Genomic DNA, 56,993 nt, shown 5'->3' with positions numbered 1-56,993 from the left:
GGGCGTGATCGATCGCGTGCAGGAATCCACCGCGGCGTTGCGGGACGCGGTGATCATGCTCGACAGTGATGGCAACCTGGAATGGTGGAACCCGGCAGCGCAAACGCTTCTAGGCCTCAAGACACCTCAGGACGCTGGACAGCCGGTTACCAACCTCGTGCGCCATCCTCGCTTCAAGGATTACTTCGAAGCCGAGCACTATGCCGAACCCCTGGAAATGCGCTCGCCCTTGAACGACCGGGTGCGCCTGCAATTCATGATCACCCGCTACGGCAACAACGAGCACCTGATGGTGGTCCGGGATGTCACGCGCATCCATCAGCTGGAACAGATGCGCAAGGACTTCATCGGCAATGTGTCACACGAATTGCGCACGCCCTTGACTGTCATCACCGGCTACCTGGAAACCCTGCTGGACAATGCGGGCCATCTGAACCCGCGCTGGCTGCGTGCCCTGCAGCAGATGCAACAGCAAGGCAGCCGCATGCAAAGCCTGCTCAATGACCTGCTGCTGCTCGCCAAGCTCGAAGCGACCGATTACCCCTCGGAGAGCCATCCGGTAAACATTCAGGGGATGTTGCAAAGCGTGGTCAATGACGCAACCGCCCTTTCGGGAGAGCGTCATCACCAGATCGTGCTACAGGCGTCGCCCCGCCTCAGCATGAAAGGGAGCGAGCCGGAATTGCGCAGCGCCTTTTCGAACCTGGTGTTCAATGCTGTCAAGTACACTCCGGACAACGGCCAGGTGCGGGTACGCTGGTGGCAGGATGACAATGGCCTGCACCTGAGTGTGCAGGATTCGGGTATCGGTATCGAGGGTAAGCACATTCCGCGGCTTACCGAGCGCTTCTACCGGGTTGACTCCAGCCGCAGCTCCAGCACTGGCGGCACCGGGCTTGGCCTGGCGATCGTCAAGCACGTGCTGCTGCGCCACAAGGGGCAATTGGAGATCACCAGCGTGCCGGGCAAAGGGAGCACCTTCACGTGTCATTTTCCATTGAGCCTGTTGGCGCCAGCGGAAATGGAAGAAGACCCGGCGTGACGGCTCTGTAGGAAATTGCTACGGTAAGACACTGGTCAAGTGCGGACTTAATCGCTAGATTCCTTAATTCGCGGCTCATCAGACGCGAACTCTCTCAATCATACGGATCTTCTTCTTTCCCCAATGGACCCTTCCCCTGGTTTATCGCTTCACGACCTCTTCGCCGATTTCGGCATGATTCTCTTCGCGCTTTTCCTGGTTGTGCTCAACGGCTTCTTCGTTGCCGCCGAATTCGCCATGGTCAAGCTGCGCTCCACGCGAGTGGAGTCCATCGCCGAGAAGCAAGGCTGGCGCGGCAAGATCCTGCGCACCGTGCATAATCAGCTCGACGCCTACCTTTCCGCCTGCCAACTGGGTATCACCCTCGCCTCGCTGGGCCTGGGCTGGGTCGGCGAGCCGGCGTTCGCGCACCTGCTCGAGCCTCTTCTGGCCGCCCTTGGCGTGCAATCGGCCGAGGTGATCAAGGGCGCTTCCTTCTTCACCGCGTTCTTCGTGATCTCCTACCTGCATATCGTGGTCGGCGAGCTGGCCCCCAAATCCTGGGCCATCCGCAAGCCCGAGCTTCTTTCCTTGTGGACGGCGGTGCCGCTCTACCTGTTCTACTGGCTGATGTACCCGGCCATCTGGCTGCTCAACGCCAGCGCCAACGGTATCTTGCGTATCGCCGGCCAGGGCGAGCCCGGCCCGCACCACGAGCACCACTACAGCCGTGAAGAGCTCAAGCTCATCCTGCACTCCAGCCGTGGGCAAGACCCGAGCGACCAAGGCATGCGCGTGCTGGCCTCGGCGGTGGAAATGGGCGAGCTGGAGGTAGTCGATTGGGCCAACTCGCGGGAAGATCTGGTCGTGCTGGAACATGACGCCCCGCTGAAGGACATCCTGGCCACCTTCCGGCGCCATAAGTACAGCCGTTACCCCGTCTATGACAGCACTCGGGGAGAATTCGTCGGCCTGTTGCATATCAAGGACCTGCTGCTGGACCTGGCTGCCCTGGATCACGTGCCCGCCTCGTTCAACCTGGCGGAACTTACCCGCCCGTTGGAGCGAGTTTCCCGCCATATGCCCCTCGCAGAGCTGTTGGAACAGTTCCGTACCGGTGCCGCCCATTTCGCCTTGGTGGAGGAAGCCGATGGCAAGGTCATCGGCTACCTGACCATGGAAGACGTACTCGAGGTACTGGTGGGCGACATTCAGGATGAGCACCGAAAGGCCGAACGGGGCGTGCTGGCCTACCAGCCCGGCAAGCTACTGGTGCGGGGCGATACACCGCTGTTCAAGGTAGAGCGCCTGCTGGGCGTGGACCTGGATCACATCGAGGCTGAAACCCTTGCGGGACTCGTCTACGACAGCCTCAAGCGGGTACCGGAAGACGAGGAAGTGATCGAAGTGGAAGGGCTGCGCATCATCATCAAGAAGATGAAAGGCCCGAAGATCGTGCTCGCCAAGGTGCTCAAGCTGAGCTAACGGTTGCCGATGGTGAAGTTCGGCAGGCTTTGCAAAGGCTTGTCGAACTCATAAGGGATCGATTCCAGCCCGGCTCCGGTATTGCGCTGGACCACGAAGTGCAAATGTGGCCCCGTGCTGTGGCCGGTATTTCCCGAACGCCCGAGCGGGCTGCCCTGGGCCACTCGCTCCCCCTCCCTGACCACCACCGACCCGCGCATCAGGTGCAAGTAAACGCCCATGGTGCCGTCCTCGTGCAGGATTCGTACGAAATTGCCCGAAGGTTGGGCGCCCCCCTGATCCTGGTCATTCTCTACCTTGATCACCATACCTGCCCGGGCCGCGATGATAGGGGTACCCTCGGGCATGGCGATATCGATCGCATAACGGCCTTTGGGGCCGTTGTGGCTGAAGTTGCCATTGGGGCCCTGGCTGATACGGAAGGGGCCGCCGATCCAGGGAAAGGGATAGCGATAGGCGGCGGTGCGGGTGGCTGGATCACCCAGCACGTAGCTGAATCCCGGCGTACCGGTCACCGGCTTACCAGGCTGGGCCGGGTTGACCGTCGCCAGCAGGAGCCTTGAACGAGGCGCTACCAGCCGGCGGACTTCCGTTGGCCCGCCCGGCGCGGCATTGCGCAGGCCGGACAAGCGCAGCATGACCTGCACCGGTGCGTAGGTATCGTTCCGGGCTTCGAAGGTCAGCGCCTTTCCCACTGGGCGGGTGTCGAGGCGCACCTGGGCCGAGAAGGATTCGACCATGCGATCCTGAAACACCAAGCGCTTGGCACCAGGCGTGACGCGGTCGGTATAGGTGACCACCCCATGGCTGTCCACGAACTTGTAGATAGCCGCAGCCTGTACCGGAGCACCCAGGCCAAGCAGAAGAGCGGGAAGAAGCGCGCGCCAGTTCATGATTCGTATTCAGCGAAAACGAAGGGCCAGGGTAACAGCCTCAGCCCCTCATGGGTTCAAGCGCCTGGCACGAAGTGTTTCTGAGCAGTGCCGCGGGCGATCAGGCGAGACAGGTAGTCAAGCTTCTGGGCGTCCTGATCGACGAAGCGGAAGTTGAGCTGCAACCAATCGCTGTCCGGCTTGGGTTCCAGCGCGGATACGGCATGCAGGTAGCCATTGAGGCGCGCGATGTCGTTGTCGCCCTGCTCGAGGTCCAGGACCGCCTGTTCCAGCACCTGGGGCAAGGGTTCGCCACGCTTGACCACCAGGAGAGCTTCCTTGAGGCTCAACGCCTTGATCACACAGGCCATGGTCGCGCCCCCGGCCAGGCGCAGCTGGCCCTGGCCACGGCTGGTGGCGCTGCCCTGGCTGGACGCAGCGCGCGGCACAGGAGGAGCTGCCGCTATGCCTGCCGCGGCCGCTGCCCGTGGCGTCGGGGCGGGCGCAGGCGTCGCGGCAACAGCCTCGGGCCGGTTGCTGGTCAATGCCGCCAGCGAGTCGTTGGCGAACGCCGAAGTGTTGGGCCGTGAACCCGGGCCGCTCATCAGGCCTTCCAGCTTGCCGACACGATGCAATGCTTTCTTGACCTTGGTCAGCAGCTGCTCGTTGGTGAACGGCTTGCCGACGTAGTCCGAGACACCCGCCTGGATGGCCTGGATAACGTTTTCCTTGTCGCCCCGACTGGTCACCATGATGAAGGGGATATGCTTGGTGCTTTCCTGCTCACGGCACCAGGTCAGTAGTTCCAGGCCGGTCATTTCCGGCATTTCCCAATCGCAAAGGATAAGGTCGTAAGGGTCCTTGGCTAGCATGGCCTGTGCCTTGCGCCCATGGACGGCATCTTCGATCTGCATTCCAGGGAAGGCGTTGCGCAGACATTTTTTTACCAGGTCGCGAATGAACGGGGCGTCATCCACTACCAGAACACTGACCTTGGCCATTAAGGACTCCTGAAATTCGTCTGCGTAGCATAGCGCTCCGCGGCGCCTACACCCACGCAGATTTTCTCACCCGCACCCGGATGCCAGAAAAACTGTTCCCAGTATGAACGAAAACGCCCGGTGCGAACCGGGCGTCGATACTCGGGCAAACCTACTTATCGTCAGCGTCCACGGAAACATTAGCCCGTTCGGTATTCCGGCGCACCTCTTCCTTCATGCGCTCCAGGCCAAGGTGACGTACATCGGTACCCTGGACCAGATAGATCACCAGTTCAGAGATGTTGCGCGCGTGATCGCCGATACGCTCCAGGGAGCGCAACGCCCAGATGACATTCAGCACGCGGGAGATGGAACGCGGGTCTTCCATCATGTAGGTCACCAGCTCGCGCAGCGCGGTCTTGTATTCCCGATCAATGGTCTTGTCATACTGGGCCACGGCCAGGGCAAGGTCGGCATCGAAACGGGCAAAGGCGTCCAGGGCATCGCGCACCATTTTCAGGACCTGGTCGCCGATATGACGCACTTCCACATAGCCCCGTGGGGACTCACCCTCTTCGCACAGCTGGATGGCGCGGCGGGCGATCTTGGTAGATTCATCGCCGATACGCTCCAGGTCGATCACCGACTTGGAGATGCTGATTATCAGGCGCAGGTCAGACGCCGCTGGCTGCCGCCGCGCCAGGATGCGCAGGCATTCACCGTCGATGTTGCGCTCCATCTGGTTGATTTCGTCATCGATGTCACGCACCTGCTGGGCCAGGCCGGAATCGGCCTCGATCAGCGCGCTCACGGCGTCGTTGACCTGCTTTTCCACCAGCCCGCCCATGGCCAGCAGGTGACTGCGCACCTCTTCGAGCTCGGCATTGAATTGCTGAGAGATGTGATGATTGAGGCTGTTCTTATCGATCATGGGTCAGGTCCTTGAATACCGGTGGGTGGGGCGTCAGGGGTGCGTGGCCGGCAAGGTCAACCGTATCGGCCGGTGATGTAGTCTTCGGTTTGCCTTTTCATCGGGTTGGTGAACATCCGGTCGGTATCGCCGAACTCCACCAGCTTGCCCAAGTGCATGAATGCGGTGTAGTCCGACACCCGGGCGGCCTGTTGCATGTTGTGAGTGACGATGACGATGGTGTAGCGCGTCTTGAGCTCGTAGATCAGCTCTTCCACCTTGAGGGTGGAGATTGGGTCCAGGGCCGAGCAGGGTTCGTCGAGCAGCAGCACTTCGGGCTCCACGGCGATGGTGCGGGCGATGACCAGCCGCTGCTGCTGACCGCCGGACAGCCCTAACGCGGACTCATGCAGGCGATCCTTGACCTCTTCCCACAAGGCCGCGCCGCGCAGCGCCCACTCCACGGCTTCATCGAGCATGCGCTTTTTCTTGATGCCCTGAATACGCAAGCCATAGACCACGTTCTCATAGATGGTCTTGGGAAACGGGTTGGGCTTCTGGAATACCATGCCGACACGCCGACGCAACTCGGCCACATCCTCGCCCTTGCGGTAGATGTCATGTCCGTAGAGGTTCACGGCACCCACCACCTTGCAGTCCTCGACCAGATCATTCATCCGGTTGAAGGTCCGCAGCAAGGTAGACTTGCCGCAACCGGAAGGACCAATGAACGAGGTAACGCGCCGCTGCGGAATCCTCAGGGCGATGTCATGGAGCACCTGCTGCGCCCCGTAGTACAGGCTCAGGCCGGCCACTTCGATGGCAACGTCTTCGACGACCGGGTCGCGTCCGTGCTTCCTGCGGCCCAGGGTGGCCACCTCCAAGGGGCGGCCGGTTGTGTGTTGCTCCATTCAAAGCTCCGTAACCCTGGCGGGTCAAACAGGCGGCCATGGCCGCTTGGTATCAAGTGTCGAGGCCGCGGTATTTTTCCCGCAGGTGATTGCGCATCGCGACCGCGGAAAGGTTCAACAGGCCGATGACCGCCACGAGCAGCAAGGCCGTGGCGTACACCAGCGGCCGCGCGGCTTCCACGTTCGGGCTCTGGAAGCCTACGTCATAAATATGAAAGCCCAGGTGCATGATCTTCTGGTCCAGATGCACATAGGGGAAGTTGCCATCCACGGGCAGAGAAGGCGCCAGCTTGACCACACCCACCAACATCAGCAGAGCCACTTCCCCGGCGGCCCGGGCAACGGCGAGTATGACGCCGGTCATGATCGCGGGACTGGCCATGGGCAGCACGATTTTCCAAAGCGTCTCGGCCTGGGTAGCGCCAAGGGCGAGAGAACCTTCGCGCAGCGACCGGGGAATGCGTGCCAGGCCCTCTTCAGTCGCGACTATCACTACAGGCACCGACAGCAGCGCCAGGGTCAAAGATGCCCAGAGCAGGCCGGGCGTGCCCAGGGTGGGCGCCGGCAGGCGCTCAGGAAAGAACAATCGATCGAGTGAGCCGCCCAGTACGTAAACGAAGAAGCCCAGGCCGAACACTCCATAGACAATCGCCGGCACGCCGGCCAGGTTGTTCACGGCGATGCGAATGATCCGGGTCATCCAGCCCTGGCGGGCATACTCTCGCAAGTAAACGGCCGCCAGTACCCCGAAAGGCGTCACCACCACGGCCATGAGCAGGGTCATCATGACGGTTCCAAAGATCGCAGGGAACACGCCGCCCTCGGTATTGGATTCCCGGGGGTTGGTGCTGAGGAATTCCCACAGGCGCGCAAAATAGACGCCCGTCTTCTGTGCAACATTCATGGCGTTGGGCTGGTAGGCGTGCAGTATATCGCTCAGGTATAGCTCCACCTGCCGGCCGGAGGCGTCTGCCATCACCACTGTGTCGCGGGCCGCCTGCTGGCGCAGGTTTTCAGCCCTGGTTTCGAGCGCGCCCAAGCGGGCCTCGAGCGCGCCACGCTCAGCCGCCGCATCCGCCTCGGCGCCTGGGTCCTGCGGGTTCTCGAGGGCTTGCCTGCGCTGCGCCAGGCGCAGGCGTTCCAGCTCATGATTGATGCCTGTCACTTCGACCGTCTGCAGGCGGTTCAGCTCTGCGGCCAGCGCCGCGGACCGAGCCAGGCGCGGCTGCAGCGCTGGCCATGCGGCCGGGCCTTCGGCCACTACCTTCCCCGCCTCCTTGAGCGCAACCACGTGGCCATAGAAATTGCCCCACTCCTGACGTTCAAGGGTGACCAGGCCCGCCGGATAGTCGCGTTCGCCCAACCAAGGCTCCACAACCCAGGTGAAGTCCGTCCCATTCAGGTCACGATTACCGAACTTGACCAGCATGCGGGTCACCCAGCGGTCGCCATCGGCACTCAGGGGCAGGCCTGCGTCCCGCAGCCGCTGTCGGGGACTGCGCTCCTGTTCCACTACCTCACCCACCAGCGTGACCGGCGCCTGCCCCGGCACTTGGTAAGTGGTCTGAAGCAAGCCTGCCGGCCAGAAGTGCCCCAGCCCCTTTATGGCAATCAGTAGCAATAGGCCGAGGGTCATGATCACCGCGACGGAGACCGCGCCCGCGCTCAGCCAGACGCCGGGGGCTCCGCTGCGGAACCATGCCATGGGGGAAAACCTGTTCAACGTTCGCCCCTTTTCACAGCGAAGAATAGTGTTTGCGCAACCGCTGGCGGATAAGCTCGGCCAGGGTGTTCATCGCAAAGGTGAACAGCAGCAATACCAGCGCTGCCAGGAACAGCACCCGATAGTGGCTGCTACTGACAGCAGACTCCGGCATTTCAATGGCTACGTTGGCCGCCAGGGTGCGCATTCCCTCAAAAAGGTTCATATCCATGATCGGAGTGTTGCCCGTGGCCATGAGCACGATCATGGTTTCGCCCACCGCGCGGCCGAGGCCAATCATCAAGGCAGAGAAAATCCCCGGGCTGGCGGTGAGCAGCACTACGCGCACCAGGGTCTGCCAGGGCGTGGCGCCGAGTGCCAGCGAGCCGAAGGTCAAGCTGCGAGGCACGTTGAAGATCGCATCCTCGGCGATGGAGTAGATGGTAGGGATAACGGCAAAGCCCATGGCCGCGCCCACGACCAGAGCGTTACGCTGGTCGAAGTCCAGGCCAAGCTCGCGCGTGAGCCATTGCCGCATGTCACCGGCGAACAAGACTTGCTCCAGCCAAGGACTGGCCGTGAGGGCGGCCACGGCAAGCAGCACGACCAGTGGGATGAGCAATGCGCTTTCCCAGCCTTCGGGCACGCGCAGGCGCACACGATCCGGCAACTGCCCCCAGATCATGCCAAGAGCGAGAATGCCCAGCGGAAGCACCAACAACAGGCTGAACACGCCTGGCAGGTGGCTTTCCAGAAAGGGTGCCAGGACCAGCCCCGCGATGAATCCCAGTATGACAGTAGGCAGCGCCTCCATCAGTTCGATGACTGGCTTTACCTTGCGGCGCATTACCGGGGCCATGAAGTAGGCCGTATAGATGGCCGCGGCTACTGCCAGGGGCGCCGCAAGCAACATGGCGTAAAGGGCGGCCTTGAACGTTCCGAAGGCCAGGGGCGTCAGGCTCAGCTTGGGCTCGAAGTCCGAATTGGCGGCGGTAGACTGCCATACATACTCAGGCTGGTCGTAGTGCTCGTACCAGACCTTGTCCCATAGCGCGGCCCAGGAAACCTCCGGATGGGGGTTGCGCAAGGTGAACCTGGAAATGCCCTCGGGGGTTTCCAGCAGGACCCGGTTGGCCCGCGGCGAAAGTGCGAGCAAGCCTGGGCCACCGGCCACCTGTTCAGTCAGCAGGGTACGATGCGCCGTGGCATGAAACACCCCCAGCAGGCCGCTGTCGTCCAGCGCGAGGAAGCCCTTGCGTCGTTGTTCTGGCTCGATCTGCCTAATTGGCGCCAGGCCAAGCTGGAAATCCCGAATATGCTGGAGTCTGGCCTCGCCATCACGGTCCCTAGTCATGAACCACTGGCCAATGCTGCCGGTGGAGCTACCGATCAGCAGCGACGCCCCACCCACCAGCTGTGCACTGGCGGTAACCCGAGCGTCGGCGTCCTCCAGCAGCTTGTAGCGGCCGTTGAGCGTCTGGTCGCGCAGGTCGAAGACGTCTACATGGGCGCGGCCGCCTATCACATACAGCCAACGCTGCGCGCCATCTACGTAGAGGGCGTTCACAACCTCGGTGACTTGCGCAAGCGCGACACGTTCGATGGTAGTGGGCGCGCCCTCGGCGAGATTCATGCGCAGCACGTTGAACCCGCCGGCACTGGCACCGGCGATGATCAGGCTCATGTCGCCGCGATTGATGGCCAAGTGCTCCAGTGGCTCACCTGCCTTGCCCAGCGCCAGCGGCTTAGCTCCATAGGGGTAATCCAGGCTGGGCACCATATGCCGTATGCCTGCGGTCCAGGTCGCCTGATAACGATGCTGGAAGAACAACACCTGGCCATTGGACAAGCCCAACGCCACCAATCCCTTGCCTGGTAGGTCCTTGGCGACCGTGCTGATTCGGCTTCCTGGAGGTAGCGGCAGGGTGGCGCGACTGATGAGTGCTCCGCTGGTAGCGTCGAAGAACACCACCGCGCCATCGATCGAAACACGCATGGCAACCTGGTTCTGCTCTTCGAGCGTAAGCAGGGCCGTTTCCCCGGCAGAGACCAGCCAGGGCGCGGTGACGTCCGCGGTAGGCTTCAGGGTGGCCCCTCGGAACAGGGGCGCTACTACGTAACCCAGATAGAAGAAAATCAAGGTGATGGCCGCCAGGACCGCCAGCCCGCCTACCAGGACATACCAGCGAGTCAAACGATCGACGAGCGCACGCAACCGGCGATGCCGCCTCAGGGCCGGCGTATTGAAATCGATGCCCGCGCGCGCTGCGCGAAAGCTTGCGTTGCTTACAGCCGGATCGTTCATCCGCACACCCTAGCGGGCCTATATGACAGAAACATGACATCATGGTGACAGCATCGCCACCCGTTGTAATAGAGATTTTCCAGCACCTTACCGGGTTGGATCAGGCCTTTGCTCTTCGCTGAGCCCCAGGCTGGCCAGCATTTGCCGGGCCACCGCCCTGGGTATCGGAATATAACCATCCCGGGCCACCAGCTCCTGCCCGCTCACGGACAGGATCAACTTCAGGAACTCGCCTTCCAACGGCGACATGGGCCGGCCAGGCGGCTTGTTCACATAGATATAGAGGTACCGGGCCAAAGGGTAACTGCCATCGATCGCATTGGCTTCGGTTGCTTCCACGTAGGGCCCTTCTTCGGTTCGAGCCAGGGGCACGGTATGAACGCTGGCTGTGGTATAGCCGATGCCTGAATACCCTATGCCATTAGGCGAACTGCTTACGCCTTGAACCACAGATGCCGACCCTGGCTGCTCGTTCACCTGGGCTTTGAAATCCCCTTTGCACAGCGCCTGCTCCTTGAAGTAACCATAGGTACCCGAGGCCGAATTGCGACCGAACAATTGCAAGGGCTGGTGCGCCAGGCTGCCTGCCACTCCCAGGTCACCCCAACGCTTGATCGACCCGGTGGCGCCACACAACAGCGTGGTGGAAAAGATGGCGTCGAGTTGCCCCAACGTCAGCCCCGCGATCGGGTTGTCCTTGTTTACGAAGATGGCCAGAGCATCGATAGCCACCGCGACGGCGGTAGGCTTGTAGCCATATCGACGCTCGAAGGCTTCAATTTCTACATCCTTCATTTTCCGGCTCATCGGGCCGAAGCTGGCGGTGCCCTGGATCAGGGCCGGCGGCGCAGTGGAAGAGCCAGCCGCCTGCACCTGCACGTTGACGCTGGGGTAGGCGCGCTGGAATGCATTGGCCCAGAGCGCCATGAGGTTGGCCAAGGTGTCGGAGCCAACGCTGGTCAAGGTGCCAGAGATGCTTGTCGCTGGAGCGTACCCTTGCAACTCGGGCGACGCCGCCGCGGTGGCAGTCGCCAGGCTGGCCGAGGCTCCGATTATCGCCATCAGGCACTTGAACTTCATGAATGCTCCGGCGCAGGACGCAAGGGTAACCGGCAACACCGCTTGCGCGGACAAACCCCAGAGCATACAGACCCAATGTTACACACAGATGACAACGGCGCTTCTAGACCGCTATGCCGCTGCGCCGACGTTGCCAGAGCATCACCCCCAACGCGAAGCCTAATACACAGAGCCCGGCCACATACCATGCAGGCCCCATGGGGCTGAGCTTGATCATCATGGTGACGATCACTGGCGTAAGACCACCGAAAATGGCATATGCCAGGTTGTACGAGAACGATAACCCGCTGAAACGTACCGCGGTAGGAAAGATGGTGACCATCACATAAGGCACGGCGCCAATGACCCCTACGCACAGGCCGGTAACCGCGTACAACGGGAACAGCCAGTCCGGATGAGCCTGCAGGCTGTGATAGAGCGTCCACGAGGTGGCGCCGAGGGCGATACTGCCGAACATGAACACTTTCCCGGCCCCGAACCGGTCCGCGAGGGCGCCCGAAAGGATACAACCGAGGCTCAGGAAGAGGATCGCCAGGCTGTTGGCCTGCATCGCCTCCTTGGCTGGAAACTTGTAGAGCGTCTGCAACAGGGTCGGCGTCATCAGGATGACCACGACTATGCCCGCGGTAAGCAGCCAGGTCAGAAGCATGGACATCACGATCGCTGACCGATGACTCTTGAGCACAGCCCGTAGAGGCTGCTCGGCCAGGGCCTTGCGCTGCTGCAACTCTACGAACAGAGGAGTTTCATGCAGCCAGCGGCGCAGGAAGACCGACACCAGGCCAAATACGCCGCCAAGGATGAAGGGTATCCGCCAGGCGTAGGCCAGCACTTCCTCAGGCGCGAACAGGCTGTTGATGACCGTTGCCACCAGAGAGCCCAGCAGGATGCCTGTGGTCAGGCCCGACGTCAGGGTACCGCAGGCATAGCCTATGTTGCGCACCGGAACGTGCTCGGAAACGAACACCCAGGCACCGGGAACCTCGCCACCGATGGCCGCGCCCTGGATGATGCGCAGCACCAACAGGAGCAAAGGCGCGGCGATACCGATCTGAGCATAGGTGGGCAGTAGTCCCATCAACAACGTAGGCACCGCCATCATGAAGATGCTCAAGGTGAACATCTTCTTGCGGCCCAGCACGTCACCGAAGTGCGCCATGATCACGCCACCCAGGGGGCGCGCGAGGTAGCCGGCGGCAAATACCCCGAATGATTGCACCTGGCTGACCCATTGAGGCATGTCCGGGGGAAAGAACGATTTGCTGATCACGACCACGAAGAACACGAAAATGACGAAGTCGTAGAACTCCAGCGCGCCGCCAAGGGCCGACAGCGATAAGGTCTTGTAATCGTTACGGTTCAGCGGGCGCGAGATGGACGCGGCGCTGGAAGGAGCGGTGCTCATGGCTCGGTTCTCTTATTGATCGCGTTCGGCAGCAGGCTCCGCCTGCGCTTGGCGCAGCCGGGTCAAGGAAGATAGCAAATTGCTTTGGCCGGCACATATATCTGTGATTGAACGGTTATGTACCCAGGCATCGCTCTATATACTGGCTTGAACGACACGACCGCTTACCGCTTCATCCTTTCGAAGTCATGGGTCCGAGGCCCCCGGCATGATTGAACTCGAACAAGAAGATCCCATCCCCCAGGGCGACCTGGCCCTACAGATCACCGCGCTTCCCCGCGAGGCCAACGGTTTTGGTGACATCTTCGGTGGCTGGCTGGTGTCCCAGATGGACCTGGCTGGCACGGCCATGGCCAGCAAGGTGGCTGGCGGCAGGGTGGCTACGGTGTCCATCGACCGCATGGCTTTCCTGGTGCCGGTACCCGTGGGCGCTCAGCTGTCCTTCTACACCCAGACCCTGCAAGTGGGGCGTAGCTCGATTCAAATGATGGTCGAGGTCTGGAGCGACGATCCACTGTCCAGCGAATGGCGCAAGGTTACCGAAGCGGTCTTCGTCTTCGTGGCCATTGATGGGAGCGGGCGCACCCGCAGCGTTCCGCCGCGCCGCTGAGCCTGCGAAGGCTTGCCGGGACGCTCGACAGCGAGCCTGGCTCCAGGGCGCCACGCCTAAACTTGCCGCCCGTTCGATGGTCAACGCCACACCAATCTGATATCGAGGAAGCGATATGGCGGCCCCAAAGCTGGAAAAGCTCAAGCAAGGCGAATTGGACATCTGGCAGGTCACTACCGCCCATGCCGAGTTGCTGGTAGCAGAGCAAGGCGCGCAGGTACTGAGCTACAAGCGCACGAACGAGCAGCCTTTGATCTGGCTCAATGATCATGCGCAGTTCAAGGAAGGCGCGGCGATCCGCGCCGGAATCCCGGTGTGCTGGCCCTGGTTCGGCAACCTGGCGCGCAACCCCGAGGTCATTCAGCAGATGCGGCAGTCTACCGAGCCGGCAACGGCGCATGGGCTGGTGCGTACCTTGAAGTGGACCCTGGGCGAGCCACAGCTAAGCGACGACAAGGTGACACTCACCTTTACCCTGCCCGAGGCCGATGGTGGCCTGCCTGGCTGGCCGCACGCGGCTCGCCTCGAACTGAAGATCGAGCTGGCCGATACCCTCACGCTCGCCCTGACTACGCTCAATCTGGGCCGTGAAGACATACACCTGAGCCAGGCGCTGCATACTTATTTTGCGGTGAGCGATGTTCGTCAGGTGGCGGTAGAGGAAGTCGCCGGCCTGGAGTACATCGAAACCCTGGAAGACTGGGCTCGACGCACTCAGCAAGGTCGGCTCGAAGTCACCGGCGAAACTGATCGGATCTACCTGGATACCCCGGCGCGGCTGACCATCGCCGATAGCGAATGGAAGCGCCGCATTCTCATCGACACCCAGGGCTCGGCCAGCGCCGTCATCTGGAACCCTTGGATCGAACGCGCCAGTGCCTTGCCAGACATGGCCAATGACGGCTGGCAACGTATGTTCTGCATCGAAACCGCCAACGTCATGGCCGACGCCAAGCGCCTCGGCCCCGGCGAAGCCCATACCCTTGCCGTGACCGTGTCCAGCGAACCGCTGGTCTGAGCGCCAGTTCACGAGGTGGGAGGCAGCTCAGAAGAAGATTCACCAGCTGCGCTGGCTCCTACCAGGTGATCACCTCGCTGCCCAACCGATGGCGGTCAGTTCAGGTCCTTGTCTTCGACCACGCGTACCTTGCTGGCGTCCATGGCGTAAGCCGCGTCGGCCAAGTCATTGCTCACCTTCTCGATCTTCAAGGTGCCAATGGCCCATAAGGGTGTGTAGATGTCTTCCACCTTCAAACCCTTGGGATAGCGGATCAGAATGAGCTGATTCGGCGGCGGCGGCGGAACGTGGATGCAGGCGCCTGGATAGGGTACAAGAAAGAAGACCGTACTATGGCCCTTCGCATCGGTTTCCAGAGGCACCGGGTAGCCACCGATGCGGATGGTCTTGCCATCCATCCCGGGCACGGTCTTGGTGGAGTACATCACCGCGGGTAACCCCTTGGGGTTCTTCAGGCCGCCTTTTTGGGTGAAGGCGCCCGCCGATTCCGGGGTGTCGTGGTCGATCTCGGGCATGGCCTCCAGGGCTTTCTGGTCCGACTGGGGCATCAACGCCAGCCAGTCTGTTTCGGGCGGTTCCGCCCAGGCCACAGCGCAAAAAGACATCAGGCAGGCAAGCAATAAGGCGCGCATTCAATGGTCTCCACGAACGAGGGCTGCATTCTAGGCTTTGTACGCAGATCGGCCTACTTTCCGTACAAGCCCTACCCTCGTTCGCGGCCAGGACCTTAGTCGTTCTTCTTGATCATGCCGTAGATGACCAACAGGATGATCGCGCCCACCAGCGCGCCAAGGAAGCCCGCGCCTTCACCGGCCCGATAGATGCCCAGGGCTTGCCCGCCATAGGTAGCGGCCAACGAGCCACCGATGCCCAGCAGGATGGTCATGATCCAGCCCATGCTGTCGTCGCCGGGTTTGAGGAAGCGCGCCAGCAAGCCGACGATGAAGCCAATGATGATGGTTCCGATAATGCCCATGGATATCCCCTTTCCTTAACAAGGCCGGCAGCGTGCGCCGGCGTCTTGCAATGAGAGGGCAAAGCGTGACGGAGGTTCCGAGCGGCTGCAGGACAGGCCTCGGAACCCGAGGTCAGCCTTGAACCAGGCCTTGCACCTGGGCGATGGCGTTGCGCAAGCTGGCCTCATCGGCGCAGCGCAGGGTGGCATGCCCTACCTTCCGGCCTGGCTTGAAAGCCTTTCCGTAATGGTGCAAATGGCAACCTTCCACGGCGATGACATCCTCGATGCTCGGAACCTGGCCAATGAAATTGACCATGGCGCTCTCCCCTACCTTGGCGGTAGAACCCAGCGGCAAGCCGGCAATGGCCCGCAAGTGGTTCTCGAACTGGCTGCACTCGGCACCTTCGATGGTCCAGTGACCGGAGTTGTGCACTCGTGGAGCAATCTCGTTGGCCTTGAGGCCGCCGTCCACTTCGAAGAATTCGAAGGCAAGCACTCCGACGTAGTCGAGCTTGTCCATCACCCGGCCCAGGTAGTCTTCGGCCAGGGCTTGCAAAGGATGCGCGCTACTGGCCACGGAAAGCTTGAGGATGCCGCTTTCATGAACATTGTGGGCCAGCGGGTAGAAGCGGGTTTCACCACCCCGCGCGCGCACGGCAACCAGCGAAACTTCGCCGGTAAAAGGCACGAAGCCTTCGAGCAGGCAAGGCACGCCGCCCAGTTCGGCGAAGGTGTCTGTCACGTCTTCGGGTGTTCGCAGCACCTTCTGCCCCTTGCCATCGTAGCCGAGAGTACGCGTCTTGAGCACCGCGGGCAGGCCGATGGTAGCAACAGCTGCGTCCAGGTCCGCCTGGGACTGGATGTCAGCGAATTCGGGCGTGGGTATGCCCAGCTCCCGGAACAGGCTTTTTTCGAACCAGCGATCACGGGCGACACGCAATGCCTCGGCGCTCGGGTATACCGGCACGAAGTTGGACAGGAACGCGACGGTTTCAGCGGGCACGCTTTCGAATTCGAAAGTGACCAGGTCCACGCCGTCGGCGAGCTGGCGCAGCGCGGACTCGTCAGCGTAGCCGGCGCACAGGTGATCGCCCAGCGCCGCGGCACAAGCGTCTTCGGCCGGGTCGAGGAAGGCGAACTCCATTCCCAGGGGCGTCCCCGCCAGGGCAAGCATGCGGCCGAGCTGGCCGCCACCGATCACACCGATTTTCATGACTCAGGCCTCACGCGGGTCCGGGTTGTCCAGCACAGTGCTCGTCTGCTCGGTGCGGAAGCGCACCAGGGCATCATGGAACTGAGGATACTTGCCCCCCAGTATGCTCGCCGCCAGCAAGGCGGCATTGATGGCGCCAGCCTTGCCAATGGCCAAGGTCGCCACCGGAACGCCCGCAGGCATTTGCACGATCGAAAGCAGGGAGTCGACACCTGAAAGCATGGAGGACTGCACTGGCACGCCAAGCACCGGGAGGTGGGTCTTGGCGGCGCACATGCCCGGCAAGTGCGCGGCACCGCCCGCGCCCGCGATGATGACCTCCAGGCCGCGCCCTTCGGCTTCATCGGCATACTGGAACAGCAGGTCTGGGGTGCGGTGCGCCGACACCACTTTCACCTCGTAGGGGATACCGAGCTTATCCAGCATGTCGGCGGTGTGGCTGAGGGTGGACCAATCGGACTTGGAGCCCATGATCACGCCAACCAGTGCACTCATCGTCGAGCCTCTTCTTTCGGGCGCCAGCGGCGCGGCAGAAACAACAAGCCACGCGGCAATGCAGCGTGGCTTGACTTGGGTTCGCAGGCCAGATCACCCATTGGCCAAAGGCCGCGCAGTATACCCCAATGCGGCGAAACGCGAAGACTTAACAGGGTAGCCGCTCGCAAGAATTGGTCCTACAAACAACGACCTTGATTCCTTCGGGCAAGGGCGCGTGCCTGGCCTCAAGCGCGAGAGGCGTGGCTGCTTCCATAAGCGTCAGGCAATGACGCCTGCTCCCATAAGGACGGACCCTCATGCTCTCGACTGTGCGCAACCGCGCTCCGCTCGCGCTAGCCATTATGCTTTCAAGCCCCTTTAGCCTGGCCGAGCCCCTTCCCATTCGGCTTAACGTGGTGATTCATGACGATGTTCCGCCCACCATGCGGGCGCGCCTGGAACAGGACTATTTCGCCCCCTGGATCAAGGAGATGCGCAACATCACCAATCGCCACATAGACATTCGCTTCAATCATGATGTGCCTGGCATTTCCGATATGGACTATCGGGTACCTGATCGCAGGCGCGTGGTCTGGACGCTTGGTGGCCATAACGAAGACTACTGGGCCAACCGGGGCAGCGCCGAGGTGAATCGAAGAATCGATAAAACCCTCTTGCTCGTGGCTGACAGCTACCTGCCTGAAGATCCCAATCAGCCCGAACGTGTAGGCGAGGCAGCACTGAAGGGCCCGGCCGGCTGGGCCTCGGTCAAGACCTTCTCGGCCGTCGGGCATGAGCTAGGCCATATGTTCGGCGCCACCCACGAAAACGCAGAGGTCATGTTCAACGGCTGGTTCTGCGAAAGCTATACCTACCCCGAACGAAACGGCATGCGCTCGAACTGCTACCGCTACAGCGACAAGAACCGAGAAGCCATGGCGGCCTACCTTTCCGAAGCGCCCTGATCAACCACGGTTGGCAGGCGCCTCCAGCTTGCGCCAAAGCAGCCGCACACTGGCCTTGCGTACCAGCGAACAACGGTACAGGCGAATTTCCAGAGGAATATGCCAGTGTGGGGCCCCGCAAATCACAAGCTCGCCACGGTTGAGCTCCGCGGTGGCGCTCAGCCGCGGCACCCAGGCGACCCCCAGTCCTTGCAAGGCCATGGTCTTGAGGCTGTCGGCCATGGCTGTCTCGTAGACCGTGGTGTAGCGCAGCCCTCGCTGTCTTAGCAAGGCATTTACGGAACGCCCCAGGAACGCGCCTGTGCCATAGGCCAACAGAGGCACGCTGGCGCCGCTGTCGAGGTTGAACAAGGCGCTGCCATCGGCGGCCACCGAACACACCGGCAACATTTCCGTCGCGCCCAGGTGCAGGGACGGAAAAATGTCCGGGTCCATCTGCAAGGTGGCTTCCGGATCATAGAATGCCAGCATGATGTCGCAGCCGCCCTCACGCAGGGCATGGATAGCCTCGCCCACGTTCGTGGCCACCAGGCGCGTGGCCATGGGCAGGCCCTCGTTGCGCAGCCGGGCGATCCAGCCCGGAAAGAAGCCCAGGGCCAGAGAATGGGCCGCCGCGACCTGAATCACTTCTCCAGGGCCGCCCTCCAGGTGGTGAAGGTGACGCAAGGCCTCGCTGACCTGCTCCACCACATTGCGCGCGGTCACCAGGAACAGTTGGCCTGCCTCGGTCAGCTCGATGGGCGTCTTGGCTCGATTGACCAGGGTCAGCCCCAGGGCCGCCTCCAGACTGCGGATTCTCCGACTGAAGGCAGGCTGGGTAACGAAACGCCGCTCGGCGGCCTGGGAAAAACTACGGGTAGCCGCCAGGGCACTGAGGTCTTCAAGCCACTTGGTTTCGATATTCAACGGGCACGTCCTTAACGAAGCGGCATACGCTCGGGAGCGACCATTCGTCACACCCGCCTTTATGCCGTTTGTGCATAGGCCAGCAAGCAACAGCATTGGCCGGATTATGCCCTCAAAGCGCAGTATTGGCAGCATTCCGGTGCTTACCGGGCTAACTCAGAGCTGATCGCTATCATGTCCTCCGCTGCATCACCGCGCATCGAAAAAGACCTTCTCGGCACCCTCGAAGTCCCCGCCGATGCCTACTACGGCATCCAGACGCTCCGCGCCGTGAACAATTTCCGCCTCTCCGGCGTGCCATTGTCCCACTACCCCAAACTGGTCGTGGCCCTGGCCATGGTCAAGCAGGCAGCGGCCGATGCGAACCGCGAGCTGGGTCACCTCAGCGCCAGCAAGCACGCGGCCATCAGCGAAGCCTGCGCGCGCCTTATCCGCGGCGACTTCCACGACCAGTTCGTGGTGGACATGATCCAGGGCGGCGCTGGCACATCCACGAACATGAACGCCAACGAAGTAATCGCCAACATCGGCCTGGAGGCCATGGGCAAGCAGAAGGGTGAATACCAGTACCTGCACCCCAACAACGATGTGAACATGGCCCAGTCCACCAACGACGCCTACCCCACCGCGATTCGCCTGGGCCTGTTGTTGGGGCACGATGCACTACTGGCCAGCCTGGACAGCCTGATCCAGGCGTTCGCCAGCAAGGGTCGTGAATTCGCTCACGTTCTGAAGATGGGCCGTACCCAGCTGCAGGACGCCGTACCCATGACCCTGGGCCAGGAATTCCAGGCATTCGCCACAACTCTGGGAGAGGATCTGCAACGCCTGCGCACCCTGGCGCCTGAGTTGCTCACCGAGGTGAACCTGGGCGGTACCGCCATTGGCACCGGCATTAACGCCGACCCCCGCTACCAGCACCTGGCCGTGGCGCGCCTGGCTACCATCAGTGGTCAGCCCCTGGTACCCGCTGCCGACCTCATCGAAGCGACCTCGGACATGGGCGCCTTCGTGCTCTTTTCCGGCATGCTCAAGCGCACCGCGGTGAAGCTGTCGAAGATCTGCAACGACCTGCGTCTGCTATCCAGCGGCCCCCGTACCGGGATCAACGAAATCAACCTGCCAGCCCGTCAGCCAGGCAGCTCGATCATGCCCGGCAAGGTGAACCCGGTGATCCCTGAAGCCGTGAACATGGTGGCCTTCGAGATCATGGGCAATGACCTGGCGCTGACCATCGCGGCAGAAGGCGGCCAGTTGCAGCTGAACGTGATGGAGCCGCTGATCGCCTACAAGATCTTCGACTCCATCCGTACCCTGCAGCGGGCAATGGACATGTTGCGCGAGCATTGCGTGGTCGGCATCACTGCCAACGAGCAACGCTGCCGCGAGCTGGTGGAGCACTCTATCGGTCTGGTTACCGCGCTGAACCCCTATATCGGCTATGAAAACGCCACCCGGATCGCCCGCACGGCCCTGGGAACCGGTCGCGGCGTGCTGGAGCTGGTACGTGAGGAAGCCCTGCTGGACGAGGCCATGCTGGCGGACATCCTGCGCCCTGAAAACATGATCGCGCCGCGGCTGGTACCACTCAAGGCGTGATGACACTCAGATCACCAGGCTGAGGGACTAGACACCTCTCACCTTCTTTCGAGCCCCATCATGGGGCTCTTTTTTTACCTGTGCGTTTACCGTTGGGCAATTTTGCGAGAAGGTCCCGCTTTTTCGCACCAAGGCTGGGCAGACGTGTTTTCCATTCACAGGTATAGTGCGCGGCTTTTCGTCGGCGCGGCCTCGGTGCGCCCCGGCCACAACACGAGGAAACGATATGCTTGGAGTCCTGAACGACTTCCTTTCTGGCAAGGTACTGATCGTGCTGATCGTCGGGCTGGGGGGTTATTTCACCCTGCGGTCGCGTTTCGTTCAGCTGCGTCATTTCCCACACATGTTCAGCGTATTCGCCGACAGCCTACGTAGCAGCTCCAGCCAGCTGAGTTCCTTCCAGGCACTGATGCTGAGCCTGGCCGGGCGGGTCGGCGCAGGCAACATCGCCGGCGTCGGTGTTGCGGTAACCCTGGGCGGCCCTGGCGCCGTGTTCTGGATGTGGGTAACGGCCTTGGTCGGCATGGCCAGCAGTTTCTTCGAGTGCGCCCTGGCGCAGCTGTACAAGCGTTGCGACGAAGATGGCCAGTATCGCGGCGGCCCTTCCTTCTACATCGAGCATGGCCTGGGCAAGCGCTGGCTGGGCATGGTCATGGCCGCCCTGCTCCTGGTGACCTTCGGCTTCGCCTTCAATGGCCTGCAGTCTCATGCGGTCACCACCTCCCTGAACGATGCCTTCGGCTTCGATGTGAAGTATTCCGGGCTGGCCCTGGCAGTGCTGATGGGCATGGTCTTCGTAGGCGGAATCAAGCGGATCGCCAAGGTGGCCGACCTGCTGGTACCAGTCAAGACCCTGGCGTACATCGCCGTGACCCTCTATGTGATCGTGCTGCAGTTCGACCATGTACCCATGATGCTGGCCACTATCGTCAAGAGCGCCCTGGGCATCGACCAGGTATTCGGCGGCTTGGTAGGCAGCGCCATCGTGCTGGGCGTGAAACGTGGCGTATTCGCCAACGAAGCGGGCCTGGGCAGTGCCCCGAACGTGGCCGCCGTGGCCGAGGTGCGTCATCCGGTGGCCCAGGGTGTCGTGCAGGCCTTCAGCGTCTTCCTGGATACCTTCGTCATCTGTACCTGCACCGCCTTGCTCATCCTGCTCTCGGGCGTCTACGGCACCAGCTTCGACGGCAATGGCATCGTGCTGGCGCAGGACTCCCTGGCGGCGGTCGTGGGCCCTTGGGGCAAGGTCTTCATCAGCGTAGCCCTGGCGTTGTTCGTGTTCACTTCCATGCTTTACAACTACTACCTCGGTGAAAACAACCTGCGCTTCCTTGGTGGCGGAAAGAAGCTGATCTTCGGCTATCGAGTGCTGGTACTGGCGCTGGTGGTCTGGGGCGCTATCGAAAACCTGGAAACCGTGTTCGCCTTCGCGGATCTGACCATGACACTGCTGGCCCTGGTCAATCTGAGCGCGCTCTTCCTATTGTTCAAGGTCGGCCTGCGCCTGTTGCGCGACTATGATGCCCAGCGCGCAGCCGGCACCAAGACGCCAGTGTTCGACCCGGCCCAGTATGCCGACCTGGACCTGGACGCGCGGGCCTGGCCACCGCTGCAGCAGGCCGCTACCCTAACCAAGACCGTCGACCGGAGCTGACTCATGTCCCTCGCCTCGCCCGCGCGCCTCATTCGAGTGCTCTATACCGGAGGGACCATCGGTATGCAGGCCACACCCAATGGCCTGGCCCCCGCGGGCGGCTTCGAGCGACGCATGCGGACGCGCCTGGCCGAGTCCGGTGCGCCGACAGCGGCCTGGTCGTTCCAGGAAATGCAGCCGCTGATCGACAGCGCCAACATGTCGCCCGGCTACTGGGCGCAATTGCGCGAGGCCGTACGCCGCGCGGTGGACGAGGACGACTGCGACGCGGTGCTGGTACTGCATGGCACCGACACCCTGGCCTACAGCGCGGCGGCGCTGAGTTTCCAGCTGATCGGCCTTCCCGCCCCGGTCGTGTTCACAGGCTCGATGCTGCCGGCCGGTGTGCCGGACAGCGATGCCTGGGAAAACATCGAGGGTGCCCTTGCGGCCCTGACCCACGGCTTGACGCCGGGGGTATGGCTCCACTTCCATGGCCAGACCATGCTGCCGACACGCTGCGCCAAGGTGCGCAGCAGTGGCCGGGATGCATTCGCGCCGCTGCAACGGGACTGCCAGACAGCGAATAGCGCAGTGTTGCCGACCGCCCTGCATTACCGTCAGCCCAAGGCCATCGCCCAGGTGGCGGCCTTGCCGTTGGTACCCGGGTTCGATCCTGCCTGGTTGCAGGCCTTGCTGGCTACAGGCGTGCAAGGCCTGGTGCTCGAATGCTACGGCAGCGGTACAGGCCCTGCTGATGCCCCTGCATTTCTCGCGGCCCTGCGGCAGGCCCGGGACCAAGGGGTCGTCATGGTCGCCGTGACCCAATGCCAGCAAGGCGGTGTGGTATTCGATGTCTATGAAGCCGGTAGCCGCCTGCGTGAAGCCGGCGTGGTGGCCGGGGGCGGCATGACCCGCGAGGCCGCGCTCGGCAAGTTACACGGGTTGCTGGGTACCGGCCTTGATGCCCGGGAAGTGGCTCGTCTGTTGAGCGTCGACCTGTGTGGCGAGCTGACCGGCATCGGTAGCTGACACTGGCGCGGCGGCGCGAAGCTTGCAAACCTTGCACAACTTCGGAGCCGACCACCATGCTGCATAGCCATCTGACCACGCTCAACGCCGTTTCTCTGATCCTCGATGCGTTCCGCGAAGAAGGCATCGACAGCGCAGCATTGCTGGCGGGTAGCGGCATCGGTGAAAGCGACCTGGCGCGGCCGGACGTGCATATCACCACCGCCCAGGAGATGCAGGTTTGCGCCAATGCCTATGCCTTGCGCGAGAATATAGGCTTGGAACTGGGCGCAAGGATGCATGTGTCCTCCTACGGCATGCTTGGCTACGCCTTGCTGCTCAGTGCCACTTTCGGTGACGCCCTACGCCTGGCACTGCGCTACCCAGCGTTACTTGGCACCCTCTTCCGGCTACGCCTGGAAGAAGATGGCGATCACGTATGGCTGTGCGCTTCGCACTATTGCGATCGCCCTGTCTTGACCGTATTCAACGCCGAGTTATGCATGAGCTCATTGCGAGTCATCAGCAATGACGTGCTTGGGCAACGGCTACCTTTGGCCAGCGCCCGCTTCAGCCACCCTACCCCTGCGTATGCGGCCAGCTATGAAAAAGTCTTTCAATGCCCGGTGCGCTTTGGTTGCACGGACAACGGCTTCGCCTTCGAGCGGCGATGGCTGGCCGCCCGCCTTCCGTTGGCCGATGTGGTTACGCACGCCGCCATGGCCGAGCGCTGTCGACGGCAGAATGCCGAATACACGGGTAACCAGGCCTGGCTTGGCCGTGTACGCCAAGCCTTGGCTGAACAGCTTCATGCCCCCCCTGGCCTGGACGGCCTGGCGCGGCAGATGAAGTGCTCGGGACGAACGTTGCGCCGCCGGCTGCAGGCGGTCGGTAGCAGCTACCAGCAGCTGTTGGACGAGCTGCGTTTCGATCACGCCAAACTTTTACTGGCGCAAGCACAGTTGCCGGTCTATCGCATTGCCGAATTGTTGGGCTTCAGTGAAACAGCCAGCTTTCGCCATGCTTTCATCCGCTGGAGTGGCGTACCCCCGAGGGAGTTTCGCGCCTGAACAGTGCATCGCGCCCAAAATGGGGGCGAAATGCGGACACAACTCGTGGCCATATTTATCCCCTTTTGGCCGTTCCTGCCGTTTCCCGCAGCCCCGCCTGGTCCAAGAATGAAGTCACGCTAATCGGCCTGGAGAGAACAACAAGATGCGTACCTATTACTCCGACGACCATCGTCTGCACCATGGTCGCTGCGAACTGATCGACGGACAGCTGATGCCCTGCTTCGAAATGCCCTCGCGGGCCGACCATGTGCTGGCGAGAGTCCAGGCACGGCAGCTGGGCGAAGTGTTGCCTCCGCAAGACTTCGGGCTTGCCCCGCTGCTGCGGGTGCATACTGACGACTACCTGACCTTTTTCCGCGGCGCCTGGGATCGTTGGGCCGCCACCAATACCGACGGCGACCTGTTGCCTTACACCTGGCCAGCTCGCACCCTGCGCCAGGTCAAGCCTACGAGCCTTCACGGAGAATTGGGTTATTACAGCTTCGACGGCGGCGCGCCCATCACCCCCGGTACCTGGCAGGCGGCCTACACCGCGGCCCAGATAGCGCTCAGCGGGGTGGCGGACATTCAGCGCGGGGCCTACAGCGCCTTTTCACTGTGCCGCCCACCAGGGCACCATGCAGCTAGTGACCTCATGGGGGGCTACTGCTACCTCAATAACGCTGCCATCGCGGCCCAGGCGTTCCTGGATCAAGGACGGCGGAAGGTTGCCATTCTCGACGTGGACTACCACCACGGCAACGGCACGCAGTCCATCTTCTACGACCGCGGCGACGTGCTTTTCGCTTCCATCCATGGCGATCCCACTGCTGAATTTCCATTCTTCCTGGGTTACGCCGATGAAACCGGCGAAGGCGCGGGCCAAGGCCTGAACTTCAATTACCCCTTGCCGGCCGGCAGCAACTGGGAAACCTGGGCAGCGGCATTGGAACAGGCTTGCGATGAAATCGACCGGTATGTCCCGGACGTGATCGTGGTCTCGTTGGGCGTGGATACCTTCAAGGAAGACCCGATTTCCCAGTTCAAGCTGGACAGCCCTGACTACCTGTTGATGGGGGAACGCATCGCCAGGCTCGGCAAGCCTACCCTGTTCGTGATGGAGGGGGGGTACGCTGTGGAAGAAATCGGCATCAACGCCGTGAACGTACTTGAAGGCTTCAAGCGTGCTACCCAGGAGACCGCATGATGGGAAAATTCACACAATGGTTGTTGCCTGCCGCCTGCGCCCTCGGGTTGGCGAGCCTGGCTCACGCCGACGAACCGCGCACGTTGAAAGTGTACAACTGGTTCGACTACATCACGCCCCAGACCCTGACGGACTTTCAGAAAGACAGTAACGTCAAGCTCATCTACGACATCTTCGATACCAACGAGGCCCTGGAAGCCAAGCTGTTGGCAGGAAAATCCGGTTACGACATGGTGGTCCCTTCCAACGTGTTTTTGGCCAAACAGATCGAAGCGGGGGTTTTTCAACCGTTGGATCGGGGCAAGCTGAGCAACTGGCCGCATCTGGACCCCAAGCTGATGAAGCTGTTGGAGGCCAACGACCCCGGTAACAAATACGCGGTGCCCTACATGTACGGCACCATCCTGATCGGCTTCAACCCGGCCAAGGTCAAGGCCGCGCTGGGCGACAATGCCCCAGTAGACAGCTGGGACCTGGTTTTCAACGAAGCCAATATCAAGAAGCTCCACAACTGCGGTGTCGCCTTCCTCGATTCCCCTTCGGAGATCATGCCCCTGGCATTGCAGCATCTTGGGCTGAACCCCAACAGCAGCAAGAAAGAGGACTACCAGAAGGCCGAAGCCTTGATGGTGAAGATCAAGCCCTACATCACCTATTTCCATTCCTCCAAGTACATGGCCGACATCGCCAACGGCGACATATGCGTAGCCGTGGGCTATTCCGGGAGCTTCTCCCAGGCGGCCAACCGGGCCAAGGAAGCGAAGAACGGCGTTACCGTGGACATGCGCCTGCCCAGGGAAGGCGCCCCCATCTGGTTCGACATGCTGGCGATCCCGAAAGATGCCGCCAACCCCGAAGATGCCCATGCCTTCATCAACTACTTGCTACGCCCGGAAGTGATCGCACCGATCAGCGATTTCGTTGGCTATCCAAACCCCAACAAGGACGCCACTGAAAAAGTAGATCCGGCGATTCGGCAGAACCCCAATCTCTACCCCACCGAAGCGGCCATGGAAACGCTCTACACTTTGAAACCCATGGACCAGGCCGGGGAGCGGTTGCGCACGCGTACCTGGACCCGGATCAAATCCGGCAGCTAGCCACGCATCACCCTTGCCAGGCTGCGTGCAGCCTGGCAAGAGCGTCAGCGATCGCTGCTTCATTGACCCCCGCGAAACCCAGCACGAGGCCTGCTCGTTTATCCGCCGGCTCGGGGCTCTCCGGCAACCAATAGCTGGACAGGGGCTGGATATCCACACCTACAGCTCTCGCCTGGCTTACCAGCATTTCTTCCCGCTCGTTGTTCACGACATCGACCTTCACATGCAAGCCGGCGCTTACGGTCGGCATGGCGGAACAACCGTTCAAAGCCGCGGGCCACCCCGCCAGCAAGGCGTCCCGGCGCCGCAGCGCGGCCTTACGCATGCGCCTGATATGACGCTGGAAATGGCCACGCAACATGAACTGGGCCATTACCCACTGACTGGCGACTTCGGAATGACGCATATCGATGGCGCGTCTTCGGGCGAAAGCGGCCGCCAGCGTAGGCGGTAGCACCAGATACCCCAGCCGCAGCGCTGGAAAGGCAACCTTACCGAAGGTACCAATGTAGATCACTCGCCCTGTGGGATTGAGGGCGGCCAGCGGTGCCAAGGGCGCTCCGCTGTAGCGATACTCTCCGTCATAATCATCCTCGAGTATCCACCCTCCGGTTCGATCCGCCCAATCGAGCAACGCCAGGCGACGCGTGAGGCTGAGGGTCACACCCGTCGGGTATTGATGAGCGGGCGTGACGTAGACAAGCCGGCATGCCGGAATTTTTTCGAGCGTTTCGCAACACAGGCCTTCTCCGTCGACCGGGACGCCGGCCAGACGTGCGCCGGCGCTGGCCAAGGCATAGCCTGCCGCGCGATAACCTGGATTTTCCACTGCGGCAAGGTCGCCAGGCTCAAGCAGCAACTGTGCACAAAGGCTGATGCCCTGCTGGGCACCGCAGGTGATCACTATCTGATCAGCGCCACAGCTCAGGCCCCGCGATGTACGCAAATAGGCCGCGACCATTTCCCGTAGCAAGGCCTGCCCGGCCGGATCCTGGTAAACCAGGGCAGCAGGATCAGGGCTACGCCAGAAAGCACTGTAGAGCTTGCCCCAAATGTCGAACGGAAAGAGATCGAAGGCAGGAATTCCTACTTGGAAGGCTCGAGGTGGGCCTGCATTCAGAGCGCTCATCGCGGTCAGGGCCTGTTGTTCCAAAGCCTTTACCGCTGCTTTGCCACTGGATGCCTTTACAGGCCAATATGTGGATAAGCTTGTGGATAACCCACCCTTAAACGTTGTGGGTAACACTGTGGATGACTCGTTGGAGCGCGGATGGATAGACCTGGCCGACAGGCTTACATAGGTACCATCCCCTACTCGGCTGTAAGCGAAGCCTTCGGCGATGAGCTGGTCATATGCGCGAATCACGGTGTTTCGCGATATGCCCAAAGTACCTGCCAGGTCTCGACTCGCGGGTAACCGTACTCCCTCCTGCAAGCGGCCATCGAGCATACGCTGACGTAACCCCTGGTACAGCTGGCGAACCAAGCCCTTGCCGGATTCCAACACGAAGCCATAGCTATCGAAGGGCACGGAAGGCTTCATGAATGGACCCTAAGCGTTTGGCAAAATTGGATCTTACAGTGAGCCAATCGGTGGGCCTAGCATAGCTCCATCACCGCTCGGACACCGCACATGTATACACCGAATGCTTTTCGAGAAACCGATACCGAATGCCTAGTGGCATTTATCCGCGAGCACAGCCTGGGCATGCTTATTACTCAGTCCGCGGCTGGCCTGCAAGCCAACCCCGTGCCGATGCTGGTCGTTGAATGTGCGGGCAGGCTTGAATTGCAAGGGCACTTGGCTAGAGCCAATCCGCAGTGGCGCGACCTGGCCAGCGGCACGCCGGCCTTGGTGGTATTCAATGGCCCGAACGCTTATGTCAGCCCCAATTACTATCCGAGCAAGGCGCGGAACCCGGCGGTGGTACCAACCTGGAACTACCTCTGCGTACAGGCCCGCGGTACGCCCCGGATAATCGATGATCCAGAGCCCCTGCATGATTTGGTCAGCCGGCTCACTCACCAGCATGAGGCGAACCAGCCGCACCCCTGGGCCGTTGAGGATGCTCCAGCCGACTACATAGAACGCATGCTCAAGGCCATTGTTGGCTTTTCCATCGCCATGGAGCAGCTGGAAGGCAAGCGAAAACTCAGCCAGAACCGCAGCCTTGAAGATCGGCAAGGCGTGCAGCGCGCCTTGGACGGCAGCCCGATGTCTACCGCCCGGGCCTTGGCCGAAGCCATGGCCGGGTCCCGTTGAAATGGCCAGGAGATCCAACCGTGCAAACCCTGGAAATCAAGCCAGTGAGCGCAGCCGACCATCATCGATGGTCCCTATTGTGGCAAGCCTATCAACGGTTCTATGGGGTCACGATTGCCGAAGTGGTCAGCGCCATGACCTGGCAGCGCCTGCTCGACCCTGGCGAGCCGATGAATGCGGCGCTGGCCTGGCGCGGCGACACTGCGGTGGGGCTGGTGCATTGGATCTTTCACAGATCCTGCTGGACCATAGAGAACTCTTGCTACCTTCAGGATCTAATCGTGGATGACAAGTACCGAGGCGGTGGCATTGGCCGTCAGCTGATCGAGCATGTCTATGCCCAAGCCAGGGGCGCCGGTTGTTCCAAGGTTCACTGGCTGACCCATGAAACCAATGCCACCGCCATTGCCTTGTATGAGCAGTTGGCCGAGCGGCCGGGCTTCATCCAATACCGAAAACCCCTCTAGGAGCCGTCATGGTTACCCCCGCAATGATCTGGAAACCGGTCAAGGCCCCTGTGGCCCAGACCATCGAAGGGGAATACATCCGCCTCGAAAAGCTGGTGCCAGCGCGCCATAGCGAAGACCTCTGGGAAGTGCTGCAGGGTCCCGCGGCGGACCCTGTGTTCTGGGATTTCCTGCCCTATGGGCCGTTCAACGAGCGCGAGGCCTTCGATATCTGGCTCGACGGTTATGCCATCAGCAATGACCCCCTAGGGTTTTGCGTAGTGGACAAGCACACCGGCAAGGCAGAGGGCGTGCTTAGCCTGATGTCCATCATGCCGGCCCACGGCCGTGTCGAGATCGGCCATGTAGCCTTTGGCGCACCCATGCAGCGCACACCGAAGGGCACCGAGGCCGTCTATCTGTTGGCCCGACAGGTCTTCGCCGCCGGCTATCGCCGCGTGGAATGGAAATGCGATAACCGCAACGAACGGTCGCGTCGCGCAGCGACCCGTTTCGGTTTCAGGCCCGAAGGCGTCTTCCGCCAGCATATGGTGGTCAAGAATCACAACCGCGATACCGCCTGGTTCGCCATGCTGGATTCGGAATGGCCAGCGATCAAGGATGCGTTCGAGGCCTGGCTTGCCCCGGGCAATTTCCGGGACGGCAAACAGGTCAAAACGTTGGAGCAGTTGCGCGGTCAAGGCTGAACGCGCGTTTCAAGAGAGAAAAAAGGGGGCCGAAGCCCCCACGAGGTTAACCAGTGAGGGCGATCAGCCCTCGATCTCGATCAGCACTTCGCCAGGCGTCACACGATCCCCCTTAGCCACATGGATGGCCTTGACGGTGCCGGCCAGGGAGGCCTGGATTTCCGTCTCCATCTTCATGGCTTCGGTAATCAGCACTGCCTGCCCGGCCTTGACCTGTTCGCCTTCCTTGACCAACACCTCGACGATATTGCCTGGCATGGTGGTGCTGACGTCTCCAGGCCCGCTGGCCTGCTTGCGTTTGCCAACGCCTGTACCCACGAATTCGTTGAGCGGCTCGAACACCACTTCCTCGGGCATGCCGTCGATACTGAGGTAGAAATGCCGCTTGCCTTCAGCCTTTACCCCGACTCCTGTGATATCCACACGGTAGGTTTCGCCATGGACGTCGATCACGAACTCGGTGGGCACGCCATCGCCCTTGGCCGTGGCTACACCGCCGGCTTCCGGCACGGGCAGCAGCACTTCAGGCTTGAGGGTGCCCGTGTTGCGCTCTTCCAGGAACTTGCGGCCGATATCCGGGAACATCGCGAAGGTCAGCACGTCTTCTTCGCTGTGAGCGACCTCGCCGATCTCAGCGCGCAGCTTGGCCATTTCGGGCTTGAGCAGGTCTGCCGGACGTACATCGATGATGTCCTCGCTGCCGATGGCCTGACGACGCAAGGTTTCACTGACCGTACCGGGTGCCTTGCCGTACCCGCCTTGCAAGTAAAGCTTCACCTCATTGGTGATGGTTTTGTAGCGTTCGCCAGCCAGTACGTTGAAGAACGCCTGGGTGCCGACGATCTGCGACGTGGGGGTTACCAAGGGCGGGTAGCCGAGGTCCTGGCGCACGCGGGGTATCTCCGCCAGCACTTCGTTCATGCGATTGAGCGCACCCTGCTCCTTGAGCTGGTTGGCCAGGTTGGAAATCATGCCTCCTGGTACCTGGTTCACCTGAACACGAGTGTCCACGGCGGTGAATTCGCTTTCGAACTGATGGTATTTCTTGCGCACCGCATAGAAGTACAAGCCAATTTCCTGCAGCAGTTCCAAGTCCAGGCCGGTGTCGTATTCAGTGCCCTTGAGGGCCGCGACCATGGATTCGGTACCAGGGTGGCTCGTTCCCCACGCCAGGCTGGAAATAGCGGTGTCGATATGGTCCGCTCCGTTTTCCACAGCCTTGAGCTGGCACATCGCAGCCAATCCGGACGTGTCGTGGGAATGAATGAACACCGGCACGCTGAGTTCGGCTTTTAGCGCCCGCACCAGTTCGCCCGTAGCGAAGGGCGTCAGCAGGCCAGCCATGTCCTTGATGGCGATGGAATCACAGCCCATGCCCTGCATCTGCCTGGCCTGTTCCACGAACGCAGCCACCGTGTGCACCGGGCTGGTGGTATAGGCGATAGTGCCCTGGGCATGCTTGCCGGTGCGCTTCACGGCCTCGATGGCCACCCGTAGGTTACGGATGTCGTTCATCGCGTCGAAGATGCGGAACACATCGATCCCGTTGCTCGCCGCCCGCTCGACGAAAGCTTGCACCACATCGTCACTGTAATGGCGGTAACCCAGCAGGTTCTGCCCGCGCAGCAACATCTGCAAGCGGGTATTGGGCAAGGCGGCGCGTAGTTGGCGCAGGCGCTCCCACGGGTCTTCCTTGAGGAAACGCACACAGGCATCGAAGGTAGCGCCGCCCCACACTTCCAGGGACCAGTAGCCGACTTTGTCCAGCTTGTCGCAGATCGGCAACATGTCTTCGGTACGCATGCGAGTAGCCAGTAGGGACTGATGGGCGTCGCGCAGTACGGTGTCGGTAACGAAGATTTTCTTGGGCATGTCAAAAGCTCCTTTCCAGCTCCAAGCTCGCGGCTACGAGCCCAGGTCGAAGGACATCCGCCTGGGACTCAGGGCTTGCCGCTAGCAGCTTGAAGCCGCTGTTCATAGGCCGGCGTGGGCGGCGATGGCGGCGGCGATGGCCAGGGCCAGTTCTTCAGGCTTGCGCTTGATGGAGTACTGGGTGAGTTCCGGATGGCTTTCCACAAAGCTGGTGTTGAATTGACCACTGCGGAATTCCGGGTTACGCAGGATTTCCTGATAATAGGCCGCCGTGGTCTTTACCCCCTGCACCCGCATGTCGTCCAGGGCGCGCAGGCCGCGGTCCAGAGCCTCTTCCCAGGTAAGCGCCCAGACCACCAGTTTCAGGCACATGGAGTCGTAGAACGGGGGAATGGTGTAGCCGGTATAGATGGCGGTATCAGTACGCACCCCTGGGCCGCCCGGCGCGTAATACCGGGTGATCTTGCCGAAGCTGGGCAGGAAGTTGTTCTTCGGATCTTCGGCATTGATTCGAAACTGTAGGGCGAAGCCGCGGTGCTGGATGTCCTCCTGCTTGACGGACAGGGGCAGCCCCGAGGCGATGCGGATCTGCTCGCGCACGATGTCCAGCCCTGTGATTTCCTCGGTGATGGTGTGTTCCACCTGGACCCGGGTATTCATTTCCATGAAATACACTTCGCCTTCGGCGAGCAGAAACTCGACGGTACCGGCGTTCTCGTAATTCACCGCCTTGGCCGCGCGCACCGCCAGGTCACCGATATAGGCCCGTTGCTCTGGCGTAAGCTGAGGGCTTGGCGCAATTTCGATAAGCTTCTGGTTACGGCGCTGAATGGAGCAATCGCGCTCGAACAGATGAACGACATTGCCGTTGCTGTCTCCCAGCACCTGGGCTTCGATATGCTTGGGGTTGACGATGCACTTTTCCAGGAAGACTTCCGCCGAGCCGAACGCTTTGGTGGCTTCGGAGATGACCCGGGGAAATGCTTGCTCCAGCTCTTCACGGCTGTTGCAGCGACGAATGCCGCGGCCCCCACCACCAGAGGTGGCCTTGAGCATGACCGGGTAGCCGATACGATCCCCCTCGCTCAAGGCCTCGGCCAGATCGGCCACGTTACCCTCAGTGCCAGGGGTAACCGGTACTCCGGCTGCCATCATGGTGCGCCGCGCCTCGGTCTTGTCGCCCATGCGGCGAATGACGTCTGCTGATGGCCCGATGAATTTCACCCCGCGCTGCGCACAAATTTCAGCCAGCTCGGCATTCTCCGAGAGAAAGCCATAGCCGGGATGCAAGGCATCGCAGCCGGTTTCGACGGCAAGGTTCACCAGCTTGCGCGGGTTGAGATAGCCGGCCAAGGGCTCGGCGCCAATGTTGTGCGCTTCGTCCGCTCGCTTTACATGCAACGCATGCCGGTCGGCATCCGAATAGATGGCTACGGAGCGGATACCCATTTCAGCGCAAGCCCGAACGATGCGTACGGCGATCTCGCCCCGATTGGCGATGAGGATTTTTTTTATCACGGGTTCTTCCCTCGTCCATTAGGCTCGTGCCGCTCTACAGCCTGATCAGGCACCGTGCAAAGGTAACGGGGTCAAGCGATAAACAATAATCAGAGTTTATTGGGATAAGCATAAGCGATCCCTTATAGTTCAGGCTTTCAAGGGGCGGAATCGATTATGCGAAAGTCGTTGATGCGTCTTACTCTGCGACAGCTTCGTGTTTTCAACGAAGTCTGTGACCTACGTTCTTTCAGCCGGGCGGCCGAGGAGATGGCGCTAACGCAACCGGCGGTCAGTTCCCAGATTCGCCAGCTGGAAGACGTAATCGGCCAGCCATTGTTCGAATACATAGGCAAGAAGCTCTACCTCACCGAAGCGGCACAGGCACTGCGCGGTGCCAGCCAGGATATCTTCGGCCGCCTTGAGAGCTTCGACATGCAGCTTTCCGACCTTCAGGGCTCGCTGCAGGGCCAGCTCAAGCTGGCCGTGGAATCCAGCGCCAAGTATTTTGTGCCGCACCTGTTCGCCGCCTTCAAGCGCAAACACCCGGAAGTCAGCCTGGCGCTGAGTGTGGTCAATCGTGCCCAGGCGGTGCGGCGGCTGATAGACAATCGCGATGACCTATTGATCATGTCTCAGGTGCCTCAGGACATGGATCTGGAGTTCCTGCCATTCCTCACCAATGACATCATCGCGGTAGCGCCACCCGAACACCCCCTGTGCGCCGCGGGTGAATTGCGCTTGCAGGCACTGGAGCCCTGGCCATTACTGATTAGAGAAGCGGGCTCGGGTACTCGGATGGCATGCGAGGCCTTTCTGAAAGACAAGCGCGCGCACTTCGCTCAAACACTGGAAATCGGTTCGGCCGAAGCCCAGCGCGAGGCGGTGGTCGCAGGTCTTGGGCTGGCCTTGATGAGCCGTCACTCGGTGATCGGGGCGCTGCGCAGCGGCGCATTGCGCGCGCTACCAGTGGCCGAGCTACCTTTGCGCCGAAGCTGGTGCCTGGTGCGCGCCAAGTCGAGGCGGCCGTCGCCGGTCGCGGCGGCCTTCCTCTCATTCATTCGAGAAGAGCGTACCCAGCTCAATAGCCTGGCTGAACGCTTTGCCGAGCATCCGTAAAACCAGGGGCCCAGAACCGCGACTCTGGAAAATCATGAATCTCGGCCATTAGCCTGCGTTCTTCGGTACGGCTCTCGATAGCTCGGCGGAAGGCCATGCGCCGGGCGTCTTCTTCCTGGCGGCGGGTTTTACTGTTAGACCCTTCATAGGAACGTGCCATGGTCATCATATCCTGGTGGGCTGGGAGAGGCCCTACGATGCCTTGGTGATATTGCAGTTTTAAAACAGGACGTTTAATAAGCAGTTACGCGTCAGTTCAGGATATTTCTCTTCGGGCCTGTTCCATGGCCCGTCTTTCACTCATCCGCCGCCCTGACCGACTTGGGCGACAGGCGAAGGCTGCGCAGGCTGCGCTTGACGCTCTTGAGATGGTTCACCAGCGTCGGGCCGCGAGCCATCGCCACGCCCATGGCAAGCACATCGATGACCACCAGGTGAGCGATACGCGAAGTCAGCGGCGTGTAGATCTCCGTATCCTCATGCACATCGATGGCCAGGTTGACCGTGGAAAGTTCAGCCAAGGGCGTTTGGCTCGGGCATAGGGTGATCAGCGAAGCACCCGTTTCTCGTACCAGGTTGGCCGTGATCAGCAGATCCTTCGAACGTCCCGACTGCGAGATGCAGACCGCTACATCCCCGGGCTGCAGGGTTACCGCGCTCATGGCCTGCATGTGCGGGTCCGAATAGGCGGCAGCGGTAAGCAACAGCCGGAAAAACTTGTGCTGGGCATCCGCGGCTACTGCCCCAGAGGCACCGAAGCCATAGAACTCTACCCGACGCGCCTGGGCCATGGCCGTCACCGCTCGCTGCAAGGCATCGGCATCCAGGCGCTCGCGCACCTCCATCAAGGTATGCAGTGTAGTGTCGAAGATCTTCAGGCTGAAATCGGCGACCGAGTCGTCTTCATGAATGGCGAACTGCCCGAAGCTGGCACCAGCGGCCAGGCTTTGCGCGAGCTTGAGCTTCAGGTCCTGGAAGCCCGTGCAACCAATGGCCCGGCAAAAGCGCACGATGGTTGGCTCGCTGATACCCACGTTGTGCGCCAGGTCCGCCATGGAGCTATGCATCACGGCCGCAGGATCCAGCAGTACATGATCGGCAACCTTCAACTCCGACTTGCGAAGCAGATGGCGGGACTGGGCAATGTGTTGCAGAAGGTTCAAGAGAGTGGACTCATTGTCGGTCGGGCGTACCCGCGGTTTTTTGTAGTTATACTACATGGCTCGGCACAGGCACAGTCAAACAAGGGGTACACCCTCATTGCCACGCACGGCAAGCCAGTGCTGGAAGTCATCGGCAGCGACCGGGCGGCCTATCAGGTAACCTTGCACTTCATCGCAGCCCTGGCCTTGTAGCGCTTTCAACTGGACCTGGTTCTCGACGCCTTCGGCGGTGACCTGCAGGCCCAGGCCATGGGCCATGGTAATCACCGCCTGGGTGATGGCTGCATCAGCGCTGCTTTCCCCAAGCTCCTTGATAAAGGCCTGGTCGAGCTTTACGTAGTCCACGGGAAGATGCTTGAGGTAGCTCAATGCCGAATACCCTGTCCCGAAATCATCGATCGCCAGCTTTATCCCCAATGCGCGCAGTTGGGTGAAGGTCGCCTGAATGCCGCTGAGGTTGTCCAGCCATTGGCTCTCTGTCAGTTCCAGTTCCAGTGCCTCAGGCGACAGACCGCTTTCGGCGAGCACCTGCCGAATGAGAGTGACCAGGTTGCCATAACGCAGTTGATGCCCGGAAAGGTTGACTGACATGCGCAGCTCACCGAAACCCTGTCGTTGCCATTCCCTGGCCTGTCGGCAGGCGGTGCGTAATACGAATTCGCCGATCGCAGTGATCAACCCGGTTTCCTCGGCCAATTCTATGAAAGTGTCTGGGCCGATCAGGCCGCGTTGTGGATGGCGCCAGCGGATCAGCGCCTCCACCCCGCCCACCACCTGGCTGCGCAGGTCCAGCTTGGGTTGATAGAAGACTTCCAGCTGGCCAAGCTCCAGCGCGCGACGCAACTGGTGCTCGAGTTGCAGGCGATCATGGGCATGCCCCTGCATATTCTCGGTGAAGAACTGGAAACCATCGCCGCCCAATCGCTTGGCCTGCTGCCTGGCAATGTCTGCCTGCCCCAGCAACAAGGCCCCCTCACGGGCCGTATCGGGCAGCATGCTGATACCGATCGAAGCCGTCAGCGTGAGGTCGTGCTCATTGAGGTGAAGCGGTGCGCGGATTTTGGTCAGCAGACGCGTGGTCATTCGGATCAGCCCGGAGAGGCTCGTATAGGCATCGAACAATACCGCGAATTCATCGCCACCCAGTCGGGCGACCGTATCGGCCTCAGGCAACGCGGCGCAGATGCGCTTGGCGATCTGGCGCAAGGCCTGGTCGGCCATATCATGGCCGAGACTGTCATTGAGCAGTTTGAAACGATCCAGGTCGATATAAAGCAGGGCCAGGCTGCGTCCGTTGTGGCGGGCCCGCTGGCTGGCATCATGCAGGCGCTGGCGGAACAGGCTGCGGTTGCCAAGGCCGGTCAACTCATCATGGTAGGTCAGGTAGTGAAGGCGCTCTTCCGAAGCGCGCCGGGAAGACAGGTCCGAACAGAACACCACGACCCGGTTGAGCACCCCATGGCCATCAAGGATAGGGCTGACCTGCAACCATTGCGGGTAAAGCTCGCCATTGTGTCGAGCTTCGACCAATTCTCCTTGCCAGCCGCCTCGCTCCAGGAGGGCCTGGTGTACTTGAGGAAATTGGCGCCGCAGGTCGCGGCTGCAGGGCAATTCCAGCAAGGCCTGGCCAATGCAGGCAGAACCTAGATACCCGGTGATGCGCGTGAAGGCCTGATTGACGGCCAGCACGGTGAATTCGGGATCGAGCACCACGATGCCTTCGCTCATGGCTTCGAACACAGTGGCAGCCAATCGCTGCTGTTCCTGCTGCTCCTTCACCGCGGTGATGTCACGCCGAGTACCGAGCATGCGCAGCACGCGACCACTAGCCGTGCGCTCCACTGCCCGGCCTCGATCCTCTACCCATAGCCAACGGCCATCACTGTGGCGGATCCGGTATTCGACGCAGTAATCCTCAGTGCGCCCTTTCAGGTGTTCGATCAACCTATGCTTCAGCGCAGGCACGTCGTCCGGATGCAAGCGTGGCCTCAGGTGCTTGAGCAGAACAGGCCTGTCCTGCTGGGCGATGCCGAACAGCCTCTCGAGCTCGGTGTGATGCACTTCATCCGTCCGCAGGTCCCAGTCCCACATGCCCAGTTCGCTGGCTTCCAATGCCAACGCCAGGCGCGCCTGGCTTTTGCTCAGCGCCTGGTTGGCCTGGTCCAGTTGCCGGCTGCGCTGCGCGACACGCTCTTCGAGGGTTGCCTGAACCGCGCGCAGGGCCTGCTCAGCAGCGCTTCGCCGCTCCATCTCTTCGCTCATTTCACTGTTCAGGCGTGAGATCAGCCGTTGCTCCTCGCGCAGGCTCGCGATCAACGCCTGGTTCTGGAAGCGCTGAAGCAGGCTACGCTCGATAAGGCGATTGACCTGCCAGGCAACGATGCACAGCGACCCGAGCAGCATGAGGCCCAGCCAGGCCCAACCACGTTGGTGAGGGCCCTCATGGATAAACAGCCAGAGGATGGGCGGCACCAGGCAGGGCAGTACAAAGCTGAGGAAAGCACTGAAACTGACGGCATAGGCGATGCTGGCCGATAAGGCGGCAGCCCCAAGCAGGCCAAAGATCCAGGCCTGCTGCAAGAAACTCTCGAAAGGCTCAAGCACGATGGCAGCGCCGGCCAGGGTCAGGCCACTGGCCGCCGAGCCCAGCAGGAACATTCGTCGCCACAATGGCGCGGCCTGGCGTTGCGGCATTGAAGAGTCGAAGGCTGCCACCTGGATCACCCGCAAGGCAACCAGCGTCATCAGCCAGCCCAGCCAGACACTGACCAGAACATGATGGCCGGGTGTCCATAGCAGCCAGGAGCAGATGAGACCGGTAAGCAGCATCAACAAGGTAGGCACCAGCGAACCCTGATATAGCAGGCGTGTGCGCTCCACCGCCAGGCTGGCGGAGAAATCGGTGTCCAGGACGCCTTGTAAGGGCGCAGACCGCTCAACGGAACGGTATACGAAGGCCATAGGCTTATTCTTGTCAGACCCGTCGGATGCCCTGGCAGCATACACAACTTTCAGGCCATGGCGGCAGTGCTCGGTAACTGGAACCCATCTGCCCGCCGCCCGGTCGTAAGCCGCGTTTGCCGTGGCCTATACCGCCGTCCTAGAATGCGGCCATGCACGATGACCTCTCCTTACTGCTCAATTCCCTCAACGATGCTCAACGCCAGGCGGTCGCCGCCGCGGTTGGGCGTCAGTTGGTCCTGGCGGGCGCCGGCTCTGGCAAAACCCGCGTACTGGTTCACCGCATCGCATGGTTGATGCAGGTAGAACATGCCTCCGCGCATTCCCTGTTGGCGGTGACCTTCACCAACAAGGCCGCGGCGGAGATGCGTCACCGCATCGAACAGCTCATCGGGGCCAGCCCCGCGGGCATGTGGGTCGGGACCTTCCATGGCCTGGCACATCGCCTCCTGCGCGCTCACTGGCAGGAAGCCAGGCTCAAGCAGAGCTTCCAGATTCTCGATGGGGACGACCAGCAGCGGCTGGTCAAGCGAGTGATCCGCGAGCTTGGCCTGGATGAGCAGCGCTGGCCGGCCCGCCAGGCGCAGTGGTTCATCAATGGGCAGAAAGACGAAGGCCTTCGTCCGCAGCATATCCAGCCCAATGGCGACCTCTTCCTGGCAACGATGCGTAGTATCTACGAAGCCTACGAGGCCGCCTGCGAACGCGCGGGGGTGATCGACTTCTCCGAGCTTCTGTTGCGCGCGCTGGACCTCTGGCGTGACCACCCCAGCCTGTTGGAGCATTACCAGCGGCGTTTCCGTCATGTGCTGGTCGACGAATTCCAGGATACCAACGCCGTTCAGTACGCCTGGCTGCGGCTGCTGGCCAAGGGCGGGCAGAGTCTGATGGTGGTGGGCGACGATGACCAGTCCATCTATGGCTGGCGCGGCGCGCGCATCGAAAACATTCGCCAGTACACCACTGACTTCCCGGACGCCGAGCTTATCCGCCTGGAGCAGAACTACCGCTCTACCGCCGGCATCCTCAATGCCGCCAACGCACTGATCGCCAACAACAGCGGCCGTCTGGGGAAAGAACTCTGGACCGAAGGCGGCGATGGCGAGCCGATCAGCCTCTATGCGGCCTATAACGAGCACGACGAAGCCCGTTACGTGGTGGAAACCATCGAGAGCGCGCTCAAGACGGGCCTGGCGCGCAGCGAGATTGCCATTCTTTACCGTTCCAACGCCCAATCGCGGGTCTTGGAAGAAGCCTTGTTGCGCGAGCGCATTCCCTATCGCATCTACGGCGGGCAGCGCTTCTTCGAGCGTGCCGAAATCAAGAACGCCATGGCCTACCTGCGGCTGCTGGATGGGCGGGCCAACGATGCCGCGCTTGAGCGGGTCATCAATGTCCCGCCACGAGGCATTGGCGAAAAAACCGTGGAGGCCATCCGCGCGCATTCCCGCCAGGCCCAGGTTTCCATGTGGGAAGCGATTCGCCAATTGGTGGCGAACAAAGGCGTGACGGGACGAGCGGCCAATGCGCTCCAGGCATTCATGGACCTCATCGAAGACCTCTCGGCCCGCACCGAAACCATGCCCTTGCATGTAATGACCCAGACGGTCATCGAGCATTCGGGGCTGATCGTTTACCACCAGGAAGAAAAGGGCGAAAAAGGCCAGGCTCGGGTAGAAAACCTCGAAGAACTGGTCAGCGCCGCGCGCAACTTCGAAAACGGCGACGGAGAAGAAGACCTCAGCCCGCTGGCCGCCTTCCTGGGACACGCCTCGCTGGAGGCCGGCGACACCCAGGCCGAGGAGCACGAAGACAGCATCCAGCTGATGACGCTGCATAGCGCAAAGGGCCTGGAATTCCCCTATGTGTTCCTGGTGGGGCTCGAAGAAGGGTTGTTCCCCCACAAGATGAGCCTGGAAGAACCTGGCCGTCTCGAGGAAGAACGGCGCCTGGCTTATGTCGGCATTACCCGGGCCATGCAGCACCTGGTGATGACTTATGCCGAGACGCGGCGCCTTTACGGCAGCGAAACCTATAACAAGGTCTCTCGCTTCGTGCGGGAAATCCCTGCGAACCTGCTCAAGGAAGTACGTCTTTCCAACAGTGTGAGCCGGCCGTTCGGTGCACCTGCCAAGCCTAATATCGGCAATATCTTCGGTCAGGCCGGTATTCCCGACACGGTGTTCAACCTTGGCCAGCGCGTTCAGCACGCGGTGTTCGGCGAAGGGGTGATTCTCAACTTCGAAGGCGCAGGCGCCCAGGCTCGGGTACAGGTCAACTTCGGAGAAGGCAGTAAGTGGCTGATGCTTGGCTACGCCAAGCTGGTTCCGCTGGACTGACACCGCGGCTTATCAAGGAAACTTCCTACAGCTAAAAGCCTCAGTCCCTACATGGGCAGGTTAGCTGCTGTAGGAAATTTCCGTAAAAGCCGGAAACACTCTCTCGCTAGCTATGGCCCCTACTGGCGTGCAACATGGCCAGTGCTACGTCCATTAGACATGGGAATGCCTTCATGCAACGTTTTCTAAGCATCGCCATGGCGCTTTGTCTCAGCCTCACGCTGAGCCTGGATGCCAATGCCGCCAAACGCTTTGGCGGTGGTAAATCGTTAGGCGCGGCGCCGACCCACCAAACCCGCCAGGCCGCCCCGTCCCAACCCGCAGCCACCACCCCGGCACAGCCCGGTCGTGCACCCGGCGCGCCTAGCGGTGCGTCCCGTTGGCTCGGCCCGCTCGCCGGTATCGCCGCAGGCGGCCTGCTCGCGTCCATGTTCATGGGCGACGGTTTCGAGGGCTTCCAGTTCCTGGACTTCCTGCTGCTGGCCCTGGTCGCCTTCGTGATCTTCCGCTTCATCTCTTCTCGTCGCCGCAAGCAGCAGCCTCAGATGGCGATGGCAGGGCATCCCGCCTACCAGCGCGAAGCCTACCAGACCCCTCAGGCCCAGTCGCCTTTTGGCGCGGGTGCCGCGACTCAGGCGCGCCCTGTCATCCAGGCACCGGCGTGGTTCAATGAACAGAGCTTCCTGGCCGCGGCACGTGAGCACTTCATGGCCCTGCAGCAGCATTGGGACGCCAACGAGATGGACAAGATCTCCGAGTATGTCACTCCGCAGATGCTGCAATTCCTTCGTCAGGAACGGGCATCCTTGGGCGACGGCTACCAGTCCACCTACATCGATGACCTGTCCGTGCAACTGGATGGCGTCGATGATCGCTCAGATCGCACCATCGCGACCCTGACCTTTACCGGTGTTTCCAAGGATTCCCGCTTCGATAAAGGCGAAGCCTTCAGCGAGAGCTGGAACATGGAACGCCAGCAGGGCGAGAACCAGCCTTGGCTGATTGCCGGTATCCGCCAGAACGGTTGAAACAAGCGTGGTACGCCACTCGGCACCAAAACCCCGGATATTCTCATCCGGGGTTTTGCTTTTCAGGCTATGAATTAGAATCTCTTGAGCAACTCCGCTCAACGTGTCGAAGCCATAGGTCTGTCATCGTGGAAGAAGTCATCGAACAACTCCGGGAAGCCAACGAACCCGTCCCTGTCCCGCTGGAGCTACCCGACGAGGACCTTCTGGTCGAAATCGAGGAACAGCTGTTCATCAACATTCCTTTTGTATTCAAGGAATTCCTCCTTACCGTTAGCGACGTGGTGTATGGCAGCCTGGAGCCTGTAACCGTTACAGATCCGCAGTCTCATACCTATCTTCCGGAAGTCGCCGCGAATGCCTGGGACGCTGGCGTTCCACGCGACCTCATTCCGCTGTGCCAGGATGGCGAAGATTATTACTGCGTTGAAGAGGACGGCACTGTCGTCCTCTGGAGCGGTGATGAAGAACTGGTGACCGAAGACAGCTGGGAATCCGTATGGCACTGGGCAAGGGACGTGTGGCTGGAAAGCTGAACGCCCCTCGTGGACGCTTCAGTGCCCGCTCGGGCTGTCCAAGGTCTCCATCAAGGCTGCCTGCATGCGGGCATGGATGCGAATCAGCCAGCGCCAGAACAGGATAGCGAAGATCAGTACTGCCAGCGCAACCACTATCAACATTTCCCGTGTAGGCAAAATACTGGCCGAGAGCGCGGCAAGCAGTAAAAGGACCAGACCCAGGAATACGACCGGTATGACCTGGGCCATGATCCCCCTGACCCGATCGGTATGCCGCCCCGCCAACTGAGGCCTTACGCCTGCCTCGGCAAGCAACAGGGATAATGCACCCAGCTTTCGATAGGCGGCTACCAGGAACGGCATGGACAGGATGAGGGCGGCGGCGCAGAGCATTCCTTTCTGACCCTCATCCCCCGTTATCCAAGGGGACAGCCATTGCCCGATAGGGCCGGCGAAGTGGGCCAAACTCAGGAAGATAGCAACGACAAGCGCCAGGTTGACTCCCACATGCATCAGAATGCGGCGCACCATGGCCGCCAGTGCCGCCCGCTTACCTTCAAGACGGATGCCCCGTAGCCACTCACCATAGGTACCGAATACCCGTGCCAGCGGCATGGGCACCCAGCGCGCCAAGTGCAAGGCGAAGGGGTCCGCCCAGCGAATCAGATAGGGGGTAAGCAAGGTGGTGATGGCCGATACCGCCACGGCCACCGGGTAAAGGAAGTCGCTGGTCACCTGCAGGGTCATGCCCAAGGCGGCTATGATGAAGGAGAATTCGCCGATCTGGGACAAGCCCATGCCAACGCGCAGAGATGTTCGCCCATCATTGCCGGCCAAAAAGGCGCCAAGGCTGCAGGAGACGACTTTGCCGATCACCACGGCCGCGGTGATCGCCACGATAGGGCCGGCGTATTCCACCAGTACCCTGGGCTCGATCATCAGCCCGATGGCCACGAAGAAGATGGCGCTGAAGGTATCTCTCAGCGGCTCGACCAGTCGTTCGATCTTTCGCAACTGAGCGGATTCGGCCATGATCGCGCCGATGAGAAACGCCCCCAATACCATGCTGTAGCCTAGCTTGACGACCAGCAGGCAAAAGCCGAAACACAGGCCCAGCACGACGACGAGCAGCATTTCATCGCTATTGGCCTTGGCGACGTAGCCAAGCAAGCGAGGCACCAGCAGGATACCTACGACCAGGGCCACGACCATGAACAGGCCTAGCTTGCCGACCGTGGCCGCCACTTCTCCAGAACTGACGGTGCCACTGACGGCAATACCGGAGAGCAAGGCAATGATGCCGATGCCCAGGATGTCTTCAACGATCAGCACTCCGAAGATCAACTGGGCAAAGCGCTGATGTTTCATGTTGAGATCATTCAGGGCCTTTACGATGATGGTGGTGGAAGAAATTGCCAGGATTGCGCCCAGGAACAGCGCATCCATGGTGCCCCAGCCAAAGGCATGGCCGATTTCATAGCCCACCCAGACCATCAGGGTAATTTCCAGTAGGGCGGCTACGAAGGCCGTGGCGCCAACCTTGAAGAGTTTGCGCAGGCTGAATTCCAGCCCTAGGGAAAACATCAGGAACACCACCCCCAGTTCTGCCAGGATCTTGATGGTTTCCTCGTCATGGATGAAGCCGAACGGCGGCGTGTGCGGGCCGATGATGAATCCGGCGGCGATATAGCCCAACACGACCGGCTGCTTCAAGCGATGGAAGATAACCGTTACGATGCCGGCGACCAGCATGATGACTGCCAGGTCTTGTATAAAGGCAATGGCGTGCACTGCGGCCTCCTTCAGATATTGAATAGGCCTTACCCTAACATCCGTGGGAAAGGGTTCCGGTCTTCGGCAATATGCCGAAACGAAGTAGTAATAGGAAATCGCTGAAATAGCGGTACCGGTGACGTAGCCCACGGCAGCTGCGTCAGCAATATTCACCCAAGCGGCGGCGCGAGATCGCCTTCCTGAATTTCACACCGTGAGCCTTCTTATGGAACCTGGAAACGCCCAGTTGACGATGACCGTCCTGATGACCCCGGATATGGCCAACTTTTCCGGCAATGTTCACGGCGGCACGCTGCTGAAATATCTGGACGAAGTCGCCTATGCCTGCGCCAGTCGCTACGCAGGCCGCTATGTGGTCACTCTGTCAGTGGATCAGGTGATCTTCCGCGAACCCATTCATGTGGGCGAGCTGGTTACCTTCCTGGCGTCGGTGAACTACACCGGCAATACATCCATGGAGGTAGGCATCAAGGTGGTGACCGAAAACATCCAACAGCGTAGCGTTCGGCATACCAACAGCTGCTTCTTCACCATGGTAGCCATGGATGACAACCGCCGCGCGGTGCCAGTACCACCGCGTACGCCCCAGACCAGTGAGGAAAAGCGCCGCTTCGCGCAGGGTAAGCAACGGCGGCAGATTCGCCAGGAACTGGAGCAGCGATACCAGGAGCTCAAGGCGGACGGTATCTGAGGCTGGCCGCCACGCGAGGTCAATGCGCCAAGGGGATCGCCTGGAAGGTTACTCGCGGATGGGCAATACGATCCTGGGCACGTACTAGCTGTAGCTCGTAGCTGGCACAAGCCTGGGTTTCCAGCATGACTTCATGTACCGCGGCGGCCGTGAACTCGAAGGCAGCCACTGGGCTGTCGCCCAGAAGCAGACGGGAGAGAAACAGCCCGGATGTCAGATCTCCTACACCAACGGGCTGGCGGGGAAAGGCAAGCAACGGACGGCGCAGGTGCCAGGTGTGCGTAGGGGTCGCGAGCAGCATCTCGAAGTCGCTCGCCTGCTTGGCACGGTAAGCCAGGTGCTTGACCATGACGATACCCGGCCCCCGGTCGAGCAGACTCCGGGCCATCTGCACGCACTCTTCGAGGGTATCGGCCGTGCGGCCGGTGAAGGTATTGAGCTCCAGCTGGTTCGGGCACAGCAGGTCTGCCCTGGGCAACGCCTCGGTCAGTAGGAAGTCGGTGACTTCGGGCGCTACCACGCAGCCTTTTTCGGCATGTCCCATTACCGGGTCGCACAGGTACAGTGCGCGAGGATTGGCCGACTTCACTGCCGCCACCGCCTGCATGATCGCCTCGCCCTGGTCCGCGCTGCCCAGATAGCCGCTCAGTACCGCATCGCAATTACCCAGCTCGCCGATGGCCCCGATACCCTCGACCAGTTGAGGAATCTGCCTTGCCGGCAGCACATCGCCTTTCCAATGGCCATACTGGGTATGGTTGGAGAACTGAACGGTATTGAGAGGCCAGACGTTGACACCAAGCCGTTGCATGGCAAAAACCGCCGCGCTGTTACCCGCATGGCCGAAGACCACATGGGATTGGATGGCGAGCAGATGAGGGGTGCGTTTCATTGAGGATTCCGGCGCATCAAAGGCTGATTCAGATGTCTAATATTGCGTGAAAAGCGCGCTGTACGACAGACCGGGCAGGCAGTTAAGCTGCGTGAGTCCTGATGGAGCCTTCGTCGATGTTGACCCTCGAAAATCTTGCCGTATTGCTGGTGGTAGCTTGCGCTGGGGCTTGGTTCTGGCATAACCATGGGCTGCGGGAAAAAGCCTTGGCGAAGGTGCGCATCCATTGCAATCAACTGGACCTGGACTTGCTCGACGACAACGTCGCTTTCAAGCGATTCGCATTCGTACGAGACGCCAAGGGACGCAAGCGTTTCGCTCGCATCTATGGTTTCGAATTCACCGTCACTGGCGAGCAGCGCCACCCAGGGACCATTACCCAATTCGGGCCGCATTCGGCACAGATTGAATTGGCCCCCTATCCATTCGAGATCAAGAAGCAACCCAGCGCGGAAATCATTGAACTCGCCGAATGGCGTCAGACGCATAAACGCACCCGGCCGTGATCCCTACTCTAGGCAATGGGCCCACTGTGTATCGAGGTCAGCGTGGTTCTGAGGTTGGTCGAAGATCAATTCAAGCCGGCTGTCTCGGCGCCACTCAGTGGGTTGCCATGCATAAGGTTGTCCAGGCAATAGATTGGCCGAGTACCACCCTTGCTCGGTATGCAAGATCGTCTTCGCGCGGATCCAGGGTAGCCGCTGCAGCATCGCTTCTATGTTCTGCCGTATCACCCGCTGGGCCGGTTGTAATTGCCAGCCTCGGCTCCAATGTCCAGGTGCATCGATCGACGGAACAGCAACCAGGCGTTTGCCTGGCTGACCCGGCCCGTCAGATCTAGCAGAAACCAATGCCTGCGCGGGTAACGCGCCTTGGTTGACCCACCAACCTGTACGCCCGAGGCTTTTCTCTATTTCGCCACGAGCATGTACCGGTACTTGGTCCGCTTTATTGATGACAAGTACATGTCGGCCCATCAACAATGGCCTCACCTCGGAAAGAGATGAATCGGCGCGCCTCGCCAGTTGCAAAGCGTCCACCACGATAATGGGTGGCTGTATGTTCAATACCCGTTGCCAGGGTGGCAAGCGCAGCTGTTGTAACAAAGGCATGGGGTGGCCCAGGCCGGAAAGCTCGATCAGTAGATGGGTCGGCTTCCGAGCGCGGATCAAGCGAGCAAGCGCGGCAGTGAAAGGCGCGCCATTCACGCAACAAACACAGCCTCCCGCGATTTCGACCACTGAGCTACCATCGTCTGCGTCCAGGAGCGCAGCATCCAGCCCGATGTCGCCGAATTCATTGACCAGCACTGCCCAGCGCTGGCCAGGTGAATGCTGTTTAAGCAGATGCCTGGCCAAGGTGGTTTTGCCTGCGCCCAGCGGGCCAGCCAGTACGTACGTAAGGATATTTTCAAACATGCCGGATATATGCCGCGCCCTGGGGATAACCCTTATCGTCTTATGTTCGGGCCAGCACCTGCAAGCCCATGCGGAGGCTTGCCTTATCCACAGCCAGGGGGATCGCCTGGATGTGAAGGTTTGCCAACAGAACCGGACCATTCCCGCGGAGTTGTTCCATGATGGCTTCTGCCGCCCTGCCCTTAAGGATCAGAAGACGGAAGTCGCCTACATGGCTCAATGCCCCTCAGGGGCATTCGGGGTATGCCAAGGCGCGCGGGTCGATAACCTGCCTTACGAGCAAGACATACACTACTACGGCATCGCCAGTGACACCCGTTACTTGAAGCCCTTTTGTGAAAGCCGGAGCCAAGGGTACTGGGAAAAGCCGTGATGTTCCACGTGGAACTACTGACGCGGCTTCACGCTGCCACAGTCAGCGCCTAACCACTGGGCGCGAGTATTCATGCTGCCTTTCTGTGTAACACCGGAGGTGTTGAAGGTACCGGCGACCTGGGTAGTGAACTCACGATCACTCAGAAAGGTGGCCTGTCCCGCGCCTTGGGCTTTGGGGCACGTGAAAGAAAACTTCCAGATATTGCCATTGCGTTCAGTGATGCGTTGAGTGCATCCGGATTGAGGGTCCTGCAGCGGGATATCGTTGGTGCGTACCTGTTCTGGGGTGAGGCATGAGCGAATGCCATTGCCCCCTACGGTTATACCTTGCTTGGCCAGGACCTGTTCCATCATGGCTCGCTGTTCCGGAGGCAGATTACGCAACTGGCCCAGCATGACTTGCAGGTCCGGCAAGGGCTTGCCTTCCACTTCCATCTGACTGGTAGTCAGCTCCCAAAGGCCGGGGCGAAGCATCTGGGCATGAGCGGATACCGCCCCACCAAGCGCCGCGAGCATCAGAACAATCGAGGTACCTTTCATATTCGACTCCTTGTTGGCTTTGCTTGGACGCTGCGCTTAGCCAGACGTTGCAGCGAACCGCTTGCACATTTGCCGCTGGGCGTAGTCATAGAGTGAACCCCGCCAGGCTGCATAGGCAATGCATGGATACTCATAGCGCAGCGTTCTTCGGTTACGTACTTGGCCTCGTTCATACCGTAGGGGCCGTCGCGGCCATTCATGCGCTTCTGACGGTGCGCACGGCCCAAGGTGCAATCGCCTGGGCCATGTCGCTGTTCTTCATCCCTTACCTGACCCTGTTGCCCTACCTGGTATTCGGTCGAAGCACCTTCGACGAATACATCGAAGCCAGACGCCAAGCCAACCGGGAAATGCAGGATGCGATCGCTCATCTCAACTGGCGCCCTTGGGTAGAAGAGGCCCTGGCGGCCAAGGCCTCAAGCGCCTACTCCCGCCTGCGGGCCCTACCCCGGCTGGGTCGCATGCCTTGCCTGGCGAATAATAATGTAGGCCTGTTGATAAACGGCGAAGCGACCTTCGAGCGAATATTCGAAGCGATCCGTGGCGCCGAGCAGGTCATCCTCATCCAGTTCTTCATCATCCATGATGACCTGATCGGGCGGCGGATGCAGGCTGCGCTCCTGGAAAAGGCTGGACAAGGGGTCAGCGTTCATCTGCTGTTCGATCGTATCGGCAGCCATGCGCTATCCCGTCGGTATGTGGACACCCTGAAACGCGGTGGCGTACAGGTTCATGCGTTCTCTGCCGGGCGGGCAGGCTTGAATCGCTTCCAGGTAAATTTCCGCAATCATCGAAAGATCGTCGTAGTCGATGGCAAGATCGCCTTCCTGGGTGGGCATAACGTAGGCGACGAGTACCTGGGGGACCTCCCACCGCTAAGCCCTTGGCGAGATACTCATGTCTGGGTCACAGGCCCGGCAGTAGCCTGCTTGCAGGAGAGCTTTGCCGAAGACTGGTTCTGGGCGGCGAGAGAGCTGCCGCCGCTGTTATTGCCAGACGCATACCCTGACGAGGGCGCGCTCTGCCAGGTTTTGGCCACAGGCCCTGCGGATGCCCAGGAAACCTGCGCACTGTTCTTCATCGAGGCGATCAACAGCGCGGAACATCGTCTCTGGATCACCACCCCCTACTTCATACCCGATGAGGCCGTGTTCGCGGCATTGCGTCTGGCGGTGCTGCGCAAGGTGGACGTGCGCATTCTCATACCTTCACGGCCAGACCATCGCGTCGTCTACGCTGCTTCGAGTCTCTATGCCAGCGAGGCAGTACGGGCCGGTATTCGCATCTTCCGTTACCAGCCAGGCTTCCTTCATCAGAAAGTGGTGCTTGTGGATAACGAAATCAGCGCCATTGGCAGCGCGAACATGGACAACCGCTCTTTCCGCCTCAACTTCGAAGTGATGTTGCTGACCATCGACGAAGGCTTCGCCAGCCAAGTCAGCGACATGCTGGAACAGGATTTCGCTCTCGCCAAGGAACTCACCGTGGCCGATAGCAAGAAAACCCACCGTGTATTGAAATTGGGCATGCGCATCGCTCGGCTTATTTCCCCAGTTCTCTGAAAACCTGCTCGGATTCCTACGTAGGTTTAGGAACGGCCCGACAGCCAACGCCAGGCACAAGCGTTGTAATTCCCAACTCGTTCAAGCAAGTGAGCACGACATGGGAAAAGCAACCTTTTGGGAAACCCTCGATGCAACAGACCTCGCTACTCCACACAGTACATTGACCATCAACCATCCTTCCGCAGGCGTGGGACTGATGAATCTGCTGGAGCTCGTGGAACACCGAATCGAGCACGAAGATACCCGGACGATCCACAGCCTGACGTTCATCAGCGGCAGGCAGTTACGCATAGTAGCGCACGAGCGCTGCGTGACCGTGGAAGGGGAACGGATCAGCTTTCACCCGAGCGAGGTGTACCCCTTCCACACGCTATTGAGTGATCCGTAAGGTTAGACGAATGGCGCTACGCACGCGGAGCGCCAGTTGGTGGGCAGGATCAAGCGCCTTCTTTTGATTGTTTTGCCCACAGGGGCCCTACTCCACCGTCACAGACTTGGCCAGGTTCCGTGGCTGATCAACGTCAGTACCCTTCAATACCGCCACATAGTAGGACAGCAACTGCAGCGGCACGGTGTAAAGGATGGGCGCGAGGGCGTCGATAACGTGGGGCATGGCCACCACTGTGGTGCCTGGGCCGTTGCTTAGCTGGGCTTCTACATCGGCGAAGACGACGAGCTCACCGCCCCGAGCACGTACTTCCTGGAGATTGGACTTCAGCTTTTCCAGTAGCTCATTATTAGGCGCGACTGTTACCACTGGCATATCTGCATCCACCAGCGCCAGGGGGCCATGCTTGAGTTCGCCAGCCGGATAAGCTTCGGCGTGGATATAGGAAATCTCCTTGAGCTTGAGCGCCCCTTCCATGGCCACAGGAAACTGAGCGCCGCGCCCGAGGAAAAGCGTATGGTGTTTCTCGGCAAAAAGCTGAGCGACCTTCTCGACGGTAGCGTCCATCGCCAGGGCTTCACCCAGGCGCACGGGCAGGCGTCGCAACTCTTCCACCAAGCGCGCTTCCATGCCCTCTTCCAGGCTGCCCTTGACCTGCCCCAGGGCGAGAGTCAATAGCATCAGGCCGACCAGCTGGGTTGTGAACGCCTTGGTGGAGGCTACCCCAATCTCCGGCCCAGCCTGGGTAAGCAACGTCAGGTCCGATTCCCGCACCAGTGAGCTGATACCCACGTTGCACAGCGCCAGGCTGCCAGCGAAGCCGAGGGCCTTGGCATAGCGCAGCGCAGCAAGGGTGTCCGCCGTTTCACCGGATTGTGAGATGGTGACGAACAAAGTGTCGGAGGGTACTACCACCTTGCGGTAACGAAACTCGCTGGCCACCTCGACCTGGCAGGGAATGCCGGCAAGCCCTTCAAGCCAATACCGCGCGACCATGCCGGCGTGGTAGCTGGTGCCACAGGCGACGATCTGCACGTTGCGCACGCGTTCGAAGAGGGACCTTGCCTTGGGCCCAAAGGCCTCTACCAGCACCTGACCTTCACCGAGCCGGCCTTCCAGGGTACGTTGCACGACCTTGGGCTGCTCATGGATTTCCTTGAGCATGAAGTGACGGTACTCGCCTTTGTCCGCTGCTTCGGCGCCTTCGTGGTATTGCACCGTCTCACGCTGAACCGGCTGCCCTTCGCGAGTCCACATCTTCACACCGTCCTGACGGATCTCGGCGATATCACCCTCCTCCAGGTATTTGAATCGGTCGGTGACCTGGCGCAGGGCCAGTTGATCCGAGGCCAGGAAGTTTTCTCCAAGGCCCAGGCCGACCACCAAAGGGCTGCCGCTGCGAGCCGCCACGAGGCGGTCTGGTTGGGTCAGGGAAACCGCTGCAAGGCCGTAGGCTCCATGCAACTGAGCGACGGTCAAGCGAAGCGCGTCAATCAGGTTGGGTTGGCTTTGCAGCTCCCAATGCAGCAGATGGGCGATGACCTCGGTATCGGTCTGGGACTCGAACTGATAACCCCGGGCTTGCAGCTGCGCGCGCAGCGGCTCGTGGTTCTCAATGATCCCGTTGTGTACAACCGCCAGGCCATTGGAAAAATGCGGATGTGCGTTCGGTTCAGTGGGCGCGCCATGGGTTGCCCAACGGGTATGGGCGATGCCCAGCCGGCCAGTGAGCGGCGTGGCTTGCAAGCAGGCTTCCAGCTCACTGACCTTGCCGGTGCGGCGACACCGCTCCAAAGCCCCCGCTGCCGTGACGAGAGCGACGCCGGCACTGTCGTAGCCCCGGTACTCCAGACGCTTCAAGCCTTCGATCAAGATTGGCGTCACGTTACGTTCAGCGATGGCGCCTACGATTCCGCACATGGTTTGCTACTCCTGGCTAGGGGCGGCGCAGATTACCCGGGCTCCGCGCGCCTGAATGTGCTCGCGAGCCTCGAGAGGCAGGCGATCATCAGTGATAAGGGTATGGACGCTACTCCAGGGCAGCTCGAGGTTTGGAATGCGACGGCCAAGCTTGTCAGCTTCAGCCAGTACTATCACCTCACGCGCGACCTCGGCCATCACTCGGCTCAGGCCCAGCAGTTCATTGAACGTGGTGGTGCCTCGCTCCAGGTCCAGGCCGTCGGCGCCAATGAACAACTGGTCGAAGTCGTAGGAACGCAGCACCTGCTCGGCCACTTGTCCCTGAAAGGATTCGGAATTCGGGTCCCAGGTACCTCCGGTCATCAGCAGCACAGGTTCAGGCTCAAGCTCGCGCAGAGCCGTTGCCACCTGCAATGAGTTGGTCATCACTACCAGACCAGGCTGGCGGCCCAGATGTGGGATCATGGCAGCCGTGGTACTGCCGCTATCGATGATGATTCGCGCATGCTCCTTGATTCGTCCTACGGCTGCCTTGGCAATAGCTTGCTTATGAACCGAAACTTTCTGGCTCGGATCGACAATCAATTCCTGCGGCACCGGCACTGCGCCGCCATAGCGACGCAACAGCAGCCCGTTGCTCTCCAAGGCTGCCAAGTCCTTGCGGACCGTGACTTCCGATGTTTGGAAATGCCGCGCGAGCGCCTCCACGGTGACCTCGCCTTGCTCATTGAGCAAGGCAAGGATGGCATGGCGGCGTTGAGGCGTATTGCGTTTCGTCATCGCGCTCTTGATCTTTCGATTCGAAAGTTAATGCGCGCATTCAAAACTTTTAGGCCTGGGCTGTCAAGCCCAACTTGGCTGTTAGGTCGTTTTCTTGCGAGGGCGGGTCCAGCCTTCCACATTGCGCTGTCGTGCCCGCGCTACGGCCAGTTGTTCAGCAGGCACGTCGGTGGTGATGGTGGAACCAGCCGCCGTAGTGGCGCCGTCCCCAATTGAAACGGGAGCAACCAACGCATTATTGGAACCGATGAATACATCCTCGCCCAGGGTGGTGCGGCTCTTGTTGGCGCCGTCGTAGTTGCAAGTGATGGTACCTGCGCCTATGTTGGTACGCGCACCTATGCTGGCATCCCCCAGGTAGCTCAAATGCCCGGCCTTGGCCCCAGGCCCCATATGAGCGTTCTTGAGTTCGACGAAGTTACCCACATGCGCCCTTGCTTCCAGTACGGTACCAGGACGCAACCGCGCGAAGGGCCCCGCGTCAGCGGCCTCCCCCACTACCACGCCTTCGAGGTGGGTAAACGGCTTGATGACGGCTCCTTGCCTGAGAGTCGAATCACGTATTACCACGTTGGCGCCTATCTGGACGCTGTCCTCGATGACAACTCGCCCTTCCAGTACCACGTTGACGTCGATCACCACATCGCGGCCGGTTGTCACCTCTCCGCGGATATCGAGGCGAGCTGGATCACGCAGGGTCACTCCGGCGGTCATCAGTCTTTCGGCTTCGCGACGCTGGTAATAGCGCTCGAGCTCCGCCAACTGTCGCCGGTCATTGGCGCCCTGTACTTCCATCGGCTCCTGTGCTGTTTGAGTAGCCACGGTAAGCCCATCCGCCACCGCCATGGCAATGATGTCGGTCAGGTAGTATTCGCCTTGTGCGTTCTGGTTGGACAACCGTCCCATCCACCCAGCCAGGCGGGCGGTGGGCATGGCCACAATGCCGGTATTGCCTTCGGTAATACGCCGTTGCGCTTCGCTGGCGTCCTTGTGTTCAACGATACCTGTCACCTTTCCATTACCGTCGCGGGTAATCCGCCCGTAGCCGGTAGGGTCTGCAAGCTCGACAGTCAACAGTGCTACCTGATCTTCATTGACCAAGGTCAGAAGTGCCTGCAGGGTAGCCGGCTGGATAAGCGGTACATCACCATACAGGATGAGCGTAATTGTGGAGTCCAAGCCAGGCTGAGCCTGTGCCACCGCATGGCCTGTACCCAGCTGTTGCGCCTGAATCACGAACTGGATGTCTTCGGCGGCGAACGCTTGCTGCACCTGTTCGGCACCATGGCCAATCACAACGTGGATGCCGCTCGGCTTGAGTTGGCGGGCGCTGTGGATAACATGCCCCAGCATTGAGCGGCCGGCGACCGGGTGCAGGACCTTGGGCAGCGCGGAGCGCATGCGTGTGCCCTGGCCTGCGGCGAGGATAACGATATCGAGAGACATGGAAGGCCTGACAGCAGAAAAAGAAAAAGGGTAGCCGAGGCTACCCTTTTACTCAATCGCGCAGGAGGACCGAGAAGTTATCCACCGTACTTCTTGCGGATCTGCTGCACGGTACGCAGTTGGGCGGCGGCTTCGGCTAGACGCGCTGCGGCAGCGCTGTAGTCGAAGTCCGAGCCCTTTTCGTTCAGCGCCTGCTCGGCCGCTTTCACGGCCGCCTGGGCGGAGGCTTCATCGAGGTCGGCGGCGCGCTGCACGGTATCGGCCAAGACCTTTACCACGTTCGGCTGCACTTCGAGGAAACCACCCGAGATGTAGAACACCTCGGCTTCGCCACCTTGCTTGATCAAGCGGATCGGACCTGGCTTCAGGTCCGTCAGCAATGGCGCGTGGCCTGGAGCGATACCGAGATCACCCAGGTTACCGTGCGCGATCACCATCTCTACCAGGCCGGAGAAGATCTCCCCTTCCGCGCTGACGATATCGCAATGGACAGTCATAGCCATCTACTTGCCTCAACCTGAAAGCGCCCGTCGCCGGGCGCCGGGATTACAGTTTCTTGGCCTTCTCGATCGCTTCTTCGATGCTGCCGACCATGTAGAACGCCTGTTCTGGCAGGTGGTCGTAGTCACCGTTGAGGATGCCTTTGAAGCCCGCGATGGTGTCTTTCAGGGAAACGTATTTGCCTGGAGCACCGGTGAAGACTTCGGCCACGAAGAACGGCTGGGACAGGAAGCGCTGGATTTTCCGCGCGCGGGACACCAGCTGCTTGTCGCTTTCCGACAGCTCGTCCATACCGAGGATGGCGATGATGTCTTTCAGCTCCTTGTAACGCTGCAGCACATACTGCACGCCACGAGCGGTATCGTAGTGCTCCTGGCCGATCACCAGTGGGTCCAGCTGGCGAGAGGTGGAATCCAGCGGGTCCACCGCGGGGTAGATACCCAGCGAAGCGATGTCACGGGACAGTACCACGGTCGCATCCAGGTGGGCGAAGGTGGTAGCCGGCGACGGGTCGGTCAAGTCGTCCGCAGGCACGTATACGGCCTGGATCGAGGTGATCGAACCCTGCTTGGTGGAGGTGATGCGCTCTTGCAGAACGCCCATCTCTTCGGCCAGGGTCGGCTGGTAACCTACCGCGGAAGGCATACGGCCCAGCAGTGCGGATACTTCGGTACCGGCCAGGGTGTAACGATAGATGTTGTCGACGAACAGCAGTACGTCGTTACCTTCGTCACGGAATTTCTCGGCCATGGTCAGGCCGGTCAGGGCAACGCGCAGGCGGTTTCCTGGTGGCTCGTTCATCTGGCCATAGACCAGCGCTACCTTGTCCAGAACGTTGGAGTCTTTCATCTCGTGGTAGAAGTCGTTCCCTTCACGGGTACGCTCGCCCACACCGGCGAACACGGAGTAACCGCTGTGCTCGATGGCGATGTTACGGATGAGTTCCATCATGTTCACGGTCTTGCCCACGCCGGCGCCGCCGAACAGGCCGACCTTGCCGCCCTTGGCGAACGGGCACACCAGGTCGATTACCTTGATGCCGGTTTCGAGCAGTTCGTTGCCGCCAGCCTGATCAGCGAACGATGGAGCCGCGCGGTGGATGGTCCAGCGCTCTTCTTCACCGATGGGGCCGGCTTCGTCGATGGGATTGCCCAGCACGTCCATGATACGGCCCAGGGTAGCCTTACCCACGGGTACCGCGATGGCCGCGTTGGTGTCGATCACGTCCAGGCCACGCTTGAGGCCTTCGGTCGAACCCATCGCAATGGTACGCACCACGCCGTCGCCCAGCTGCTGCTGGACTTCCAGGGTGGTTTCAGCGCCTTGAACCTTCAGGGCGTTGTAGATGCTCGGCACGCTGTCACGTGGGAATTCCACGTCGATCACGGCGCCGATGATTTGAACGATACGTCCGCTACTCATAGCTGGATCCTCTGAATATTTGAACCGTTAAACCGCGGCAGCGCCGCCGACGATTTCCGAGATCTCTTGGGTGATCGCAGCCTGACGCGCCTTGTTGTAGACCAGCTGCAATTCGCTGATCAGGTCACCGGCGTTGTCGGTGGCGTTCTTCATGGCGATCATCCGCGCCGCTTGCTCAGAAGCGTTGTTCTCTACTACCGCCTGGTAAACCTGCGACTCCACGTAACGCACCATCAAGCCGTCCAGCAGCTCCTTGGCGTCGGGTTCGTACAGGTAGTCCCAGTGGTGCTTGAGCGCTTGATCCGGGGTTGCAACCAACGGTACCAACTGCTCTACCACGGGCTTTTGCACCATGGTGTTGACGAACTTGTTGGACGCTACGCACAGACGGTCGATACGGCCTTCGAGGTAGGCATCCAGCATCACCTTGACGCTGCCGATCAAGTCGTTGATCGACGGTTCTTCGCCCAGGTGGCTGATGGCGGCGACGACGTTGCCACCGAAGCTACGGAAGAACGAAGCGCCCTTGCTGCCGACCACGCAGAGGTCGATTTCCACACCATTGGCGCGGTTGGCAGCCATGTCCTTGACCAGAGCCTTGAACAGGTTGGTGTTCAAGCCGCCACACAGACCACGGTCGCTGCTCACCACTACATAACCGACGCGCTTGACGGCGCGCTCGACCATGAAGGGATGACGGTATTCAGGATTGGCGTTGGCCAGATGCCCGATTACCTGGCGGATGTGGTCCGCGTAGGGACGGCTCGCAGCCATGCGCAGTTGTGCCTTGCGCATCTTGCTGACCGCCACTTTTTCCATGGCGCTGGTAATTTTTTGCGTGCTTTTGATGCTCGCAATCTTGCCGCGAATCTCTTTTGCGCCTGCCATGTCTCACCTATCAGGTTAGCAAGCGGGGGCCGAAGCCCCC

The 56,993-nt window shown here is 60.7% G+C and carries 52 protein-coding genes (1 of these 52 running past the window's edge); 23 read left to right on the top strand and 29 right to left on the bottom strand.

Annotated features, from left to right (window positions below):
* On the top strand, window positions 1–1,042 hold the 3' portion of the coding sequence (gene phoR / locus ACP691_RS13425; RefSeq protein WP_426150823.1) for a phosphate regulon sensor histidine kinase PhoR. 281 nt of this gene lie to the left of the window's left edge; only the last 1,042 of its 1,323 coding nucleotides appear in the window; the start codon falls outside the window, past its left edge; the stop codon is at window positions 1,040–1,042.
* A 123-nt stretch (window positions 1,043–1,165) separates the two neighbouring features.
* The gene (locus tag ACP691_RS13420) at window positions 1,166–2,506 is read left to right on the top strand and encodes a hemolysin family protein (RefSeq protein ID WP_040260340.1); all 1,341 of its coding nucleotides are present in this window, start codon (window positions 1,166–1,168) and stop codon (window positions 2,504–2,506) included.
* Here the strand turns inward: ACP691_RS13420 and ACP691_RS13415 are convergent.
* From ACP691_RS13415 to ACP691_RS13380, 8 genes are all read right to left on the bottom strand, one after another.
* The gene (locus tag ACP691_RS13415; protein ID WP_426150825.1) at window positions 2,503–3,399 is read right to left on the bottom strand and encodes a peptidoglycan DD-metalloendopeptidase family protein; all 897 of its coding nucleotides are present in this window, start codon (window positions 3,397–3,399) and stop codon (window positions 2,503–2,505) included. The genes ACP691_RS13420 and ACP691_RS13415 overlap by 4 nt on opposite strands.
* Window positions 3,400–3,455: 56 nt before the next feature.
* A complete protein-coding gene (locus ACP691_RS13410; protein WP_426150827.1) occupies window positions 3,456–4,379 on the bottom strand; it encodes a response regulator in 924 nt (307 codons plus the stop codon).
* 151 nt (window positions 4,380–4,530) lie between these two features.
* Window positions 4,531–5,289 (bottom strand): phosphate signaling complex protein PhoU, encoded by a 759-nt coding sequence (gene phoU / locus ACP691_RS13405; protein ID WP_040260344.1) that lies wholly within the window; start codon window positions 5,287–5,289, stop codon window positions 4,531–4,533.
* Between the two features lie 56 nt (window positions 5,290–5,345).
* On the bottom strand, window positions 5,346–6,179 hold the full coding sequence (pstB, locus tag ACP691_RS13400) for a phosphate ABC transporter ATP-binding protein PstB (protein WP_426150830.1): 834 nt from the start codon (window positions 6,177–6,179) through the stop codon (window positions 5,346–5,348).
* Between the two features lie 52 nt (window positions 6,180–6,231).
* On the bottom strand, window positions 6,232–7,884 hold the full coding sequence (pstA, locus tag ACP691_RS13395) for a phosphate ABC transporter permease PstA (protein WP_426150832.1): 1,653 nt from the start codon (window positions 7,882–7,884) through the stop codon (window positions 6,232–6,234).
* Window positions 7,885–7,915: 31 nt separating this feature from the next.
* A complete protein-coding gene (locus tag ACP691_RS13390) occupies window positions 7,916–10,186 on the bottom strand; it encodes an ABC transporter permease subunit (protein ID WP_426150834.1) in 2,271 nt (756 codons plus the stop codon).
* 87 nt (window positions 10,187–10,273) lie between these two features.
* A complete protein-coding gene (locus ACP691_RS13385; protein WP_426150836.1) occupies window positions 10,274–11,266 on the bottom strand; it encodes a PstS family phosphate ABC transporter substrate-binding protein in 993 nt (330 codons plus the stop codon).
* Window positions 11,267–11,369: 103 nt separating this feature from the next.
* The gene (locus tag ACP691_RS13380) at window positions 11,370–12,671 is read right to left on the bottom strand and encodes an MFS transporter (RefSeq protein ID WP_426150838.1); all 1,302 of its coding nucleotides are present in this window, start codon (window positions 12,669–12,671) and stop codon (window positions 11,370–11,372) included.
* 208 nt (window positions 12,672–12,879) lie between these two features.
* Between ACP691_RS13380 and ACP691_RS13375 the strand changes: the two genes are divergently transcribed.
* Both ACP691_RS13375 and ACP691_RS13370 read left to right on the top strand, forming a co-directional pair.
* Window positions 12,880–13,281, top strand: coding sequence for an acyl-CoA thioesterase (locus ACP691_RS13375; RefSeq protein ID WP_040260351.1), 402 nt, complete (start codon window positions 12,880–12,882; stop codon window positions 13,279–13,281).
* 115 nt (window positions 13,282–13,396) lie between these two features.
* Window positions 13,397–14,299: a D-hexose-6-phosphate mutarotase gene (locus tag ACP691_RS13370; protein ID WP_426150840.1), complete on the top strand. Its 903-nt coding sequence runs from the start codon at window positions 13,397–13,399 to the stop codon at window positions 14,297–14,299.
* A gap of 95 nt (window positions 14,300–14,394) precedes the next feature.
* On the opposite strand, the gene ACP691_RS13365 is transcribed toward ACP691_RS13370, so the two are convergent.
* The 4 genes from ACP691_RS13365 to purE form a co-directional block, all read right to left on the bottom strand.
* Entirely contained in the window at window positions 14,395–14,931 is a 537-nt protein-coding gene (locus ACP691_RS13365; protein ID WP_426150842.1) for a DUF3299 domain-containing protein, read from the bottom strand.
* A 95-nt stretch (window positions 14,932–15,026) separates the two neighbouring features.
* Complete coding sequence (locus tag ACP691_RS13360) at window positions 15,027–15,275, bottom strand: GlsB/YeaQ/YmgE family stress response membrane protein (RefSeq protein ID WP_040260354.1); 249 nt, start codon at window positions 15,273–15,275, stop codon at window positions 15,027–15,029.
* A gap of 112 nt (window positions 15,276–15,387) precedes the next feature.
* On the bottom strand, window positions 15,388–16,470 hold the full coding sequence (locus ACP691_RS13355; RefSeq protein ID WP_426150844.1) for a 5-(carboxyamino)imidazole ribonucleotide synthase: 1,083 nt from the start codon (window positions 16,468–16,470) through the stop codon (window positions 15,388–15,390).
* A 3-nt stretch (window positions 16,471–16,473) separates the two neighbouring features.
* Window positions 16,474–16,965 (bottom strand): 5-(carboxyamino)imidazole ribonucleotide mutase, encoded by a 492-nt coding sequence (purE, locus tag ACP691_RS13350; RefSeq protein ID WP_040260356.1) that lies wholly within the window; start codon window positions 16,963–16,965, stop codon window positions 16,474–16,476.
* Between the two features lie 299 nt (window positions 16,966–17,264).
* On the opposite strand from purE, the gene ACP691_RS13345 reads away from it, so the two are divergent.
* Window positions 17,265–17,912 (top strand): reprolysin-like metallopeptidase, encoded by a 648-nt coding sequence (locus tag ACP691_RS13345; RefSeq protein ID WP_426150846.1) that lies wholly within the window; start codon window positions 17,265–17,267, stop codon window positions 17,910–17,912.
* On the opposite strand, the gene ACP691_RS13340 is transcribed toward ACP691_RS13345, so the two are convergent.
* The gene (locus tag ACP691_RS13340) at window positions 17,913–18,818 is read right to left on the bottom strand and encodes a LysR substrate-binding domain-containing protein (protein WP_426150848.1); all 906 of its coding nucleotides are present in this window, start codon (window positions 18,816–18,818) and stop codon (window positions 17,913–17,915) included.
* Window positions 18,819–18,992: 174 nt separating this feature from the next.
* On the opposite strand from ACP691_RS13340, the gene ACP691_RS13335 reads away from it, so the two are divergent.
* The 6 genes from ACP691_RS13335 to ACP691_RS13310 all read left to right on the top strand — a co-directional run bounded on the left by ACP691_RS13335 (window position 18,993) and on the right by ACP691_RS13310 (window position 26,420).
* The gene (locus ACP691_RS13335) at window positions 18,993–20,417 is read left to right on the top strand and encodes an aspartate ammonia-lyase (protein WP_426150850.1); all 1,425 of its coding nucleotides are present in this window, start codon (window positions 18,993–18,995) and stop codon (window positions 20,415–20,417) included.
* Between the two features lie 226 nt (window positions 20,418–20,643).
* Complete coding sequence (locus ACP691_RS13330; protein ID WP_426150852.1) at window positions 20,644–22,071, top strand: alanine/glycine:cation symporter family protein; 1,428 nt, start codon at window positions 20,644–20,646, stop codon at window positions 22,069–22,071.
* Window positions 22,072–22,074: 3 nt separating this feature from the next.
* Window positions 22,075–23,082: an asparaginase gene (locus ACP691_RS13325; protein WP_426150854.1), complete on the top strand. Its 1,008-nt coding sequence runs from the start codon at window positions 22,075–22,077 to the stop codon at window positions 23,080–23,082.
* Between the two features lie 56 nt (window positions 23,083–23,138).
* Entirely contained in the window at window positions 23,139–24,131 is a 993-nt protein-coding gene (locus ACP691_RS13320; protein ID WP_426150856.1) for an AraC family transcriptional regulator, read from the top strand.
* 145 nt (window positions 24,132–24,276) lie between these two features.
* Window positions 24,277–25,320, top strand: coding sequence for a histone deacetylase family protein (locus tag ACP691_RS13315; RefSeq protein WP_426150858.1), 1,044 nt, complete (start codon window positions 24,277–24,279; stop codon window positions 25,318–25,320).
* Window positions 25,317–26,420 carry a polyamine ABC transporter substrate-binding protein gene (locus ACP691_RS13310; RefSeq protein WP_426150860.1) on the top strand — a complete coding sequence of 368 codons (1,104 nt, stop codon included), beginning with the start codon at window positions 25,317–25,319 and terminating at the stop codon, window positions 26,418–26,420. Before ACP691_RS13315 ends, ACP691_RS13310 begins: the two co-directional genes overlap by 4 nt.
* A 7-nt stretch (window positions 26,421–26,427) precedes the next feature.
* Here ACP691_RS13310 and ACP691_RS13305 read toward each other — a convergent pair whose 3' ends face one another.
* Window positions 26,428–27,963: a PLP-dependent aminotransferase family protein gene (locus tag ACP691_RS13305; protein WP_426150862.1), complete on the bottom strand. Its 1,536-nt coding sequence runs from the start codon at window positions 27,961–27,963 to the stop codon at window positions 26,428–26,430.
* 90 nt (window positions 27,964–28,053) lie between these two features.
* Between ACP691_RS13305 and ACP691_RS13300 the strand changes: the two genes are divergently transcribed.
* Genes ACP691_RS13300 through ACP691_RS13290 form a run of 3 tightly spaced genes read left to right on the top strand, consistent with a single transcriptional unit; the run spans window position 28,054 to window position 29,836 of the window.
* Window positions 28,054–28,683: an FMN-binding negative transcriptional regulator gene (locus ACP691_RS13300; protein ID WP_426150864.1), complete on the top strand. Its 630-nt coding sequence runs from the start codon at window positions 28,054–28,056 to the stop codon at window positions 28,681–28,683.
* Between the two features lie 20 nt (window positions 28,684–28,703).
* Entirely contained in the window at window positions 28,704–29,150 is a 447-nt protein-coding gene (locus tag ACP691_RS13295) for a GNAT family N-acetyltransferase (RefSeq protein WP_426150866.1), read from the top strand.
* An 8-nt stretch (window positions 29,151–29,158) separates the two neighbouring features.
* A complete protein-coding gene (locus tag ACP691_RS13290) occupies window positions 29,159–29,836 on the top strand; it encodes a GNAT family N-acetyltransferase (protein ID WP_426150868.1) in 678 nt (225 codons plus the stop codon).
* Window positions 29,837–29,899: 63 nt separating this feature from the next.
* Here the strand turns inward: ACP691_RS13290 and oadA are convergent, their stop codons facing one another.
* A complete protein-coding gene (gene oadA / locus ACP691_RS13285) occupies window positions 29,900–31,708 on the bottom strand; it encodes a sodium-extruding oxaloacetate decarboxylase subunit alpha (protein WP_426150870.1) in 1,809 nt (602 codons plus the stop codon).
* 102 nt (window positions 31,709–31,810) lie between these two features.
* Window positions 31,811–33,226 carry an acetyl-CoA carboxylase biotin carboxylase subunit gene (locus tag ACP691_RS13280; RefSeq protein ID WP_426150872.1) on the bottom strand — a complete coding sequence of 472 codons (1,416 nt, stop codon included), beginning with the start codon at window positions 33,224–33,226 and terminating at the stop codon, window positions 31,811–31,813.
* 156 nt (window positions 33,227–33,382) lie between these two features.
* Here ACP691_RS13280 and ACP691_RS13275 point away from each other — a divergent pair, with 156 nt between their 5' ends.
* Window positions 33,383–34,324, top strand: coding sequence for a LysR family transcriptional regulator (locus tag ACP691_RS13275; protein WP_426150874.1), 942 nt, complete (start codon window positions 33,383–33,385; stop codon window positions 34,322–34,324).
* On the opposite strand, the gene ACP691_RS13270 is transcribed toward ACP691_RS13275, so the two are convergent.
* From ACP691_RS13270 to ACP691_RS13260, 3 genes are all read right to left on the bottom strand, one after another.
* Complete coding sequence (locus ACP691_RS13270) at window positions 34,287–34,484, bottom strand: PA3496 family putative envelope integrity protein (RefSeq protein ID WP_426150876.1); 198 nt, start codon at window positions 34,482–34,484, stop codon at window positions 34,287–34,289. The two genes, ACP691_RS13275 and ACP691_RS13270, sit on opposite strands and share 38 nt — an antisense overlap.
* A 136-nt stretch (window positions 34,485–34,620) precedes the next feature.
* Window positions 34,621–35,487, bottom strand: a complete 867-nt coding sequence (gene hexR, locus ACP691_RS13265; protein ID WP_040260375.1) for a transcriptional regulator HexR — start codon at window positions 35,485–35,487, stop codon at window positions 34,621–34,623.
* Window positions 35,488–35,562: 75 nt separating this feature from the next.
* Entirely contained in the window at window positions 35,563–38,448 is a 2,886-nt protein-coding gene (locus ACP691_RS13260; protein WP_426150878.1) for an EAL domain-containing protein, read from the bottom strand.
* A 152-nt stretch (window positions 38,449–38,600) separates the two neighbouring features.
* Here ACP691_RS13260 and uvrD point away from each other — a divergent pair, with 152 nt between their 5' ends.
* The 3 genes from uvrD to ACP691_RS13245 all read left to right on the top strand — a co-directional run bounded on the left by uvrD (window position 38,601) and on the right by ACP691_RS13245 (window position 42,351).
* On the top strand, window positions 38,601–40,787 hold the full coding sequence (uvrD, locus tag ACP691_RS13255; RefSeq protein WP_426150880.1) for a DNA helicase II: 2,187 nt from the start codon (window positions 38,601–38,603) through the stop codon (window positions 40,785–40,787).
* Between the two features lie 173 nt (window positions 40,788–40,960).
* On the top strand, window positions 40,961–41,815 hold the full coding sequence (locus ACP691_RS13250) for a Tim44 domain-containing protein (RefSeq protein WP_426150882.1): 855 nt from the start codon (window positions 40,961–40,963) through the stop codon (window positions 41,813–41,815).
* A 128-nt stretch (window positions 41,816–41,943) separates the two neighbouring features.
* Window positions 41,944–42,351, top strand: a complete 408-nt coding sequence (locus tag ACP691_RS13245; RefSeq protein ID WP_040260378.1) for an SMI1/KNR4 family protein — start codon at window positions 41,944–41,946, stop codon at window positions 42,349–42,351.
* 18 nt (window positions 42,352–42,369) lie between these two features.
* Here ACP691_RS13245 and ACP691_RS13240 read toward each other — a convergent pair whose 3' ends face one another.
* The gene (locus ACP691_RS13240; protein ID WP_426150884.1) at window positions 42,370–44,124 is read right to left on the bottom strand and encodes a cation:proton antiporter; all 1,755 of its coding nucleotides are present in this window, start codon (window positions 44,122–44,124) and stop codon (window positions 42,370–42,372) included.
* Window positions 44,125–44,332: 208 nt separating this feature from the next.
* Between ACP691_RS13240 and ACP691_RS13235 the strand changes: the two genes are divergently transcribed.
* Window positions 44,333–44,818, top strand: a complete 486-nt coding sequence (locus ACP691_RS13235) for an acyl-CoA thioesterase (protein WP_040260382.1) — start codon at window positions 44,333–44,335, stop codon at window positions 44,816–44,818.
* A 19-nt stretch (window positions 44,819–44,837) separates the two neighbouring features.
* Here the strand turns inward: ACP691_RS13235 and pdxY are convergent, their stop codons facing one another.
* Entirely contained in the window at window positions 44,838–45,710 is an 873-nt protein-coding gene (gene pdxY / locus ACP691_RS13230) for a pyridoxal kinase PdxY (RefSeq protein ID WP_426150886.1), read from the bottom strand.
* A 116-nt stretch (window positions 45,711–45,826) separates the two neighbouring features.
* Between pdxY and ACP691_RS13225 the strand changes: the two genes are divergently transcribed.
* Window positions 45,827–46,216, top strand: a complete 390-nt coding sequence (locus tag ACP691_RS13225; RefSeq protein ID WP_426150888.1) for a DUF3301 domain-containing protein — start codon at window positions 45,827–45,829, stop codon at window positions 46,214–46,216.
* A 3-nt stretch (window positions 46,217–46,219) separates the two neighbouring features.
* Here ACP691_RS13225 and ACP691_RS13220 read toward each other — a convergent pair whose 3' ends face one another.
* On the bottom strand, window positions 46,220–47,128 hold the full coding sequence (locus ACP691_RS13220) for a CobW family GTP-binding protein (protein ID WP_426150890.1): 909 nt from the start codon (window positions 47,126–47,128) through the stop codon (window positions 46,220–46,222).
* Between ACP691_RS13220 and ACP691_RS13215 the strand changes: the two genes are divergently transcribed.
* On the top strand, window positions 47,127–47,501 hold the full coding sequence (locus tag ACP691_RS13215; protein WP_426150892.1) for an NADH:ubiquinone oxidoreductase: 375 nt from the start codon (window positions 47,127–47,129) through the stop codon (window positions 47,499–47,501). The genes ACP691_RS13220 and ACP691_RS13215 overlap by 2 nt on opposite strands.
* A 14-nt stretch (window positions 47,502–47,515) precedes the next feature.
* Here ACP691_RS13215 and ACP691_RS13210 read toward each other — a convergent pair whose 3' ends face one another.
* Complete coding sequence (locus tag ACP691_RS13210; protein ID WP_426150894.1) at window positions 47,516–48,043, bottom strand: DUF3617 domain-containing protein; 528 nt, start codon at window positions 48,041–48,043, stop codon at window positions 47,516–47,518.
* Between the two features lie 122 nt (window positions 48,044–48,165).
* Here ACP691_RS13210 and cls point away from each other — a divergent pair, with 122 nt between their 5' ends.
* Window positions 48,166–49,605 carry a cardiolipin synthase gene (gene cls, locus ACP691_RS13205; RefSeq protein ID WP_426150896.1) on the top strand — a complete coding sequence of 480 codons (1,440 nt, stop codon included), beginning with the start codon at window positions 48,166–48,168 and terminating at the stop codon, window positions 49,603–49,605.
* A 199-nt stretch (window positions 49,606–49,804) separates the two neighbouring features.
* Window positions 49,805–49,996, top strand: coding sequence for a hypothetical protein (locus tag ACP691_RS13200; RefSeq protein ID WP_426150898.1), 192 nt, complete (start codon window positions 49,805–49,807; stop codon window positions 49,994–49,996).
* An 87-nt stretch (window positions 49,997–50,083) separates the two neighbouring features.
* On the opposite strand, the gene glmS is transcribed toward ACP691_RS13200, so the two are convergent.
* The 6 genes from glmS to atpG all read right to left on the bottom strand — a co-directional run bounded on the left by glmS (window position 50,084) and on the right by atpG (window position 56,953).
* Entirely contained in the window at window positions 50,084–51,916 is a 1,833-nt protein-coding gene (gene glmS, locus ACP691_RS13195) for a glutamine--fructose-6-phosphate transaminase (isomerizing) (RefSeq protein WP_426150900.1), read from the bottom strand.
* 6 nt (window positions 51,917–51,922) lie between these two features.
* Complete coding sequence (locus tag ACP691_RS13190; protein ID WP_426150902.1) at window positions 51,923–52,696, bottom strand: DeoR/GlpR family DNA-binding transcription regulator; 774 nt, start codon at window positions 52,694–52,696, stop codon at window positions 51,923–51,925.
* An 81-nt stretch (window positions 52,697–52,777) separates the two neighbouring features.
* Window positions 52,778–54,142 carry a bifunctional UDP-N-acetylglucosamine diphosphorylase/glucosamine-1-phosphate N-acetyltransferase GlmU gene (glmU, locus tag ACP691_RS13185; RefSeq protein ID WP_426150904.1) on the bottom strand — a complete coding sequence of 455 codons (1,365 nt, stop codon included), beginning with the start codon at window positions 54,140–54,142 and terminating at the stop codon, window positions 52,778–52,780.
* A 77-nt stretch (window positions 54,143–54,219) separates the two neighbouring features.
* Complete coding sequence (locus tag ACP691_RS13180) at window positions 54,220–54,645, bottom strand: F0F1 ATP synthase subunit epsilon (protein WP_040260393.1); 426 nt, start codon at window positions 54,643–54,645, stop codon at window positions 54,220–54,222.
* A 43-nt stretch (window positions 54,646–54,688) separates the two neighbouring features.
* Window positions 54,689–56,065 (bottom strand): F0F1 ATP synthase subunit beta, encoded by a 1,377-nt coding sequence (gene atpD / locus ACP691_RS13175; protein WP_040260395.1) that lies wholly within the window; start codon window positions 56,063–56,065, stop codon window positions 54,689–54,691.
* 27 nt (window positions 56,066–56,092) lie between these two features.
* Window positions 56,093–56,953, bottom strand: coding sequence for a F0F1 ATP synthase subunit gamma (atpG, locus tag ACP691_RS13170; protein ID WP_040260396.1), 861 nt, complete (start codon window positions 56,951–56,953; stop codon window positions 56,093–56,095).
* Window positions 56,954–56,993 lie beyond the last annotated feature (40 nt).

The organism is Pseudomonas sp. DC3200b2 (genome assembly GCF_049895785.1).
GTDB lineage: Bacteria > Pseudomonadota > Gammaproteobacteria > Pseudomonadales > Pseudomonadaceae > Aquipseudomonas > Aquipseudomonas massiliensis.
The sequence above is the reverse complement of the archived record's forward strand: the minus strand, read 5'-3'. Positions and strand labels throughout refer to the sequence as shown.

Coding starts and splice junctions, on each gene's coding strand:
- ACP691_RS13420 (WP_040260340.1), top strand. CDS start 1,166: ATGGACCCTTCCCCTGGTTTATCGCTTCACGACCTCTTCGCCGATTTC.
- ACP691_RS13415 (WP_426150825.1), bottom strand. CDS start 3,399: ATGAACTGGCGCGCGCTTCTTCCCGCTCTTCTGCTTGGCCTGGGTGCT.
- ACP691_RS13410 (WP_426150827.1), bottom strand. CDS start 4,379: ATGGCCAAGGTCAGTGTTCTGGTAGTGGATGACGCCCCGTTCATTCGC.
- phoU (WP_040260344.1), bottom strand. CDS start 5,289: ATGATCGATAAGAACAGCCTCAATCATCACATCTCTCAGCAATTCAAT.
- pstB (WP_426150830.1), bottom strand. CDS start 6,179: ATGGAGCAACACACAACCGGCCGCCCCTTGGAGGTGGCCACCCTGGGC.
- pstA (WP_426150832.1), bottom strand. CDS start 7,884: ATGGCATGGTTCCGCAGCGGAGCCCCCGGCGTCTGGCTGAGCGCGGGC.
- ACP691_RS13390 (WP_426150834.1), bottom strand. CDS start 10,186: ATGAACGATCCGGCTGTAAGCAACGCAAGCTTTCGCGCAGCGCGCGCG.
- ACP691_RS13385 (WP_426150836.1), bottom strand. CDS start 11,266: ATGAAGTTCAAGTGCCTGATGGCGATAATCGGAGCCTCGGCCAGCCTG.
- ACP691_RS13380 (WP_426150838.1), bottom strand. CDS start 12,671: ATGAGCACCGCTCCTTCCAGCGCCGCGTCCATCTCGCGCCCGCTGAAC.
- ACP691_RS13375 (WP_040260351.1), top strand. CDS start 12,880: ATGATTGAACTCGAACAAGAAGATCCCATCCCCCAGGGCGACCTGGCC.
- ACP691_RS13370 (WP_426150840.1), top strand. CDS start 13,397: ATGGCGGCCCCAAAGCTGGAAAAGCTCAAGCAAGGCGAATTGGACATC.
- ACP691_RS13365 (WP_426150842.1), bottom strand. CDS start 14,931: ATGCGCGCCTTATTGCTTGCCTGCCTGATGTCTTTTTGCGCTGTGGCC.
- ACP691_RS13360 (WP_040260354.1), bottom strand. CDS start 15,275: ATGGGCATTATCGGAACCATCATCATTGGCTTCATCGTCGGCTTGCTG.
- ACP691_RS13355 (WP_426150844.1), bottom strand. CDS start 16,470: ATGAAAATCGGTGTGATCGGTGGCGGCCAGCTCGGCCGCATGCTTGCC.
- purE (WP_040260356.1), bottom strand. CDS start 16,965: ATGAGTGCACTGGTTGGCGTGATCATGGGCTCCAAGTCCGATTGGTCC.
- ACP691_RS13345 (WP_426150846.1), top strand. CDS start 17,265: ATGCTCTCGACTGTGCGCAACCGCGCTCCGCTCGCGCTAGCCATTATG.
- ACP691_RS13335 (WP_426150850.1), top strand. CDS start 18,993: ATGTCCTCCGCTGCATCACCGCGCATCGAAAAAGACCTTCTCGGCACC.
- ACP691_RS13330 (WP_426150852.1), top strand. CDS start 20,644: ATGCTTGGAGTCCTGAACGACTTCCTTTCTGGCAAGGTACTGATCGTG.
- ACP691_RS13325 (WP_426150854.1), top strand. CDS start 22,075: ATGTCCCTCGCCTCGCCCGCGCGCCTCATTCGAGTGCTCTATACCGGA.
- ACP691_RS13320 (WP_426150856.1), top strand. CDS start 23,139: ATGCTGCATAGCCATCTGACCACGCTCAACGCCGTTTCTCTGATCCTC.
- ACP691_RS13315 (WP_426150858.1), top strand. CDS start 24,277: ATGCGTACCTATTACTCCGACGACCATCGTCTGCACCATGGTCGCTGC.
- ACP691_RS13310 (WP_426150860.1), top strand. CDS start 25,317: ATGATGGGAAAATTCACACAATGGTTGTTGCCTGCCGCCTGCGCCCTC.
- ACP691_RS13305 (WP_426150862.1), bottom strand. CDS start 27,963: ATGAAGCCTTCCGTGCCCTTCGATAGCTATGGCTTCGTGTTGGAATCC.
- ACP691_RS13300 (WP_426150864.1), top strand. CDS start 28,054: ATGTATACACCGAATGCTTTTCGAGAAACCGATACCGAATGCCTAGTG.
- ACP691_RS13290 (WP_426150868.1), top strand. CDS start 29,159: ATGGTTACCCCCGCAATGATCTGGAAACCGGTCAAGGCCCCTGTGGCC.
- oadA (WP_426150870.1), bottom strand. CDS start 31,708: ATGCCCAAGAAAATCTTCGTTACCGACACCGTACTGCGCGACGCCCAT.
- ACP691_RS13275 (WP_426150874.1), top strand. CDS start 33,383: ATGCGAAAGTCGTTGATGCGTCTTACTCTGCGACAGCTTCGTGTTTTC.
- ACP691_RS13270 (WP_426150876.1), bottom strand. CDS start 34,484: ATGGCACGTTCCTATGAAGGGTCTAACAGTAAAACCCGCCGCCAGGAA.
- ACP691_RS13260 (WP_426150878.1), bottom strand. CDS start 38,448: ATGGCCTTCGTATACCGTTCCGTTGAGCGGTCTGCGCCCTTACAAGGC.
- uvrD (WP_426150880.1), top strand. CDS start 38,601: ATGCACGATGACCTCTCCTTACTGCTCAATTCCCTCAACGATGCTCAA.
- ACP691_RS13250 (WP_426150882.1), top strand. CDS start 40,961: ATGCAACGTTTTCTAAGCATCGCCATGGCGCTTTGTCTCAGCCTCACG.
- ACP691_RS13235 (WP_040260382.1), top strand. CDS start 44,333: ATGGAACCTGGAAACGCCCAGTTGACGATGACCGTCCTGATGACCCCG.
- pdxY (WP_426150886.1), bottom strand. CDS start 45,710: ATGAAACGCACCCCTCATCTGCTCGCCATCCAATCCCATGTGGTCTTC.
- ACP691_RS13225 (WP_426150888.1), top strand. CDS start 45,827: ATGTTGACCCTCGAAAATCTTGCCGTATTGCTGGTGGTAGCTTGCGCT.
- ACP691_RS13215 (WP_426150892.1), top strand. CDS start 47,127: ATGCCGGATATATGCCGCGCCCTGGGGATAACCCTTATCGTCTTATGT.
- ACP691_RS13220 (WP_426150890.1), bottom strand. CDS start 47,128: ATGTTTGAAAATATCCTTACGTACGTACTGGCTGGCCCGCTGGGCGCA.
- ACP691_RS13210 (WP_426150894.1), bottom strand. CDS start 48,043: ATGAAAGGTACCTCGATTGTTCTGATGCTCGCGGCGCTTGGTGGGGCG.
- cls (WP_426150896.1), top strand. CDS start 48,166: ATGGATACTCATAGCGCAGCGTTCTTCGGTTACGTACTTGGCCTCGTT.
- ACP691_RS13200 (WP_426150898.1), top strand. CDS start 49,805: ATGAATCTGCTGGAGCTCGTGGAACACCGAATCGAGCACGAAGATACC.
- glmS (WP_426150900.1), bottom strand. CDS start 51,916: ATGTGCGGAATCGTAGGCGCCATCGCTGAACGTAACGTGACGCCAATC.
- ACP691_RS13190 (WP_426150902.1), bottom strand. CDS start 52,696: ATGACGAAACGCAATACGCCTCAACGCCGCCATGCCATCCTTGCCTTG.
- glmU (WP_426150904.1), bottom strand. CDS start 54,142: ATGTCTCTCGATATCGTTATCCTCGCCGCAGGCCAGGGCACACGCATG.
- ACP691_RS13180 (WP_040260393.1), bottom strand. CDS start 54,645: ATGGCTATGACTGTCCATTGCGATATCGTCAGCGCGGAAGGGGAGATC.
- atpD (WP_040260395.1), bottom strand. CDS start 56,065: ATGAGTAGCGGACGTATCGTTCAAATCATCGGCGCCGTGATCGACGTG.
- atpG (WP_040260396.1), bottom strand. CDS start 56,953: ATGGCAGGCGCAAAAGAGATTCGCGGCAAGATTGCGAGCATCAAAAGC.